Source organism: Spirosoma liriopis, from assembly GCF_023196085.1.
Taxonomy (GTDB): domain Bacteria; phylum Bacteroidota; class Bacteroidia; order Cytophagales; family Spirosomataceae; genus Spirosoma; species Spirosoma oryzicola.
This window is the reverse complement of record NZ_JALPRF010000003.1, coordinates 692,057-747,725: the sequence shown is the minus strand read 5'-3', so window position 1 is coordinate 747,725 and position 55,669 is coordinate 692,057. Positions and strand designations below refer to the sequence as shown.

Here is a 55,669-nt window from a genome sequence, read left to right as displayed (position 1 = left end):
TCCGATCAGGATCGTATCGGCATGCTGCATACACTGGCGACGCTGCCCCAACACCCTGAATCGGTACCGGTTAATGCGCTCGTTCCCGTAGAAGGAACTCCGCTGGAAGAGCAGCCTCGTGTGTCGGTTTGGGAAATGATTCGAATGATCGCAACGGCCCGGATCATTATGCCGAAAGCCATGGTACGTCTTTCAGCTGGTCGTGTTCGGATGAATACCGAAGAGCAAGCCTTGTGTTTCCTGGCGGGCGCTAATTCCATTTTTGCCGGCGATAAGCTTCTGACGACGCCTAACCCCGGCGAAGATTTGGATCAGCAGTTGTTCCAGACGCTGAATATTCGGCCTCGCAAAGCCTTTAAAAACGGCGATCAGCCCGCCGTTACGTTTGAGCAGATTCCAATGGCGGTGCATTGAGCGATTTGTTAAGAAAAATAAAGAAAGCGTACTATGATTGACAGTCATAGTACGCTTTTTCGCTTTGCAGCGTACTAGAGTTAAAAATTTGTTTAAATCTGTACGATTTTTTGTGGCTTAATCGTTGGTCAGAAAAAAGCGTATGATGCCTGCACGAGCGTATTCTTTTCTTGCCGGGGTAGTGCTGATCGGTCTATTGGGCGTAACCGCCTGTCAGACACCAACCGACGTCGTACGACCCAGTCAGGCCGTTGGTGTCAACCAGACCGTTTCGGTTTCCGACTGGATCGCGATCAATGCCAATACCTGGTCGGTGAGTCCTAAAGCGCCACAAATGCACATCGCTGGCTTCGTTGATAGTGCGGTGACAAACGCGGTGGTTGAAAATGGTCTGGTCGTTGCTTTCTATCGCCATTCGGCCAGCGACCACATTTTTCCCTTACCCGTTACGCTCGGCAATCAGTCGATCTCGTTTACGTATTATGCGATGAACGATAAAGGGATTATCAGCTTTCAGCAAAAGCCCGGACAAATCATCGACGGGGAATACCGCTGGATTGTTGTGCCGAAGGAAGCCGCCAAGCATGTAGACTGGACCAATTACGAGGTTGTAAGGCAGGAACTCGCCCTGGAAGAATAAAGTAACAGCATTGCCGGCCATGAATCAACATGCGTTCCTGATCATCTGTTAAACCTTTACCCCCTTTTTTAAGTCAATAGAGAAAATTTACCTGGTGCGGTATACCCGGTAACTACCTAAATTGACTCCGTGTATGAAGTGTATTGCAAGCCTATTCTTGATCGCGTTCGGGTTGCCTACTCTAACGTTCGCGCAACTCAACCCTAGTCTTATGCAAGCGGGACTCGACGCCATAAACTCGGCAACCTTAAGCAACGATCAGGTTGTCCAATACTCCCGACAGGCCGTTCAGCAAATGGATGCTCAAAATCCGGTCGCTGGTCCGAATGATCCGTATACTCAGCGCCTGAACCGAATTGTCAGTCGGCATCGTACCGTCAGCGGATTGCCCATCAACTACAAAGTGTATAAAGTAAAAGACGTCAACGCGTTTGCCACCGCCGACGGTAGTGTTCGCGTTTTCAAAGGGTTGATGGATATTATGACGGACAACGAATTACTGGCTATCATGGGCCACGAAATTGGTCACGTTATTAATCACGACTCACGGGATGCGATGAAAAGTGCGCTTCGTCGCTCTGCCATTCGTAACGTAGCGGCATCCCAATCCGGTATTGTTGGGAAGTTATCCCGCTCCCAGGTCGGGGGGCTTGCCGATAACCTGTTGGGAGCCTCATTTAGTCGTCGTCAGGAAAGCGAAGCCGATGATTATAGCTATGACTTCCTGAAACGAAACGGGTACAATGTAATGGCGCTGGCGACGTCGTTCGAGAAGCTGGCTAAGCAAAATGGGGGAGGTGGAGGAAGCGTTACGCAGATACTGTCATCGCACCCCGATAGCAAAGCGCGGGCTCAACGGGTTCGTGACCGCGCTCGCCGGGACGGCCTGGTTCGCTAAGCGCTGTCGAATAGCGAAACGCAAAAACAAATCAAGGGACACGGCTTTTGACCATGTCCCTTGATTTGTTTTTGGATCAGACGATTCTTAGAGTCGGCGTTGGTACTCGTTGCCGACGATTTTTTCGATCAGCACTTCGGCCAGATTTTGCGCGTGTTCTTTCCAAACCTCTTGCTTCTCTTTTGTTTCAACGGTGACGTTGATGATATGGTTGTTATACAATACGTGCAAAGCGCCTTCTTTTGGGTCCCAAACTGCTTTGTCGCCCACGCCTTGTACGGCTACGAAACGACCTTTACTAACGGCAGGTTTCGTTAAAGGGAGTGCACCTAACGTGCTATCACCCTGAACTTCTTTCGACGAGTCGCTTTTTGCGGTTGCATCCTGTTCGTCGGCGGGCATCTCAGAGCCGGTACCTTCGGGATCTGGTCCGGTCAGTGCGGGTTTCTCCTCTTCGCTTTCATGACCTTTTTTGCCCTGATACAGCTTATCAAACGTGTATTCAGCGACATACATGGATTCGAACGGCTTGGTTCCGCCAAAGGAAAGGGCTATTTTGTTGCCGCTCCATTCAAATTCACAACCATTCTGATGGTCAAGTACTTCTATTTCGCTGCTTTCTCCAATGTTAAAAGCACCCCGCATGTATTCTTCGTCCAGAATGTTGCAGGGCTTTTGGTAGTTGGCATCAACACTAAGGGTCGTAACACCTACCACTTGTTTAGCTAAATAAGGACTGCCGGTACCTGCCGCGTTATTGGCGTTGTCAGAATCGGAGTTGCCGCAGGCGAAACAAAGTACAGGAAAAGCTAGAATCAGTGATTTGAGTTTCATAAGTTATTCTAAGAAAGCTTAAAAGTAGTGTTTTCTTAAATACCATCGAACGCAGTTAGATGTTTTCGTCGGTCCGCAACTTTGGTAAGATCGACTAAAAAGCCTTCGTCGTCGACTTTGTTGCCTGACCAATAGCCTGATAATGAAAGCTATTTTCTATGGTAGTTGTATGGGCGTTGTGCCATGGACAACGATGTGATTCGTGACGCAGCGATTGGGTAAGAATGAGTGAACAGCGGGGAAGCATGGGTGAACGGCATTCATTGCGTAGCTTTGTGCCGAATTACCGTATTCATGTCGAATCCAGAAATTATTCAGCTACCCGCTGGCCGAAAGGTATATTTTGCCTCCGATTTTCACCTCGGAACACCCTCTTCCGAACAGAGTCTTACCCGCGAACGAGCTATTGTCGCCTGGCTCAATGAAATCCGTCCAGACGCAGAAATGATTTTCCTGGTCGGCGATGTGTTTGATTTTTGGTTTGAATACAAGCGCAGTATTCCCAAAGGGTTTATTCGATTGCAGGGGAAACTGGCTGAACTGACGGACGCCGGAATACGTATCGTGTTGTTTACGGGAAATCACGATATGTGGATGGACTCCTATTTTACGCAGGAGATGGGCATCCCCGTTTACCGGAATCCCCAGTCTTACATTATTGGCGACAAACGGTTTTACGTCGGTCATGGCGATGGACTCGGCCCCGGCGATTATACGTACAAAAAGTTAAAGCGCGTTTTTGAAAGCGGATTGGCCCGACGGCTCTTTCGGTATCTGCATCCTGACATGGGTATCGGCATAGCCCAGGCGTGGTCGCGTCGGAGCCGTATCAGCAATCAGTCGAAAGGAGAGGAGCATTTTCTGGGCGAGGACCGGGAGTGGCTCATGCTTTATTCCCGCGAAGTGGAAGCCCGTGAACATCACGATTTCTACGTTTTTGGGCATCGGCATTTACCCCTCGATCTGGCCGTATCGCCAATTAGTCGTTACCTGAATCTGGGCGAATGGGTAAACGCAAAAACCTACGCGGTATTTGACGGAGCGGACCTGCAATTAAAAACGTGGGGTAAATAGGGGTCCACATAGGCAGAATCGGATCGTCCTACAGATCAACATATGGGTGCCTGACTACACCGATTAATTCGATTGCAACAAGTCTTTTCGGGAGACATTTTCCCGGGGGGCTTTATTGAGTTCGCTGCGCCACTCCTTGTTTTTAAGATCCCCTCGTTTGACGGATCGAATAAAGTTAGCCCAGGCGAATGGGTTCGTGAATGAGAAGGTCGGTGTTTGACTGCGACCAATAACGGATTCCCGCCCAAAGAACTGTTGGTTGACAAAGTTCTGGTGGTTGGCCAGCGCGCCCATAGGCATGGTGGCTGCCTGCCGCATGATGGCTTCCGGACTTGTGTTTTTCGCCAGGTTTTCCCGCTCTTTTTCGTCGGGAAGCTTAAGGTTCACAAACGCATCTTTAAACAACTCCTCCGTAGCGTAAGGGTATACTTTTACCTCCGCCAGCGTCTTTACATCTTCCTGAAGGGCCACCACCGCCGAATACGTCAAATCCGCAAGTCGCGAGGGAATAATATGGTATTGCGTCCGGAAACCAACGTAACTGAAAATCACGCTATCGCCCGGAAACACGGGTAACGCAAAATACCCATTTGGAGCCGACAGAACTCCTTTACCTGCTTTGGGAATGTAGATGTAAGCACCCGGTAGCGGATCGTTGTTCCTCCCGCCAGTCAGGAAGCCCGTAAATGTCACCTGCCGGTCTTGCCCCTGCGCAAACGTATCCGTAAACAGGCCCGAAAGAACCAGTAGGCTTAACCCAAGAAGTATATGTTTTAGCGATTGCCTCATGCTTTAAATAAACACTGAACTATGACAGGCCGTTGAAGGACAGTCTAATAGACCGTATGGTGAATTGCCAGCAGCCAGTGTCTTATTAACGTAAACTACACAAAATAACGAATGATTTGGCAATTGCCGGTATTTAGCCAAATAATTTAAGAAAAGTTAAAGTTTCCGTCGTCGGCAAAAGCATGAATCGGCCTATTACTCACCAGCGAGATTTTGCTGCCTTTTTGTTTTCAGAAGATGTCAGCCAGACAAATTTACCCGTTTCTGGTAGTGAAGTCGGGCTGACTTTGTTATAAGCGGAATCGCATAAGTACCTATTTATAGAAAAAATGTATCCAAACGCAGTTAAGTAAGTCAAAAGCATGCTAATGACCAATTGAACACAAATCGACATGACAAAAAAACAAGCAGAACAATTCAACGATATGTTAAGCACACTCAGACGAATCGCTAAAGGGTATCAATCACCGGGTCAGCTTCGAAAGATCAGCCAAAGACAAAATAGAGTAGATTATACCGAAACCTTGGAGGGGTCTTATGAGAAAATGCAGCAGGAAGCGACTGAATGCGTAAAAGGTGTAAAGACAGTAGCTGAGAACCTATAAATCGACCAGAAATAGCCATCATTTAGAACCGCTACAGCCTGTGGCTTTATCCTACGGGTTAGGGAAAACAGGGTCGTTCAAAATTAGTGTACCGATTGCTAATATCGCCCGGCGCTCTATTGTGAGATTCTGTAACTTGACAAGGTCTTGTAGCAGACGCTTTATCCAACTATGAATATTCTTTTCACGTTCACCCCCAACAAAGTACAGTCGATCGCTAAAGAAATGGATTATGTGCCGCCGAAAGGATCGGGCGTGCAGTTTAGCGTTGATACACTGAAAGATGCAAATGGGCAGCCCGCTTTTTCCGGTGACGACTACACCGTTGTCTGGTTCAACGTCAACGCCACCCAAACCATTTTTACGTCGGACATGAACTACTATGTTGAGGTGGTTTTAGCGCATGAAGATTAACTGGCTTTCTGAACGACAAACGCCCGGATTTGGCTAAATCCGGGCGTTTGTCGTTCAGAAAGTTTATTTTATTACCAGCTGCTTACTTTCAAATCGACAGCTCTGGTAGCCACATGGGTGTTAGCAGAACTGGTTGCCATTTTGCCAATTGCTTTGCAAATGATGGTAACGGCTTTCTCAATGCGTTGCCAACCGTCTTCACTGCGTAAGTCGATCCCAATAACGGGCCGATCATTTTGGGCCTGTATGGTTAAATAGGACAAAGCGCCTAAAACAACAGCCGAAATCGCGTGATGATCACAACCTTCAATGAAAACCAACTGGTCAACCAACCGGGTCATTTCGTCATCCTGCGCTTTGCTGATGGTTTCAGCTAATGAGTCGTTCTCTTTTACCGAAGCTTTAAGTAATTCACGAGCCGAGCGAGATGTGCGAAGTTGACGGAAAAGTTGCAAGGACTGGCTCGACCAGATATTAGCTAGTTCACTGGGCTGGGCGGGCCTGATCTGCTCTAGCCAAGCGGGTGTATAGTGAGGAAATAGCCGCCCCATTCGCACAAAGTACTCTAATAAGCCCTCAATACCGCCAAAATAACGGTAGATCAGTACTTTACTCACACCAGCTCTCTCAGCAATGTGATTGATACCCACTGCTTCAATACCTCCCTCGGCTATGATCTGCTCTAATGCATCGACAATTCGCTGGATAGTCTGAGCTCGGTTACGTGTAATTTTTTCCATTATGTTTTCTCAAATGTTGAAAGCTTGGTTAAATTAGTTCAGGTTTAGGTTTGTAAATGCATTTTTATTCAAATATAGTTACTAAAATGAATTATAATATTATATTTATTATCCGGTAACAAAAACGTAAGTAAGGTATTTCTTTAACAACGCGTCTTTCACATTGTACACGTCATACCTATTTATTACCTGTTAGTAATTTGAGAATGCTGAATCCCCGTTCGCGTTGCAGACGGGGATTTTACTTTCCGAAGAACAGAAAAAAACGGTTTCCTATGCTCGTAATGCAGAATTATCGTTTTTAAAGCCAGCGAGCAAAAGATAAATGGGTCAATAATAGATTACTCTAGATTTCGGTTAACTACTAGAGATCAATAAGGGAGATTGCTATGCGTAACTGATAAAAACGCCCGGTCTCAAAGCGAACCAGGCGTTTAGCTCCTTCCTCTTTTTAGATACATGTTCTATATTATACAAAGTAAAGGCATAGAAAGTTTATAAAAATGTCATTTTATAAACAAAAACAGACTATCTATAGCGCGTTGCAGAGCATTCTGTATAGATTGATGGCCTTTCTGATTGGATTGATCAACAACGTTTGCGAAATAAACGCCTTCCTTTTCTTGATTCAGTTTTTCTGCCTTGGCGAACATTTACATACTGTCAAGAGGACTAATAAAAAAGCCGCTCTGTACAGAGCGGCCTGAGAAAGTAATGTGAAACCTGCTATCGATAAAGCTGAATGGCAATATCTGTTGAACCTTATTCAGCCCTATACACCAGATTAACTAGGCAAATAATTTCAGGAAGGTAATAATAAATGGGGCTGCCAACAAAAGCCCGTCGAAGCGGTCGAGGAATCCACCGTGGCCCGGAATGCTAGATCCGGAATCTTTAATGGCAATGCTCCGCTTGAATAACGATTCGACCAGATCGCCGTAGGTACCCGTCACGACGATGATGCCCCCGACGCAATACCATTGCCAGGGACGTAACTCATCGGCATACAACGCCAGTCCAAGAGCGATGATGCCTGCGGCTGCCGCGCCCCCAAGCGCTCCTTCCCACGATTTCTTGGGAGATACCCGTTCAAACAATTTGCGTTTGCCAAAATAGGTACCGGCAAAATAAGCGCCGATGTCACTGGCCCACAGCAACAGCAGGCAACCCGTAATGATCATGGGATGAAAAGTGCCTCCGCGCAACGCTAGTATGATCAACAGGGCAAACGGCATCGCCACGTAGATGATGCCCAAAAACGTAAAACCGATATTGGTAAACGGTTTCATGTCGCGCTTCTTGTAAAGCTTGATCAGAAAGATCATTGACGAAGCCGGGCAGATGAGAAAATAGTTGCCAGTACCGATTTGGTCGGTTTCGATGAAGTAGGCCAGTATGCAGACCATGCACCCGACAAGCGTTCCGTAAGCGGTAAGCGGTTCGAAACCGTCGAGGCCCAGCAAGCGATAAAACTCCCGTTGGGTGAGTGCACTGATGACACAAAATAGCAGCGCGAACGTCCAGTCGGCATACCAAATCATGAAAATAATAAAAGGAACCCCTACAATAGCCGCGATAACCCGCTGCTGTAGGTTTGACATGCTAGCTAAACGTTGCTTCATTATCCAGAATTACTTTGGCCAAAATAGCGTCTTTGGCCAATACGTGAACTTCACTTTTTCCCCACCCGATCGTTGGATAACTACTGCTTTGTTTGTTAATTACCACCGCCGGAATATCGTGTTCGCTCAACAACGCCTTCGCCAGTTCGGCCCGGTGTGGTAAAGGGGTGATGTAAATAGACTCCCAGTTTTCGCTCATTGTTTAGCTATATTATTCATTAGGCAAATGGGATTGCCAACCAAACCGCTCAATTTAGTCAATTATTGCTTATTGGCCTGCCTGAAGTAGTACAAAAAACCAAGGGTGACAACACCCGAGACCATGGCTCCCAACACCGGCACCGACTCGGTGCTTTCGATGTCTACCGGCACCATCTTACGCTGGAAAAGGTAAACCATCGCTACCGTAAAGCCATTGTTGACGAAGTGAGCCAGGATAGGCACCCATAGATTTCCCGACCAGACATACAGGTAGCCAAACAAAGCGCCCAGCAACATGCGGGGAAAAAAGCCCAGAAACTGCACATGAATTGCACTGAACAAGGCCGCTGCCAGCCAGACGCCCACGTGGACGTTGCCAGTCCAGTAGCTGAGGTTGCGTTGTAGAATACCTCGAAACAGGGTTTCTTCACCAATTGCCGGAATAACCGCGATGACCAGCATGGCTATGGTCAGTTGCAGGGGTGTTTTAAACGTTGTAAGGTATTTGGTGACGCCTTCCAGATTCTTTTCTTTGTCCCGAATCCACTGTTCCAGCGGAGCTAGGGTTTGGGGAAGATGCAGTCCCTGGTTCCATTCGATGATGAGCCCGTCGAAGGGCATAAACGCAATCACGATTAAGGAAACCAACCCAATCCCGGCCACCGCCGAGATAGGACGGGCGTTGAACTGATCCCAGGTTCGACGCTCCGTTAAATACCAGTAGCCGAGCGACGGTAGAAGAAACGTACCGAGGTGGTTGACGGCTTGCAGAAACATAAGTTCGTACCAGCCGGTAGGTACAGCCTGCGGATTGGCCGCCAATTCGGTTAAGTAAGCCTGCGCTTGAGTAGGACCTAGCCCCTTGACGACCATCAGGAGGCCGAACAGCAAAAGCGTACTGATGACCCCACCGATCAGCACAAAACCGACTAACATTATCAGGCCACCAAGCGTAGGCGGCCGCGATAACGGGCGTTCGGGTATAGAAAAGGGTTGCATACGTTCGTAAATTTATCCGATAGACCCTGGCTTGTCGAGAAAGACGCTGACGAATCGGCTGAAGTACCGTTTCCGTGAAACGAACCAAATCAGTCCATTGGACCGCAAGTTACGACAAAAAACGACCCTGACGGCGTTTAAAGCCAAATGCCATGAATTCTGTGTTGTGGCTAGGCCGTGCGCGGGGACCAACCGGACCCGGAACTACCGGTCGCTAAAGAGCTGCGGGCTTAGGCTTGAAGTAGCGCTCCATTTCGCACGGAAGCCGCTTGGATTTCGTAAATTGCCGGTTGATTCCTCGCTGTGTATTCATGAATTTGTTGCCTCTGATAAGGCCTTACCTCATTCAGCCCCTTACGTATTCCACCATCGAACGCCGGTATTACCTGCTTGGGTTACCGGTTTTTGTGTTGCTGGGTAATTATTACCTACTGGGGCTTCGGTATATCCAGGAAGGGGCGGCCTTTGCCATTGGAACCGTTCTGTCCGTTTTAATTTATTGGTCATTAATCCTGACGCTCAGGGTTGTGGTGCTTGGGGCACTCCGCCGGTTTTCTCAGGTGCGGCAGGCAATGCTTCGTACGCTGACCATGCTTTGTGTGGCCGCCGGAGTGACAACTGGGTTTGCCGTATTGTACGTCTGGTGCTACAGTCTGATTCCCGTTCTGGGTATTTCGTTTTCATGGGGTATCGTACAGCCTATCTGGATTGTCAGTTACATTTTCGACGTTTTTCTGTGCACGGGAATAAGCGTTTACTATACGTACTCGCAATGGGAAACGCACCAGTTTGAAAATGATCGCCTGAAGCGCATTGCGTTACAACACCAATTCGAAGCCTTAAAAGGCGATTTAAATCCGCACTTTCTGTTTAATAGCCTAAACTCACTGTCGGCACTCATTGGTGAAGACACGGCTCAGGCTGAGCGATTTGTGGACGATTTAGCGAGGGTGTATCGCTATCTGTTGCAGGCGGGTAAGCATGAACTGGTTTCGCTACAGGTTGAACTGGATTATACCCGGGTATACGCTAATTTGCTGAAAACGCGGTATGGTGATAGTTTGGCTATCAGCTTTCAGGTAGCCGATGACTATCGGGATCATCATTTGCCCCCGTTAACGATGCAAACATTAATCGACAATGCGATCAAGCATAACATCATGTCGGTCTCCAATCCGCTGGTGATTGGGGTAACGACTACGCCAGAGGGAAGCCTGCAAGCCCGAAATGTTGTGCAACGAAAGACAAATCGGGTAGAAACAACTCGGGCCGGACTAGCAAATCTGACGGCCAGATATCGTATTATTAGCGACGAAAAATTACTGATTCGCCAGGAAGGAGACTGGTTTGTGGTTACGGCACCGTTAATCAATCTGAATCAGGTCTGAGAAGTACGTACCCATTGACACCCGCAGGGATGGCTTTACAGTCTGTTCCGTTGTTTTTGCAGATCGAATGGCAGAAATAACAGCCCGGTCGGGATGAGGATGGGTATCCGCCGAATCGGTTGTTAGTTGCGCTTATATTGTACACAGCTCAGCGTAGACATGCTTTTATGCAATCATCAGTTCGACATACGATTCGCCAGTGGTTATCTCAGAGGCTACTGATACCGCGTTTTGGGGCGAAACCGGACGCGTCCGTCACCGAAGCGCAACGGGCTTTACCGGGAAAGCGGCCCGCATTGCGGTGGCACGTTTTACTCATGCCCGTCTTTTTTATTCCGCTGGTTTCATACTGGATCATTGGCCCGACGTACCTGTCCGACTGGCGGGCTTTTGTGGGCGGTACCGTGCTGAATTTTACGTTGACCGGCTGTTGTGTTTCAGTACTAAATTACCTGACTCCGCGCGTAATTCAGCGTTACCCGAGCTTAACCCAGGTTTGGTCACGGGTCTGGCGAATGCTGCTGATTTTTGGTTTCGTCACGCCGGCCTTTTTGCTGCTTGGCATTTTTATCTACGAACATTTTCATCTGTTTGGCTATCAGCACGAGCCTGGCTTAACGACTAAAATTTTGTTGTACAACGCCCTGGTCAACGTGATCTCGGTGGGTATCGACGAAACCGTGTATTCGCTTACCAAATGGCGGGAAAGTCTTCTGGAACAGGAAAAGTTGAAGGAAGTGACGCTCCAAAGCCAGTACGAAAGTTTAAAGCACCAGGTCAATCCGCACTTTTTGTTTAACAGCCTTAATTCACTGTCGTCGCTGATTGCCGACGAGCCGGAGCAAGCCGAAGAATTTTTGTACGAGATGGCCAATGTGTACCGGTATCTGCTCCAGACCAATAAAGCGGTCAGCACGGAAGGAGGGAGCGAATTAACGACGCTGGAAACCGAATTGAAATTTATTGATTCGTATTACCACCTGCTTAAAACCCGGTATCGGGCAGGCATCGACTTGCAGATAGACGTTTCGGCTGATCTGCTGACGCATCGATTGCCTCCTTTAACGTTACAAATGCTGGTCGAAAATGCCGTAAAACATAACGTTGTTGCGGCCAATAAACCGTTACTGCTGGAAATCAGTACGACTACACTAGCGCTCGATAGGATGGACCAGACTCCCATTCGTCAAATCTGTCGACCCGGTAAAGCGAGCGAGGGGATGGGCTGGCTGATTGTGCGGAATAATTTGCAGCGGAAAAATAACCGGATGGCGTCAAACCAGGTTGGGTTGTCCAACATTGCGGCTAAATATCGGCTACTCGCGCAGTCTGAGCCCATCATTCGGGATGATGATGGTTATTTTACGGTGATGTTATCGCTGTTCTCGCCCGAGAAGTCGTAAGCTCAGGCAAAGAGACAACGCTCAGTGTTGCGTACGCAACCTTTGTTCTCCGGAGCGTTTACGCCACTGAGGAACCAAACGAGTCCGTAAATCGTAATTCCGACAGTATAGATCATAACTTATTGCCTGCGTGGTTACTATTGGCAACATTCAATTACCGGATTTTCCGCTGCTGCTGGCTCCTATGGAAGATGTCAGCGATCCACCCTTTCGGGCGGTTTGTAAGGCCAACGGAGCCGACCTGATGTACACGGAGTTTATTTCGTCGGAAGGGTTGATTCGCGATGCCGCTAAAAGCGTGCAGAAGCTGGACATCTTCGAATACGAACGCCCGATTGGTATTCAATTATTCGGCTCGGACGTGGAAACGATGGGGGCCTGTGCCGAAATAGCCTCCCGTGCTAATCCAGATCTGATCGACATCAATTACGGCTGCCCCGTAAAAAATGTGGCTTGCCGGGGCGCGGGCGCGGCTCTGTTGCAGGACATTCCCAAGATGGTGCGCATGACCGACGCCGTTGTCAAAGCCACGCATCTGCCCGTAACGGTAAAAACCCGGCTTGGCTGGGACGACAACACCAAAAACGTGGGCGAGGTTGCCGAACGGTTGCAGGATATCGGCATCAAAGCCCTGACGATTCACGGTCGCACGCGCGTGCAAATGTACAAAGGCGAAGCGGACTGGACGCTCATCGGTCGCATCAAAGAAAATCCGCGCATTCAGATTCCCATCTTCGGGAATGGCGATATTGATTCGCCCGAAAAAGCGCTTGAATACAAAAATAAATACGGCGTAGACGGTGTGATGATCGGTCGGGCCAGTATCGGTTATCCCTGGATCTTCGACGAGATCAAGCATTTTGTGCGCACCGGCGAACACCGACCCGCTCCAACCATTGCTGACCGAGTAGCCGTTTGTCGGCAGCACCTTGACTTTTCGATTCGCTGGAAAGGAGAGATTGTCGGCTTATTTGAGATGCGTCGTCACTACGCGAACTACTTTAAAGGCTTACCCGATTTTAAGCCGTACCGGTCGCAGCTCGTTACGACGGATTCTTACGCCGGAGTCGCTGCCCTTCTGGACGAAATACAGGAAAAATACATGCCTGAACTGGTGTAAGCAGTTATCAACAAGCAAGGCCCCACGTAACCAGACCGGTCTGGTTGCGTGGGGCCTTCGCTCGTACGTTTAGCCCGCTAAACGGTTTCTTTCTGTGCTTCCTGTGCTTCGGACCAGGCCGTATTGAGTGCACCCAAAAACGTTTCCGGTTGTTGCGCGCCCGAAACGGCGTACCGACGATTAAAGACAAAAAACGGAACACCCCGTGCGCCGACCTGCTGTGCTTCGTAAATGTCGCGCTGAACAGCTTCCGCGTACTGATTGCTTTCCAGCATTTGCCGCACATCTGAAGCGTCCAGGCCGATATCGGTGCCTAATTCCAGCAACGTTTCGTGGTCAGCCGTGTTACGGCCTTCCGTAAAATAAGCCCGAAACAGACGCTCTTCGGCGGCATCACCTAATCTGTGCGCTTTGGCAAGCTGAATCAGGCGGTGGGCGTCGAACGAATTGGCGACGACGGCTTTATCGAAGTCGTAGGTTAAGCCAACGTCACTAGCCATCGCCGTAACGCGATCATTCATCTGCCGAGCCTGATCAAGACTCCAACCTTTGGCTTCGGACAAATAATCGTTGATATTCTTGCTCGGATCGGTTTTCATAGCCGGATTAAGCTGAAAGCTTTTCCAGACAATCGTTACCTGATCTTTGTGCGAAAACTCGTTGAGTGCATGTTCGAATTTGCGTTTGCCAATGTAGCAAAACGGGCACATGACATCACTCCAGATTTCTACTTCCATCGTTGGTTTGTTTAGGCGAATCGGGTGAAACGCCGTTTGTAGCCGACATAGTGAACCTGCTCCATAACCCGGTCGGTAGCGATTCCGTTCGCATTACCCGTTTGGTTTACGCGCCCAGATCAAGCCGTAATCCATCTGAGTCGGAATGTTGTCGGAAGTGGGTTCCAGCCCAGCCTGCACAAACCAGCTTCGGTATTCGGCCCGGCTGTAGCATCGACCCTTTGTGCCCCAGAATAATTGAGCGGAGTAGTCCGTAACCGGCAGTGGCCCGTCGAGCGTGTCGTTCAGAAACGCATCGTGAACCCACAGTTCTCCGCCGGGGCGCAGCGCAGCCGCAAAGCGGTTGGCTAGCAGTTGGCAAGTCGGCGTGGGCCAGTCGTGAAAAAGGCTCGCTGCCAGCAGGATATCCGTTTGGGGAAGTTCGTCCGTCAGCATATCGCCGGGCAGGAACGTTACCCGCTCGCGAAGCGTCTCCGCCCCCGGACGGCCGCTTTGGCTTAATTCGTCCAGCAATTCGGAAGCGACCGATAAGACCGCTGGCCGGTCAAACAAGGTGGCTGTCGATATCGGATTTTGCAGGAGCCATTCGTAGGTGTAAAAACCGGTTCCTCCCGCTACATCCAGTAAATGACCGTCGCGCTTCGTGATTTTTGACGCGACAATGGGCGATAATCGACGGGCGCGGCCCGACAGCCCAAGCGTTAGCTCCCGCGCGAGAGCCGGGTCGTCCATCGGTGATGGCCCTTCGCCTTCTTTAACAAACGTGATGCCCTGCGGAGCATCGAGCGGACCATCATTTTGAAGCCGGATGACCATTTCAAGGGCACCCAGATCATCTTTTTCTAGCCCTACGTATCCGGCGACATTCGGCGTTTGCTGGCGGACTAGATAACGGCCTAATTCGGTAATCGTTAAGCGGTCTGATGCATCGTAACGGAGCAGATCCATTGCGCACAGCGCCGGAAACAGCACCATGGCCGGGCGTTCCTGTAAGTTCAGTCGCTCACGCAACTCGTTAACGGAGAGCGAAGTGTCACTAAGATAATCGAAAACGGGTAAATGGCTGACGGCTGCAATAAGTAAGCGGGAACCAAACATCGCCCGTAGGTGGCGGGTAATCGGGGCCAGATCTGGCTGAGAATCGTTGAGCATTGCGTTAATTGGTTTACAGGGCTTGTAATGACCTGAATAAGCGCCAAAGATAAAGGCTTACTTACGTATATGAGCGTAACAACTGGTATGGCATTGGCAAAATTGCTGCGTCAGCCACGCCGGAATAAAAAGATTTTGGATTCTGGTCGAGAAGCCGGAAATTGAACGGCCAACACCCTACTTTTTATGTACCAAACGATTCTTGCCAATCAGCCCGTTACAATTGACCTTACGGCTGCTGGTCCAACCCTCAACGGAGCGCCCTTTGATTGGGATCTGGTGAAATTAACTGAGCGGACCATCCATATTCTGTACCAGAACCGCTCGTACACCGCCGAAATTCTGGAATTGAATCAGGCCGAAAAAAGCGTGAAGTTGACGATCAACGGGCACATTCATCAGGTTCAGCTTAAGGATCGCTTTGATCTGTTGCTTGAAAAGATGGGCATGAGCAGCGCGGCTATGGCCAAGGTAAACGATCTGAAAGCCCCCATGCCAGGATTAATTGTGGGGGTCAACGTGCAGCCGGGCGATACCGTGAGTAAAGGGGATAGTCTGCTGATTTTGGAAGCGATGAAGATGGAAAACGTCCTGAAAGCCAGTGGCGATGGCCTCATCAAAAGCGTTCGTACGGCTAAGGGCGACCGGGTAGAAAAAGGGCAGGTGCTGATTGAATTTGCCTCATAAATAGCCTGTAAAGACCGTTGCGCACAGTAAAAAACAAGGGTAAAACGTCAGACCATGTGGGCTATGCCCAACGCTTTTCGTATCTTTGTCCGCAAAATTTCTCCTCATGACACCTTCGACGAACTACAAACGCATTCTGCTCAAGCTGAGCGGAGAGGCATTGGCGGGCCCTAGCGGGTACAATATTGACCCGATTGTGCTGGAACAATACAGCCGTGAAATTAAGCAGGTAGTAGACATGGGCGTTCAGGTCGCCATCGTGATCGGGGGGGGCAATATCTTCCGGGGCGTATCGGGCGAACGGTCGGGCATCGACCGCGTTCAGGGCGATTACATGGGTATGCTGGCAACGGTTATCAACGCGATGGCCATTCAAAGCTCGCTCGAAAAACAGGGTTTGTACACCCGTGTTATGTCGGCGATCAAAATGGAGCAGGTCTGCGAACCGTACGTCCGTCGGCGGGCTGTACGTCACCTTGAGAAAGGCCGCGTCGTGATCTTTGGTGCCGGAACGGGCAACCCTTATTTTACAACCGACTCAACGGCGGCTCTGCGGGCTATCGAAATCGAAGCCGATGCCGTTCTGAAAGGTACTAAGGTAGATGGTGTTTACACGGCTGATCCGATGAAAGACAAAACCGCTACCCGGTATACCACCATTACGTTTGAGGACGTTTACGAAAAGAAACTAAGTGTGATGGACCTGACGGCCTTTACGCTTTGTCAGGAAAACAATTTGCCCATTATTGTCTTTAACATGAATGAAACGGGCAGTTTGCTCCGGCTTGTTCAGGGTGAAGACGTTGGTACCCTGATTACAACTAAATTACCCGAAGAAACAGTATAAAATAGCGATTAGCGATCACAGTTCAGGGTAACAAATGCGTTTATCGCCTAACCGGTAATCTGTAAATAGAAACCACAAAAATGGAAGAGATCGAGCTATACCTCGACGATGCAAAAGATACGATGGAAAAGGCGCTCAAGCACTTAGCCATCGAATTAACTAAAATTCGCGCCGGTAAGGCTTCTGCTCAGATGCTCGACGGCATTCAGGTTGAATACTACGGAATGATGTCACCGTTGCACACCGTCGCATCGGTTAATACGCCCGACGCCCGGACAATCGTGATCAAACCCTTCGAGAAAAAACTTATTGGAGAGGTTGAGAAATCGATTCGTAATTCCAATCTCGGCCTGAATCCAAACAACGACGGCGAGCAGATCCGGTTGAGTATTCCACCCCTGACCGAAGAACGTCGTCGGGATCTGGTTAAGAAAGTAAAACAGGAGGTAGAAACGGCGAAAGTCAACGTGCGCAACATCCGCAAAGACACGAACGACGATATCCGCAAACTGGTAAAGGAAGGGGTATCGGAAGATGCGGTCAAACAAGGTGAAGAACGCGTTCAGAAACTAACGGATGCTTTTATCACACGGGTTGACGAGGTATTTGCCGTCAAAGAAAAAGATATTCTGTCGGTATAGACCGCAGAAAAGTAAGTGTTGTAAGCCGATTGCCGACGAGGTAATCGGCTTACATTTTTTAGAACAGCCGTCGTTTAAGTGCACTGGGCTGACTCCAGTTTACGGCACATCGTAAGCTGTTGGCCCCCATTTTTTTTACGATTCGAAATCGCCCGGTAGCTCGGAATCTGTTTTTAACGTGACCTGACGGAGAAGCTTTGTCGTTCCGTTGGGTTCATCGGGCCAGTTTTCGTAGATATAGGCAAGGTACACCGGTTTTTCCGAGACAAGAACTTGGTAAAATCCATCGAACAAGGCCGGATTACAAACAATCTGGAAATCGCTCCCGTCGAAGTTCGTGCCGCCAACGTTCGTCGCTTTCCCGATACCATTCCATTTCTGAAACGCATTCGCTTCTTGAAAGAATAGCGTAGCGCGCACGCGAATACCATGCGAGAGATCAGGACTAACAAGTTTTATCGTTCGGGAAAAACTCTGAAAGTTTTGTGTGACGAATACCTGGTACGATTCGATCTGAAAGTTGCTGGCAGCCATAGTGTTTACAAGTAGATATGGCCAAATGTATTGAAGGAGCTGACTTGCTGGATAAAGTCTTTAGGGAACGGTGAAAAGCCAATACGACCGCGGTCGAAATCGACGTTTCAGCACCATAGCTATAGTAAAAGTTGCCGTACAACCACTCGGCAATCTCTGTTCTGGACAAACAAGAGCAGGCGAGTACACAAAAACTTTAGCTGGCTTACGAGGCCCTGAAGGGCGTATTTGTGGTGGGCGAAATACCCACCGCTTTCAGGACGCGTTGTGCCTGCAAGACGTGCCGCTGCTCGTGAGCAATCAAAAAACGAAACGTATCACCCAGACTCAGCTTGATCCAGCGGGCAATTGAAATGGGTATGCGCGAGCCTTCCAGGTCAACCGCTTTCGCCCGGTCGAGCAGGGATTTTAATTGCGCCTGTTGTTGAAGAAATTCGCGCCGTACGTTTTGTGCATTGGGTTGGTCATTGGGGGTATGGCTTTTAACGGCTTTCGCTTTAAGTCGAATACGTCCGTCGGCACCGGGACGCATGGACGTGGCGAAATAGTTGCCGAGCCAACCGCTGCGAAAAAAGGCTCTTGCCCCAGAGCCACTTTGTTCGCCCTGAAGAATCGCTTGCTCAAGTAGCGGCAGGTAATACGATCCGTAACTGTTCAGATGCTCCAGGCATTGCGCGACGCTCCACTCCGCTGGTCCGGGCCGTTCGAGCAACTGGGCGTCGGATAAAGGCGCAAAATGCTGATCGGCAAGCTGGCGTATTATCATTACGTCTTTCTGCAACTGATCGATCAAAACCTGACTCACAAAACGTGGCATAGCGGTTGATGTTTACCGCAAACTTAGGGTTCCTATCACACAAAAATCTTGGTGTATGTCAAGATTTTATTGAGAAGTGATGAAGATAGCTTTGATCCCGACGCTGTGCTTTTGGTAGATACATTCGTAACGGAAGACGAGTCGCCATTCAACAAAATGTATGAGTTTGCGACCCACGTTTTACCACTACCCAAAAGGATCTCGTCACCCATGGTGTCGGCGGGGCCGTGGTGTCGGTTTCTCAAAACCGACACCACGGCCCCGCCGACATTACACCCGAACGGATTTAAGCAATTTGCTGAACGTGGCCGGGTCTATACCCAAATAAGAAGCCAGGTATTTTTGTGGAATTAGTTGAAGTACCTGTGGGCTACGGGTTAGTAGAATGCGAAATTTTTCCTCGGCACTGCACGTCGCCAGTTCAATCTGACGTTGCAGCACGCCGGATAAGGCCTGGGCCGTTGCCAGCCGCACCCACCGTTCAAGATTGGGATGTGTATCGAGCAGCCGGGTAAAATCAGCGTACGAAATGCGCAGCAGATAGCTAGCGGTCAATGTTTCGAGGTAATAGCGAGAGGGTTGTTGCAATTGAAACGAATCGACCACGCCTGCGAACGAACCGGTGTAGGAAAACACCAATGTCGTTTCGGTTGATGCATCGTCCATATAAAAGGCTCGTTGTACTCCTTCCTGCACAAAATAAAGGTAATGTTCAACAGCCCCGGCACTGGTCAGCAGGGTTTTTCGTTTGTAGTGCACAGGATGCCAGCAAGCAGCAAAAGCTTCCCATTCCTCGTCAAGTAAGGGCATCGTGCGGAATACGGTTGCTTTGAGCGCTTCTTTTTCCAAGGTATAGTTACTGGTTTATGGGCTAATGATCTGCTGGTAAGCGCATCGCTGTAAACCGGCTAAAGTAGGTTACCAATGCAGGGATGAATATACGGCATGTTGTCCATTGACACGGCAAAATAGCCCGTTCATTCCGCCGTTTTAGTACAAAGCCGTATCTTTGGGCTACGTACTATTGACTTTATGAACCAACCAACCCTTTTTCAACGCCTTCGCCCGCATTTGATTGCCGTGCTAGGGCTTCTGGTGCTGGCCGTTATATACTTCTCGCCGGTGCTTTCGGGAAAAACCTTATCCATGCCCGATGTGCAGCAGGCCTCTGCTTCGGCTCGTGAAATTCGTGAAATCGCAAAAGAAACGGGTATCAAACCACTCTGGACCGACGCGCTTTTTAGCGGTATGCCGGGCTACATGATTGATTTTCATTACCCGTACATTCTGGTTTACAAAGCCGTGATGGCTGTTGTCAATATACTGCCAAACACAGCAAGTATCCTGTTTGTGGTGATGCTGGGCGCGTACATTTTACTGGTAGTACTGGGCTGTAACCCCTGGCTGTCGGTACTGGGTGCAGCGGCTTACGGCTTGGGCACCTTCGGTATCGTCAGTCTCGAAGCGGGACACGTATCCAAACTGTTTGCAATGGGGTACGGCGCGGGTATGCTGGCGGGGGTAGTTCTGGCGCTGCGCGGTCGTTACTGGGTTGGCGCAGCCCTGATGGGCTTTTTCCTTTGTATGGAGCTGGGTGCCAACCACATTCAGATTACCTACTACCTATTCATGACCATCGGCTTGTACGTACTCATCGAAGGGATAGCACTTATTCGCGGTGGGCGAGGCCGTCAGTTGGGATTGGGTCTAGCTACGATTGTTCTGGCGGGGGCGCTGGCTGCTGGCAGCTTCGGTAAACGCCTGTTAATCCTAAACCAATACACGAAGGAAACAATTCGGGGTAAGTCTGAGCTGACGGCGAAAACGACGAATCCGGACGGCAAAACACCAACCAGTGAGTCGAAAGGAGGACTGGATAAAGACTACGCGTTTACGTACAGCTATGGCAAAGCAGAAACGCTGACATTACTCGTCCCGAACGTGTACGGTGGTGGATCAGCGGGTGGTCTGACGACGGATTCGCAGTTTTACAAGGCCATGACGAGCCGGGGTGTTGATCCGGCTGCTGCCAAGCAAATGGCTGAACTCGGCGCACCAACTTACTGGGGTGATCAACCAATTCTGGGCGGTCCGGCATACGCGGGCGCGGCACTCTTGTTTCTGTTTGTGCTCGGTATGTTTGTCATTCGCGGTCCTGTCCGGTGGTGGTTGTTGAGCGCGGCTGTGCTGATGATCATGCTGGCGTGGGGGAAAAACCTGCTTTTCTTTAACGAGTTCCTGTTCGACTACCTGCCTTATCTGAATAAGTTCCGGGCGATGACGATGGCACTTTGTCTGGCGCAGTTGTTTCTGGCCGCCGGGGCTGCCCTGGGTATTCAGACGATTGTAAACGAAAAACTGACGCTGGTTCAGTTAAAACAACCATTGCTGGTTAGCCTCGGTCTCACGGCGGGGGTAGCGCTTGTACTGGCCCTGATGGGCGGAACGTTATTCTCGTTCGAGAAGCCGAACGATATCGATATGCTAGCCCGCTATTTTGGCGAAGCCGCTAAAGATTTTCAGCTAGCCCTCATCAGCGACCGGCAGAGTATGCTTCGCTCGGATGCGTTCCGGTCGGTTATCTTTATCTTATTGGCTGCCGGAGCTGTTTGGCTGTTTCTGACCAGCAAGATTAAAGCGGCTCTGTTCTACCCAATCCTGTCGGCTATCGTTATCTTCGACCTGTTTGCCGTGGACAAGCGGTTTCTAAACAATGCGGATTTCGTGCCCAAAGCGCAGGTAGCCACTATTTTTGAACCAACGGGTGCTGATCAACAAATTCTTCAGGATAAAACGCTGGGTTTCCGGGTCTTCGATCAGACCGAATCGTTTATGGAAAGCAACCGGGCGTCGTACTTTCACCGCTCGATTGGTGGCTATAACACAACCCGCCTACGTCGTTATAACGAATTGATTACGTACGCGTTTCAGCCTAATTTCCTCAACATCCTGAACATGTTGAACGCTAAGTACGTGATTCGTCCTAGCGAGCCTGATCCCGCTGTTCCGCAACAAGCATCGACGGGGCCGGTAGCTTTGCCGAATCCAGAGGTGTTGGGGGCTGCCTGGTTTGTTAAGACGGTGCAGCAGGTAGGCAGTGCCGATGAAGAGATGGCCGTTATGAAATCGCTTAATCCCCGCGATTCGGCGGTCGTTGACAAGCGATTCGCACCAGAGTTAGGCAACCTGCCCGCTACGATGGATCATACGGGTAGTACGATTGCGTTGACAAGCTACCGCCCCGACAAGCTTATCTATCAGGCGAATGCCGTTCGGGATGGGCTGGTTGTTTTCTCGGAAGTGTATTATCGGGGGAATGAAGATTGGCAGGCGTTTATCGACGGAAAACCCGCTCCCCATCTGCGGGCTAACTACACCTTGCGGGCCATGCATCTACCCGCCGGAAAACATACCATCGAATTCCGGTTTGAGCCGCCACTGGCTAAGATAGGTGATATGATCGATCTGATCAGCAATGTGTTGTTGATTGCCCTGATCGGTTTCGTTTTGTTCCTCGAAGGACGTAATCGACGCACCGAGCCTGTACTAGCTCCTGAGCCAGTTTTACCATCAACACCCGACTTAGAACGATCATCCGCAAAAACGACGAAAGCCAAAACGCAGTAATTACAGTCGAAAGTAAGACGAACGAGCGGCATAACAGGATGTTTACTGTTATGCCGCTCGTTCGTTATAACACGGACAGAGTGTCCGCATTGCGAGTTGATCTATTCAGTAGCGGGTTTCGTGTCCGGTTTTGACGCTGTTGCTTTAGTCGGTTTTTGTGGTCGCGTTTTGCCGTAAGAGCCTCGCGTGATTTTCCCTTTCCGTGATTTTTTATCGCCTTTTCCCATCAGCAGTAACTGGTTTAGTGTTCGTTCTAGTTTGATTGGCAATAACTAAAAGTAGGTTATTTAGCTGCCCGGAACAAATTTCAAAGACCTTTATTGCTGTATACCAATGTCTTACAGGTGGGATGAGTCCGTAAGTAGCTGGGTGTGTTACAACGGCATGTTTGGAAAAAGGGTCATGAATTCAGTATAAAGCAATAAAATGAACCATAACGCGATGAATAAACTCATTTACACCTGTCTTCTGGCAATGGCGACTTCACTCCTGAGTTGTGATAAAGCCACTGTAAAACCCGAGATCATAACCTTACAAATCAGCGATCGTCGGCAGGATTGCGTGGGGGTAGGCCCTCAGCAATGTATGTTGGTGAAAGAAAAGGATGATACAGGCTGGAAGCTCTTTTACGAGGGTATAGATGGCTTTGCGTATGAAGAAGGATTCGAGTATAAGTTGATGGTCAGGCGGGAGACGATTGAAAATCCCCCGATGGATGGCTCCAGTTTTCAATATACACTCGTTGAATTAGTCGAAAAAGTAAAGAAGTAAACTAGGGAAATAAGGAATAAACGAGAAAGGCTTCCGTGCTCCCTATTTTAGACATAGGACGCACGGAAGCCTTTCTCGTTAGGGAAAACTTAGTTCAACGGCTGAGCATCAACACCCGCAACGGTAATTTTAACGGGTTTGATTGCTCCTTTCTCGTCAAAATAAAGTCGGTCGATGCAGGTTTCGCGGTGGTTACCGTCGGTCTCCGTCAAGGGTCGGCGGTGGTAAACGATATACCACTCATCTTTACCCGGCACCTGAATAACCGAGTGGTGACCCGCGCCAGTTGCTACGGCCGGGTCTTGCTGAAGGATTTTGCCAGCCCGTTCAAACGGACCAAATGGGGAATTGGATACCGCATAAGCCACCGAGTAATTTGGGCCCGTCCAGCCACCTTCCGACCACATAAAATAATATTTGCCGTTGCGGACGAACATGGTAGGACCTTCTACATAATTTTTCGGCGTTATCTCCCGAAACGTAGTGCCATCGGGAAAAGGCAGAAATCCGGTAAAATCGTCTTTCAACCGGGCGATATTGCAGTGTCCCCAACCGCCGTACAGCAAGTAATACTGACCGTCTTTGTCTTTGAACGCGTACTGATCGATGGGTTGTGCTCCGTTATGAATTTGGCCGACGAGTGGTTTGCCCAGATAATCGCGGAAAGGACCGGCTGGATTATCCGCAACGGCTACGCCAATACCGCCCACTTCTTTTTTGTCATCGTGGATATCATTAGCACCGAAGAACAGGTAATACTTTCCGTCTTTTTCAACGATAGCAGGGGCCCACATCGCTTTTTTGGCCCATTTTACAGCTGCTGAATCCAGAATACGGCTGTGTTTGGTCCAGGTTACCAGATCCGGCGATGAAAAAGCGTCGAAGAAAATCTGTTTTTCGTAGGGAGCCGAATAGGTTGGATAGATCCAGTATTTTTTGCCGAAAATAACACCTTCCGGATCGGCGTACCAGCCCGGAAAAACAGGGTTGCCCGACTTCTTACCATTGGAACTAGCCGGTTTTTGGGCAAGTGAAGGAATGGCAATCGAGACAAAGAGAAAAACAATGAAGAGCGCGCGGAAATTAGGCATAGTGTAACGTTAGTGAATCTACCGTAAAAGTAAGTATGTAGATTGATTCACCGGACGGCCAGTCGAAAATTGTCTACGTATTCGCTCTGGTAGATCGCCAATTGACTGTAAACCGATGCCTACACATAAACAACCGCATACTTTTTTCCCGGTATCGACTTGACAAACCCCCGAAATTCAAGGTTGAGCAGGACAGACGCCAGCCGACTCATCGGAATCTGACTTTTCCAGCTTAAGTCGTCGATGTGCAGATCCGAAGTCTGGCGGAGCAATGCCAATACCTGACTCTCTTCTTCCGTAAGATCGACGGGCATGGGCGGTAGGCTTTTTTTGCGCGAAGAACCGCCTGGTAGTGGTGAGTCCGTCGGGTTTAGCGGGGGTTGATCCCAGTTAAGCGCTTCGATAATATCCCGAGGGCTGGTGTAGATCTGTGCTTTGTTTTCGCGGATGAGTTTGTTACAACCCGCCGAAAATGTCTGCATGAGCTGACCCGGTACCGCAAAAACTTCCCGGTGGTAATTGTTGGCGTATTCTGCTGTAATCAGCGCTCCGCCTTTTGCGGCTGCCTCAACCACCACAACAGCGTCGCTTAGACCCGCGATGATACGATTACGAGCCGGAAATAAGTGGGCATCGGGCTTGGTGCCGGGTTGACTTTCGGTGAGCAGCCCACCCTGAACAAGCATCTCCTGCGCGGTTTTCTGGTGAACAGCGGGGTAAATAATGTCCGGACCACTGGCCATCACCCCGATTGTTGGGACGTTGTTGACCAGGCTAGACCGGTGAGCGGCAATGTCGATGCCATAGGCCAACCCGCTGATGACGCTGGCCCCATAAGGAGCAACGGCTTCGATGATTTCGTTGGTGACACGTCGTCCGTAGTCGGTGGCTTGCCGAGTGCCCACCAGGGCGATGGTACGTGGCGCGTTAAGATTGCCCGAACCCCGAAAATAAAGGAGTGCTGGCGCATCGTACAGTGTTTTTAGCCGTGCCGGGTACGCTTTATCGGTAAAAAACAAGGCGGTTGCCCCCAGTTTTTGAAGGCGGTTAACCACCTGTTCGGCTTCGAGCAGAACGCCCGGTTTCAGAATGGCACGCGCTGTAACGTCACCGATACCCGGCACCTTTACTAATCGGGATAAGGGAGATCGGAAAACGTCGGTTGCAGAACCGCAATAACTAATCAATTGCCGGATAAGGATGCTGCCAACGCCCGGAACAAGCGTTAGCGCGATTTGATGCTGAGTGTCGGTGGGCACAAACAATACGAAAAAATGTAATCAATAAACTCTGTAAAGGTTACTTGTGCAAGCTTACAGAATTCTGATTTGAAAACCAATTGCGTAGAAAAACAACCGGGCGCGATTTTCAAGCAAGTTTATACCAGGACGTTGCGCTGCTGAGGCTATCGTTAACAGCGTGCCGTATGAGCGTTTGAGCAAACCAACTTTGAGCGTTTAAACAAAGTCACCCGCTTTACTCTTGCCGAATTTTGTGAAAACAAAAGCAAAGACAATGGCAAACGTTTGGTTTATCACAGGAAGTTCGCGTGGGCTTGGTCGTAGCCTGACCGAAGCCGTATTAGCGAAAGGGGATAGGGTAGCCGCTACCGCGCGTAACCCGGAAACATTGGCCGAATTGGCGAGCCAGTATCCGGATCAATTGTATCCTTTACCGCTGGATGTAACAAACAAAAAGCAGGTCGTCGCAGCGGTGCAAGAAACCATAAAGCGGTTTGGTAGGATTGATGTACTGGTCAATAACGCTGGTTTTGGCATCATTGGAGCCGCCGAAGCCTTTACCGATGAGCAAGTGCAGAGCCAGTTAGCAACAAACCTGTATGCACCTATTGAAGTGACTCGTATTGTACTCCCGTACATGCGGCAGCAGCGTTCGGGGCGTATCCTACAGATCAGCTCGGTAGGGGGCAGGGTTGGTAACGCGGGGGTATCGATTTACCAGGCGGCCAAGTTTGGATTGAGTGGCTTTACGGAAGCACTTGCCAAAGAAGTCGCTCCTCTCGGCATCTACGTGACGAGCATCGAACCCGGCGGATTTCGTACCGATTGGGCGGGGGCTTCCATGACCTACGCGCCATCGATTGAGGGCTACGAAACAACCGTCGATCAGCGAAGCGAATTCTTTAAAAATGGTAACTTCGTACCAATGGGTGATCCGGACAAAGCGGCCAGGGTAATGGTTGATCTGGTTGACAACCCGCAGCCACCCGTGCATTTAGTGCTGGGCAGCGAAGCGGTTGCTATTGTAAAACAGGCGGATGCTGACCGGCAAGCCGAGCTCGAAAAATGGATGCCTGTTAGTAGCTCGACGGATCACGACGATGCCGTTAACTTCCTGGACACTGCCTTTGGAAAAACGTACCTAGAAACGAAAAATAATGCGTAGTGAGAACGAGTCGATCAGGTCAAAATCGACGTTGATTTGATCTTATTTAAAAACAGCATGGTTATGATCAGGATGATACAACCATGCTGTTTGCTATTCGGCGTATGACGAGTGAGAAAGAAATAGAGAAACAACCATCCATTGCTTATTCGTGCTACCATGCCCGAAGCCGGGAGGGCGAACAGTTTGTGCCGGAACATATTCTAAGCTATCAGATAGCCGGATCGCTGCTGATGAACGACGGCAACCAGAAATACACGTTCAGGGAGGGTGATTTTCGGTTTTCGAGACGGAACCAGTTGGTTAAGTTTACGAAGATGCCACCCAAAGACGGTGCGTTTAAATCGCTGTCGATTTTTCTCAATCAGGAGATGCTTCGCTCAATGAGTATGGAGTACGGCTACACGGCGGCACAGCATCAGGCGGGAAGTACTATCGTTGCGTTAAAGCCCGATCCGCTGATTAAAAGCTACATGGACTCCCTAGTTCCCTATCAGCAGGTAACGCAGCCGGGCAACGAACAATTACTGGCGTTGAAGCTGCGGGAGGCCGTGCTTATTTTATTGAAAACCAATCCGGAGTTAAACGATGTGCTGTTCGATTTTTCGGAGCCCGGCAAGATCGATCTGGAAGCGTTTATGAATAAAAACTTTCATTTCAACGTAGAACTGAAACGATTTGCGTACCTGACCGGGCGGAGCCTGGCTACCTTTAAGCGCGATTTTGAGAAGATATTCCACCGGTCGCCGAGTCGCTGGCTACAACATAAACGGCTTCAGGAAGCCTATTACTTGATCAAAGAAAAAGGCAAAGCCCCTTCGGAGGTGTATCTGGACCTTGGATTCGAAGACCTTTCCCATTTTTCGTTTGTCTTCAAAAAGACTTACGGGGTGGCTCCGTCAAAAATCTAATCGATTAGTTCGTTGAATCACCGGCGTCCGAACCCGGATTCTGAACGGCCTGCGCTGGTTCCGGCTTGTCCAGGCCATCTCTGATCTGTTCGAGAAAAGACTTCAGCTTTTGCAGTTTAGCAACGTATTTCGCGTTTTCCCGCCGACGGGCATCGCGCTCTTTCAAAAACTCACGAGCACCGGGCAGCGTGTACTTTTGCCGGTCGATCAAATCCAGAATTTCGGCCAGGTGGTCGATATCCGCCTGGGTATACACCCGGTCGCCGGCTCGGTTTTTCTTGGGCTGGAGTGTAGGAAACTCCTTTTCGTAATAACGCAGCTTGGAGGCATTGATGCCAAACCGATCTGCCACTTCCTTGATGCCATAATACAGCTTCCCCGTGCCTTCCATACGACAAACTTGCTGATGTTGGATTAAACCTGCAAGTTTTGGCGTAATTTTGCAAATCAGTTGGTAGTCAATAAATGGTAGCTGTTTTGGATAGACCCCTCGGCAACCGGCAGACGACCGACTAGCTACATATGACGAACACAATGACTTCCCACGAAATACGTCGGCATTTTCTCGACTTCTTCCGCTCGAAACAACACCTGATTGTGCCATCGGCTCCGCTCGTCGCCAAGAACGACCCGACGCTGATGTTCAACAACTCAGGAATGGCCCAGTTTAAAGATTTCTTTCTCGGCAATGGGACGCCCCCGTCGAAGCGCGTAGCCGATACCCAAAAGTGTCTGCGGGTGTCGGGTAAGCACAACGACCTTGAGGATGTTGGTTTTGATACCTATCACCACACGATGTTCGAGATGCTCGGCAACTGGTCGTTTGGCGATTACTTTAAGAGAGAAGCCATTACGTGGGCGTGGGAACTGCTGACCGATGTTTATCAATTACCGAAAGATCGGCTTTACGTGTCGGTATTTCAGGGTGACGATAAAGACAATGTGCCTTTCGATCAGGAAGCGTTCGATCTTTGGAAACCCATCGTTGGCGAGGATCGGATAATCTACGGCAATAAGAAAGACAACTTTTGGGAAATGGGCGATACGGGCCCGTGCGGACCGTGCTCAGAAATCCATGTCGATCTGCGCTCAGCGGAAGAAATAGCCGAAAAGTCAGGAAAAGAACTGGTTAACGCCGATCATCCGCAGGTAGTTGAAATCTGGAACCTGGTGTTCATGCAGTTCAACCGGAAGGCCGACGGGTCGCTGGAACCACTGCCCGCCCGTCACGTCGATACGGGTATGGGTTTCGAACGTTTGTGCATGGCCATTCAGCGCAAAAAATCGAACTACGACACCGACGTTTTTTCGGGAACGATCCGGGTGATCGAAGAACTGTCGGGTCTGTCTTACGGCGGCACAATGGAAAAGCCGGATGTAGCGATGCGCGTCATTGCCGATCACATCCGGGCTGTTTCGTTCGCCATCGCCGACGGACTGGTTCCTTCCAATGCAAAAGCAGGCTACGTTATCCGGCGGATTCTGCGCCGGGCTATTCGTTACGGGTATTCGTACCTGAGCCTGACCGAGCCGTTTATGACCAAGCTCGTGCCAACATTAGCCATTCAGTTCGCCGACGTGTTCCCGGAACTGAATGCCCAGCGTGATTTCGTCGCGACGGTTATTCGGGAAGAAGAAATTGCCTTCCTGCGTACACTCGGAAGTGGTTTGGGCCGCCTGGACCAGATCATCGGCCAGTTGACGACCGACGGCAAAACCGAAATTCCGGGCGAAACGGTGTTCGAACTAAACGATACATTCGGCTTCCCCGCTGACTTGACAGCTCTGATCGCCCGTGAGAAAGGACTGACGATTGACGAAGCTGGTTTCCAGAAAGCCCTTCAGGAGCAGAAAACACGCTCCCGCAAAGACGCGCAATCGTCGGCGGGCGACTGGGTGGAACTGGCTGAACTGGACAACAAAGTCGAGTTTGTTGGTTACGACCAACCAGAAGCGTACGCGCAGATCGTTAAGTACCGTAAGATTCAGAATAAGCAGGGTACGCAGGTACAGGTTGTGCTGGATAAAACGCCATTCTACGCTGAATCGGGTGGTCAGATTGGCGATACGGGTACGTTGGAGCTATTTGCGGGTTCTGACCAAATCGGTACGCTGACGGTAACCGACACTAAAAAAGAAAACGACCTGGTTATTCACCTCGTTCAGGACGTAGCGGGTATTGACGATTTGCTGACCGAAGCGGATTCGGTATACGCGATCATCAACACGGAGCGCCGTGGGCTGACTAGCAGTAACCACACGGCTACGCACCTGCTGCATTCCGCCTTGCGTGACGTATTAGGCTCGCACGTGGCGCAGAAAGGTTCGTACGTTGGACCCGATGCCCTCCGTTTCGACTTTTCGCATTTTAGCAAAGTGACGGATGAGCAACTCGCCCAAATTGAGCGCATCGTCAACGAAAAAATCCGCGAAGACATCAAACTCGACGAGAAACGGAACGTACCCATCGAAGATGCGAAAGCGTTAGGGGCTACGGCCTTGTTCGGCGAAAAATACGGAGACTTCGTGCGGGTCATCACCTTTGATCCCAACTATTCGGTTGAGCTATGCGGGGGAACGCACGTACCCGCAACGGGCCACATCGGTTTGTTTAAGTTTACGGGAGAAGGGTCGGTTTCGACGGGGGTTCGTCGGATTGAAGCCAAAACATCGGCGGGTGCCGAAGCCTTGGTTAACGAACAGATGGCCGTTGTCACCGAATTAAAAGACCTGTTGAAAGCGCCCAAAGACGTCGTCAAAGCGGTTCAAACGTTGCTCGAAGAACGGAGCGCCCTGCAAAAGCAGGTCGAAGCGTTGCAGAACGAAAAAGTACAGCAACTGAAAAACCAGCTTCTAGAAAAAGTCGAAACCGCTGGACCTGGTCACGCTCGTCTGGTCGAACGGGTAGACGTGCCGTCGGCGGATGCATTGAAGCAGTTAGCATACGATCTGAAAGCGAAAATAGACAATCTGGCTGTCGTACTTGGAGCTGACATTAACGGGAAACCGCAACTGGCCGTCATGCTGCCCGATTCGCTTATTCAGGACAGAAAACTGAATGCCGGTCAGGTCGTGAAAGAGCTGGCTAAGAACATCAAAGGCGGTGGTGGTGGCCAGCCGTTTTTTGCCACCGCTGGCGGTTCCGATCTGTCGGGATTAGACGCGGCTTTGGCACAGGGTAAAGAATTGTTAGGATAAGTCAGTCAGTAGCTTGTCATTCGGCGGTCTTGGGTAGTCTTCTGCAAATGAATGATTACCGATGGCCGCCGAATGACTTTTATGTTTTATGAACCAGCCGATTGGTGTATTTGATTCGGGGTACGGTGGCCTGACGATCTTGCGAGAAATTGTTCGCAAACTTCCGCAGTACGATTACATTTATCTGGGGGACAACGCCCGAACGCCCTACGGAACGCGCTCGTTTGAAACCGTTTACCAGTACACCCTGGAATGTGTTCAGCACCTGTTTGACCGGGGGTGCCGACTGGTTGTGCTGGCCTGCAACACGGCCTCGGCTAAAGCGCTACGAAATATTCAGCAACTCGATTTGCCCGTACGCTACCCCGGTCTGGACGGACCCGGTCTGGACGGACCCACCCGGCGCGTGTTGGGCGTTATCCGGCCTACAACCGAAGTGATTGGTAACTATTCAGCTACGCGTCAGGTCGGCATTCTGGCAACTCGCGGAACCGTTACGTCTGAATCGTATCTGGTTGAGATCGAAAAGTTTTTCCCCGATCTGGCTGTCGTTCAGGAAGCTTGTCCGATGTGGGTGCCGCTGGTCGAAAACGGCGAATATGCCAGTCCGGGCGCTGATTATTTCGTTAAGCAGCACATTGATCGGTTGGTTGCAAAGGCCCCCGGTCTTGACACAATCCTGTTGGCCTGTACGCATTACCCGCTTCTGCTCGATAAAATTCGCCAGTATGCGCCTACTGGTACGACAATTTTAAGTCAGGGAGGGATTGTTGCCGATAGTTTGGCCCATTACCTGAGTCGCCACCCTGAACTGGAAGCGCAATGCAGTCAACACGGTCGGCGAACGTTTTTGACGACGGACTCGACCGAGGACTTTGACCGGCAGGCTACTGTTTTCTTCGGCGAGCCCATTTGTTCCGAGAATCTAGCCCTGTAACGCGAGCTGGACGTTCACGTTATTCGACGGCTCGGTTCAGATAGGAAATCAATGGCTGCAAGGTAGAAAAGCCGTCTAGAACCTGTTTAATAAGACTGGGCTTGGTGAGCGCATCGTCCGGCAACGCGTGACTGGCCGTAAAGCTTTTCAGTTTGAGATACTCGATAGCGGGGTTGTCCGGCGTGTAGCCTTTGGGTGGTCGTTGCAGCGTGTCTTCGCGGCTCAGTCCGTTGAACGTTTTGGCGAAAGCCGGAGCCGTGAGAATTTGATTAAACTCGTCAACGTTATAATCGATCTCCTGTCGGGCCTTGGCCAGTACGGTCGCATCGGGCATGTACAGACCACCCGCAATAAAGCTGTGGCCGGGTTCCAGATTAAAATAATAACCCGCCGTCTCAAGCTTCTTGCCCCCTTTGTTGAACCAGGCTCCGAAATTGGTTTTGTAGGGTGATTTGTTCGTAGAAAAACGAACATCACGATTGATGCGGAACATGCATCCCTTCGCCTGTAAATTCGATTCGGCCAGATCCGGGTCGATGGCGTTCAGACCCTCAATCAACTGGCTGACAAACTGGCCGAAGTCTGCGCGGGCTGCTTCGTAAGCAGATCGATTTGCATCGAACCAGGTTTTAGTATTGTTGGCTTTTAGGTTACGCAGAAAAGTCAGCGTTTCGGCTTGCAGCATAAGAGTGAGCGTTGCGATGGGCAAAGCTACTTCTTTTTAGCCGATGCCAGAACGACTGACCCAATGCGGACACACCATTTCCCGGCAAAATTTCGTATCTTTGCCATTCAATCTGAACAGCAATCAACGCATGATATCGGTACAAAACGTCTCCCTCCGCTATGGGAAGCGGGTGTTATTTGACGACGTCACTATAAAATTTACGTCTGGCAACTGCTACGGGGTGATCGGAGCTAACGGAGCCGGTAAATCAACATTTTTGAAAATTCTCTCCGGCGAAATCGAACCACAAACGGGTTCGGTGACAATGACGCCGGGTGAACGCATGTCGGTGCTGAACCAAAACCAGTCAGCCTACGACGAATACCCTGTCTTGCAAACGGTTATTATGGGCAACAAACGCCTGTATGACATCATGCAGGAGAAAGATGAGCTATACGCAAAAGCCGATTTTACGGATGCCGACGGTGAAAAAGCCGCCGACCTTGAATCGGAGTTCGCCGAAATGAACGGCTGGGATGCCGAATCCGACGCGGCCAGTCTGCTATCGGGGCTGGGCATCAAAGAGAACATGCACTACTCCTTGATGAGCGATTTGAACGGCTCGGAAAAGGTACGGGTCCTGCTGGCGCAGGCGCTGTTTGGCAACCCCGATGTGCTGCTGCTTGACGAGCCGACCAACAACCTCGACGTTGAATCGGTGATCTGGCTCGAAAACTTCCTGGCTAATTTCAACAATACGGTTATTGTGGTGTCGCACGACCGGCACTTCCTGGATCAGGTTTGTACGCAGATCGTTGACGTCGATTTCAGTAAGGTTAAGCTCTTTGCGGGTAATTATTCGTTCTGGTACGAGTCGAGCCAACTGGCGTTGAAACAACGGCAGGATCAAAACAAGAAAACAGAAGACAAACGGAAAGAACTCGAAGAATTCATCCGGCGCTTCTCGGCCAACGCGTCGAAGTCGAAGCAGGCAACCAGCCGGGCCAAGTTGCTCGAAAAGCTCACGATTGAAGACATTCAGCCTTCGTCGCGGAAATATCCTTATGTCAACTTTAAGTCGGAGCGGGAGCCCGGCGATCAGATCCTGACCGTCGAAAACCTGACTTACACGGCTGAAGATGGCACGAAGTTGTTCGAAAATCTGTCGTTCACGGTGAACCGTCAGGACAAGATATTTCTGTACAGCCGCGATGGACTGGCGGTTTCGGCCCTGCTTGATATTCTGGCGGGCGAACGCAAAGCCGATTCAGGTTCGTTCAAATGGGGAATCACGATCACGTCGTCCTATTTCCCGACGGATGCCGAAAAAGATAAGTTTTTTCAAACCGATCTGAATCTGGTGGATTGGTTGCGGCAGTATTCAGCCGAAAAAGACGAAAGCTTTATCCGGGGCTTCCTGGGTCGGATGTTGTTTTCGGGCGAAGAGTCACTTAAAAAAGCGAGTGTGCTGAGTGGGGGCGAAAAAGTGCGGTGTATGTTGTCGAAAATGATGCTGTCGGGCGCGAACGTCCTGATGCTCGATGAACCAACGAACCACCTTGACCTTGAATCCATTGAGTCGTTGAACAACGGTATGATCGATTTCAAAGGACCGATTCTGTTTACGTCGCATGACCACCAGTTTGTGCAGACGGTTGCCAATCGCATCATTGAAATTACACCAGCTGGTATTCTCGATAAGCTGATGACCTACGACGAATACCTGACCGACGATCGGGTAAAAGCGCAGCGGGAAGAGTTGTATGAAGCTGTCGCTTAACTAGATAAAGAAGCGCAAAAGACGGGGAATCAGGCTTTGGGCTTGATTCCCCGTTTTCTTTTAGACGATTGGTCTGGTTTGCTAGTTATGTACACGAGAATTATCCTGTACTATTTCTATGCAATCATTTGACCTTGTCGTCATCGGCACCGGTTCCGCCGGAAAAACAGTAGCTGAAGCTGTTCGGAAAGCGGGTAAGTCGGTGGCCATTATCGATAAATTACCGTTTGGAGGAACCTGTTCACAACGGGGGTGTGACCCGAAGAAAGTCTTAGTTGGTGCTGCCGAGGTTGTCGCCCGTTCTGCTCAGCTAGTGGGTAAAGGTATTGACCATACCACTTCGATCCATTGGCCGGATCTGATTCAGTTCAAAAAAACGTTTACGGATCCGATTCCTGAAAACACGGAGGAAAAATTCACGGAGCAAGGTATCCAGATCGTTCACGGCGTTGCGACGTTTGTATCCGACAATACTATCCGGGTTGGCGATGACGAACTGGTTGCAAAAAACATCGTTATTGCGACGGGGCATCGACCGCAGACGCTGAACATTCCAGGTGAGGAATTGCTGACGGACAGCACCGGTTTCATGGAACTGCCGGAGCTGCCCCAGGAAATTGTCATGGTAGGCGGAGGGTATATTGCCTTTGAGTTTGCGCATGTTGCGGCTCGTGCCGGTGCCAGCGTAACGATTCTGCACCAGGGCAAACGGCCACTGGAAGGCTTCGACGCTGATGTTGTTCAACTGCTGGTAGAGGCTATGCGCGCTCTCGGCATTTTTATCGTGCTAGAAGCAAAAGTAACCGCCATCGAAGGCGAGCCAAATAAGCTAACCGTTCAGTACGAGCGTGATGGCGCGAATCATACGGCATCGGCTAATCTGGTTGTCCATGCTGCCGGGCGCGTGGCCGATGTTGAGGAACTGGCGCTGGATAAAGCCCACGTTGAAGTCGGGAAGAAAGGAGTGCTTGTCAACGACTATTTGCAAAGCGCTTCCAATCCGATTGTCTACGCCTGTGGCGATGTAGCCGAAAAAGGCTTGCCACTGACGCCCCTGGCTTCTTACGAAGGAAAGATCGTTGCCGAAAATATTCTGGGCGGCAACAAAAAGACGTACTCAAACGATCCGGTCCCGTCAACGGTATTTACGGTGCCGCCCCTGGCGTCAATTGGTCTGACGGAAGAGCAGGTGAAGAAAGAGGGACGTAAAGCAAAGATTTTGTTTCAGGAAACGGCCGACTGGTACAGTACCCGACGAATCAACGAAGCTGTCAGCGGTTTCAAAACAATTGTCGATGAAGATTCCGACCAGATTTTAGGCGCGCATCTGTTAGGCTCTGGTAGCGAGGAAGTTATCAATCTTTTTGCACTGGCTATGAAGCATAAAATTACGGCAAAAGCGATGGGGGAGATGTTGTTTGCCTATCCAACCCATTCGTCAGACCTGAGCTCAATGTTACCTGATTGACAAGAAGGAATTCCGCTAGCAAAATCACACGAAAGTAAGGTTTTGCTAGCGGTCTGTCTGCCCATTACGGTTCGACAAGCTGCGCTGTATACCCGGCTTTCTCGACGGCTTTCTGCACCAAATGGGCAATTCGATTGTCTGTTGTTTGGACGGTCAATAAGTTATCAGGAGCATCCGTTGCGATGTTCCAGCCATCTACCTGCTCGATGTCATTCAGGTTTAGCGTTACCGCTGCTACATCGGCGCTCGATTTGATATTCGTTTTGAAGTTCAGGGTTTCCATAGACGATAACGTTGTTTCTACTGTAGTAACTACCCAAACGGAAATTCTTCCCAAAAGCAAGAAACAAGCATTTAATCCGAAACGACTAATGCCGTTATTGATTGGCAACGGGTTGCGCAGGTTCATCAACGAGCGTGGTTTCGAAATCAATTGGATGTTCCAGGGCTCGGTGTATTGGGCATCGATCCGCTATTTCACGGAGCCGGAGACGTTGTTCCGGGTCAAGATCACCGTTTAGAATAAGTTTCATGACAAAACGCGACCGTTTTTCCGCTGGATCGTACGTATAATCGACATGAATGACCACCGAGTCAAGCGACCAACCTTTGCGGTCGGCATACATGCGTACGGTTACAGCGGTGCAGGACGCGAGTGAGCCTGCCAGCAACTCGCCAGGGCGCATCCCCCGATCTTGACCCCCAACTTCCTTCGGCTCATCGACAACAATAACCTGTGTGCCAGTCGATAGGTGTGTTTCGTAAGGTGTTCGTTCAATCCGGGCGGTTATGGTGGCCATAGAAGAGTGGGAGGTGGTTAGCGGTCGTGAATTGCCGGCGGTAGTCAATGACGTATAAACAACCGGTTCACCATAGAATGTTTTTGACGAGCTAACCACTAGCCCCAATTTAGATACGATCTACTTTCCCCAGTCGGCGGGATTTTCGCGCCAGGCAGCGAGCGAAGCCAGTGCATCGGTAGAAATATAATCGAGTTCCTGTGCTTCGGTCAGTAAAACGTTGTAATCACTCAGGCAGACCAGCTGAACATTTTTGTTGGCAAAATTCTGCGCTGCCAGCGGAAAGCCATACGTAAAAATAGCGGCCATACCAAGTACGTCGGCTCCTGCTGCACGAAGGGCGTCAACAACTTTAAGCGAACTACCACCCGTCGAGATCAGATCTTCGATGACCACCACGCGCTGACCAGCTTCCAGCCGTCCTTCAATCTGTTTGCCCATCCCGTGTGCTTTGGGTTCGGGCCGAACGTAGCAGTAAGGAAGATTCAACGCATCGGCTACTAAGGCACCTTGCGGGATTCCCGCCGTAGCGACGCCCGCAATTACCTGCGCCGATGGAAATTCGTTCCGGATGCGGTCGGCCAGTGCATTTTTAATGTACGTTCGAACGTCGGGGTAGGCCAGTGTGACACGGTTGTCGCAGTAGATGGGCGATTTCCAGCCCGAACTCCAGGTAAATGGTGTATCGGGTTGTAAACGGATGGCTTGTACCGAGAGTAGATGCCGGGCAACGGCCTGCGGAGTCGATAGTGAATTCACAAGAAGCAATTAGTTACGGGCCCAAAATTAGGAAAAGGAAAGCAGACCGCTCTACTGATTACTTAAACTCCACCGCAGAATTGTCATCGAATCGGTACAACTGCCATCCGCTGAAGTTATCTTGCCGGTTAATCTGCGTGTTTCGGATTCAGACGAACTCTCACTGTACCTATTCGGGTGCCATCCATCGTCACAATCGTAAACGTAAACGGTGCTAATTCGATTATTTCACCGACATGGGGTAAATCTTCGTTCGTTTGTAAAATCAGGCCACCCAGTGTATCGTAGCTTCCTTCGGGAATAGCCCAGCCGTAGGTTTCGTTCAGATGCTCAATTTCGTGACGGGCACTCAAGAGCCAGGTGTGATCGTCGAGCTGCTGTTCGATCCAGTCCTCGTTCGTGTCGTACTCGTCTTGGATTTCCCCGAAAATCTGCTCGACCATATCTTCCAGACTGACAATACCCGCCGTACCCCCAAATTCATCAACGACGAGCGCTAAACTCTTGTGCTCCGACAAAAAGCGAAGCAGCAGATCCTGGGCGGGCATGGTCTCCGGAACCGTGATGATTGGTGTTATAATTTCCTCGACCGTTGCTGGTTTCTGAAACAAAGCCAACGCATGACAATAGCCAATTACGTCATCGATGGTGTCACGGTAAATAAGAATTTTTGAATGGCCGCTATCCTGAAAAGCCTGCCGTAGTTCCTCCGTCGTATCGTCTACCTCAATTGCCGTAATTTCCGTGCGGGGAATCAGACAGTCCCGAACGCGAACGTCGCGAAACTCGATGGCATTGTTGAAAATCTGCGTATCGATTTCTAGTTCTTCCTCAGGGTCAGCTTTTTGATTGAGTTGTTGAAGGTACTGGTTCAGATCCGTGAGCCCAAAAACGGGCCGAATTTCCGGATTACTTCTACCAAGGATGTAATGAATAACAAAACGGGCTGTTCCGACCAGGATACGTACGAGCGGGGCAATGGACTTATAAAGAACCCAAAGCGGAACGGCCAGCGCTTCCAGAAATCGGTCGGGATGAATTAGCGCCAGACTTTTGGGTAAGTAATCGGCGAACGGTAAAAAAATCACCGTCAGTACCAGCGTCTCAATGGTGATAAAGACAAACTGATGAGCAGACCAGGCGCTGGGTAAGATGCTCATCAGTAACGGATTCAGCGCCATAACGCCTAATACCGTGTATAGTACCAGAAATAACGTATTTCCTGTCAGCGTTGTGCCAACAAACAGGACCGGATTCCGCAGAAAACTCGATACCAGTTTCTCGCCGAGGGGACCTTGTTTACCGTGTATTTCAAAATACAGTCGATTGACCGATACGTAAGCCATTTCTACTGCCGAGAAAAACCCGGCTAGCACAAGAGCCAGTAACGCTCCAAAGAGCAACGCGTAGGATTCCAATGGGTTGTAGTTTTGGTTGTATAACGCCTGATTTATCGTTCTTGACCCAAAACTACAAACCAGTCGTTATTTTTTCTTTTTCTTCCGGTCTTCCAGCATCTGCTTGATGGTTGGAGAGACCGTTTTTTCGCGTTCAAGCCGTTTATTTTTTACGTACTGGAAAGCCAGTAGAAAGCCTAAACACAGCATCAACAACCAATAACTCTCGGCAAATGTTGTCCGCTGGTATTCGGCAATCCACAGAATCAGGAATCCGGCCCCCGCCGAGAGCAGCAGTATTTCAGAAAGCTTTAGTTTCATTTAAATCATTTTGTCGCGCATCTTGCTAAACTCACGATACCGCCGAACCGCCGAAATCAGGAAGCCCAGGATAACAATGAGCGTGCCGACCCAAAGTACGTTGATCAACGGTTTTTCGAACGCTTTCATGACGATGTAGTCTCGCTGCGTCCGGTTAACGGCGAAGGTAAACTTACCCGTGCGGGGATCAATTTCGTTCAACTGGATACGAACGCCTAATTCATCGCTCATTTCGGCGGGGTGAGCTACCATGCGGTTCTTGATAACAAAAGCCGGACTCAGTGTTTGCTCCCCCGTTTTGCTCAACACCCGAACACGAGCGCGCACAGCCGCGTCAGTCGGACCAATTTCCATACCTTCAACTTCATTGGTCCGAACAACGTCATCCAGAATAGCCACGTAATCATTCAGGTAGAACGTGTCTTTGATCGCAACACTGTACGTTTCTGTTTTTTCCCATTTGTTTTCGGCAGTTGGGTCGGGTACGGAATTGACGTACGTATAAATGTCCCGGTCAACCTTATGGCGTGTGTCCGGAGAGGCTAACAGACCCATGCGCTCATTCACCTGGGCACGCGGGTAGAGGCTAAATACCTTGCCGCTTGGCTCCCGGTATTCTACTTCATAATACGTGTTTTCCGGATAAAGCGCGAGCGTGTCTCCTTTTTTGTGGTACACTTTGCCGTTCTGCTCAATGTCACGTTGCGCGATACCGTGGAAATCACCCTCAATGACCATCACGTCTTTGCGGGGAATGTAGCCGGGAACGTCGCGTGCTTCAATCCGCTGGCCACGGTAAGTAAGCTGATAAGTCCCCATCCGTTCGGGCTGGTTGAGCCAGAGCAGCGTATTTTCTTTGTTTTCCTTGTTGTCGTTTTTGGTAAACTCGTCCTGTTTGGAAATCAGTAATCCGCTCGTATTAATCGAAATAACTTTTGAGTAGCCCGCCGAATACAGGATACCGATGAGCATCAACGCCATACCCATATGAGCAATGGCTCCGCCCGACAGACGGTAGTTGCCCCGTACGATACCCAGAAGAATGGTGCCGTTGGTAACAAGCGCGAAGACCGACGCAACCAACAAGGCCATGTAAACCGGATTTTTGATCGATCCGAACGCAATCAGACCGGCACTGATAAGCAGCGTTATAATCCCCGGTGTAATCAGCGCATCCCATTTTTTGTTTTCCAGTTTTCGCCACCACATGAATTGCCCAACGCCCGTCAGCAAGGCAATGACGACAAAGAACCAAACCTGGAATTTGTTGTAGTGGCTAATCTGATCAGCGGGCAGGGCCAGGTTCGAAACCTTTCCAAACGACTCCAGAATCTTGTTGTAGACCGGAATCGACGTGGTGGCAATGACCTGAAAAGCCGCCAAACACAGCACCGTAGCGCCAATAAACAACCAGAATTCTTTAGTGTAAACCGACGCTTCCTGTTCGTCGGTTGGAATATATTTCCACTTGCTCACGGCTAAGACCACAGCCAGACCAACGAATACCAGCAGATAAACCAGTAACTGTCCGGATAAGCCCAGATCCGTAAAGGAGTGTACGGATGCATTCCCCAAAATACCGCTACGGGTGAGGAACGTAGAATACAGAATGAGCAGGAAGGTGCTGATGCTCAAAATAATCGTCGTTTTTAGTCCCGTTGAGCTACGTTTGGCTATCAACATCGCATGTAACGAGCCAACCAAGACCAGCCAGGGTACATAAACCGAATTTTCGACGGGGTCCCAGTTCCAGTAGCCACCGAAGTTAAGGGTTTCGTAAGCCCAGTAGCCACCCATCATAATAGCCGTACCAAGTACCAGACCACCAATCAACGTCCAGGGCAGGGCCGGGCGAATCCACGCAAAGGGCTCATTGCGCCAAAGTCCGGCAATGCAGTACGAAAACGGAACCAGCGTCAGGGCGTAGCCCAAAAAGGTCGTAGGCGGGTGGATAACCATCCAGTAGTTCTGAAGCAGCGGGTTCAGCCCATTCCCATCTTTGGGCACAAAGGTCGGGTCTGCCGTAAAGATCGGGGCGTCGGGCATGGCTTCCGACAGCAGCAGGAACGGTGAGGAGCCAAGCTTAAAGGTGCCACCAAAAACAACGCCAAGAATCATCGATGCCAGAAAAGCCTGCACCAAGGCAAACACGGTCATCATCGGCGCTTCCCACTGGCTGCCACTGGTACGGGTCAAAATAACGCCCAGGGTTGCATTCCAGAACAGCCAGAGCAGAAACGAGCCTTCCTGACCTTCCCAGAAGCATGAAATCATGTAATGAACCGGCAACGCCCGCGACGAGTGACTCCAGGCGTAGTGGTACTCGAAGTAATGATTGTAGATGATATAAAACAGACTGGCAGCCACCCCAACGACAGCCGCACCGTGGATATAAAAAGCCCACCGAGCCAGCTTTTTCCAGTCGTCCTTCTCGGGAGCAGAAGGGCTGGCTGCCTGGACAGGAGCTTTCCGCTTGGCCGTTTTTCCCCCGAACGACGATTCGCCCGCGTACGCAAGCTGGGGTTCTTCAACGGGTATTGCCTGCTTCGCAGTCCGTCGACCAAGCGACGAAATAAAATAAGCCACTGTCGCTACCAGCGCAGTAACGAAGGACAGAATAACAAAAAAATGGCCGAGTTGCCCGACTGTTGTATGTATCATGTTTAATTTTCAGTGGGAAAAGCTGTAAGCTGAAAGCCTTTTAAAGTTGGGCTGTTTTAGCTTCGTGTTCGGTTGTTTCCAGCTTATTTTCCTGGTACTTAGACGGACATTTTAGCAAAATCTTATCGCACTGGAAGTGATCCCCTTTCATTGCCCCGATGATGACAACTTGCTCGGAACGCTCAAAATCCTGTGGCTTAGGACTGTTGAAAACAACCTTCTGCGCCCGGTTTTCATTGTCGATCAGCGTAAACTCAAAGTGGTTTGGGTCGATAGCAGGATCATAAAGCATGTCCGTAACCCGTCCCTGGGCATCTTTCTGAACCTTGCCAACGACGTGAATCATCTTATCGTCGCCATCCTGAGCAAGTTCGGCCGCTTGTTTAAAGGTAACGTAGGAACTGGCATCACCCGCCGTTGCAACAATGATACCAATGGCTAATGCAATAACAATAATCCCGAAAATGTGAGAGAGTTTCATAACTGTGAAACAAGATAGGTTAACTAAAAATAAGCGGGTCTACTGATTAATGAATGGCATTTTTAGTCCGCTCAGGTGTATCCGTTACGTTTCTTCGTTGGCCTTTGACCTCATCCTCCAGCTTCCCGATTTGGCGGTCGAGCCGAACGAGATAAACGATTATGCCCACAAATACGGCTGCGATGACAGCCACCACCACCCATATTTTACCATCGGCCCGGAGCTTGTCGGCCATCTCAACGCCGTCCGATACAGGCTGTTGAGCCATTAGAGTATGGCCCAGTAGAAGAAGGGCTGCTAGTGGGGCTTTCGTCAGAAAAAACAGTCGCATTTGAATAAGAACAAGAAGTCAAAAAAATAACGTAAAAATATAAAGAATCATTCCGGTTTACACCCACAGAATTATTCTTCGAGCGCTAGTTTTATCCGCCGGAGCCGGACCCGCAACTCGGTAATCCATACGCCCAGAAGCGTAAAGCCAATAATGGCCGGATAAAACACCATGCGTAAGTTGTTATCCATGTCGTATTTGCCAAACGCTGGATTGCCACCATTACCGGGGTGTAGCGAATCATTCAGGCGAGGAACGATGAAAATAAGCGGAACAAAAACGGCAAACGCAAAGATGTTATAAACCGCCGAAATGCGGGCACGGCGCTGTTCGTCGTCGAAAGAGCCGCGCAAAATCAGATAAGCCAGATAAAGCAGCATACCAACCGCAACGCTGTTTAGTTTAGGGTCATTAGGCCAGGGGTCACCCCAGGTAAAATTAGCCCATAACGAACCCGTCGCGCAGCCCAGCAGACCAAACAGAATCGCCGTATTGGCAAATTCGATGGCTACCAGATCGTCAGTGAGCCGACCATTTCGCAGGTAACGAATTGAGTAAACCGCCGATGTCAGAAGCAGAATGATCATACCAAACCAAAGCGGAACGTGAAAATACACGTTGCGAATGCTTTCGTTGAGAATGGGCTGACGGGGTACGACACCCAGCAACCCCTGTAGTATTACATAGGTCAGAATAAGGACCGAAAGGGCTTTCCACCAGTTCTTTTTCATAAGTAACACGGACGTTCTGTCCGTATAGTTAATGTAAGTAAGCGGAGATGTCCGCGTTACGTTAGCTCCGCCATAAAAACGGAAATAACAGCCAGGATAATGTTATAACAATGGCGTCGATGGCGAGTACGATCCCGATCTCGTCCCAGCTTGAACCACGATCAAGTCCATCGAGCGCATTTTTCGATATTTTCAGCAGCATCAGCAGCAGCGGAAGAATAATCGGAAAACTTAACACCGCCATGAGCGTCGCTGGATTTTCGGCCTTGCTGGCAATGCCCGAAACGAGCGTCAGCGAAGCCGCGAAACCAATAGCACCCAGGATCAACGTAAGCAGATAGAGCGTTACGTCCTGAACCGGATTGCCCAGTACAAAGGCGTAGACGCCAAATCCCAGCAAGGCCAACACGAGCATCAGGGCCGTATTGTACAGTATTTTTGAGATAATGATCTGCTCAGGACTTGCCAGAATGTAGTAATACAATTGTCGGCCAGCGCGTTCCTGCACAAAGCTTTTCGCAATAGCGTTGATCGCCGTGAACAAAAGAATAATCCAAAACAGGGTGTTCCAGACAATCGGCGTCAACTGACCGCGACGGGCATTAAAACTCAGGTAGCATACAAACACCGCCCCGACAATGTATAATAGCATCCCGTTGAGCGCGTAGCGTTGCCGCCACTCGAGCAGAAACTCTTTACGCATCAACGCACTCAACTGTCGTACTGAATCGGTCATGTCATTCGTTTACGACTGCAAATTTACGGCGCAATGCCGATGCGAAAAAGAAATAGTTTTGTATTCTGTGTTCTTAAGACTGATGATCGTTGTCATAGAACCCCGTGAGCGCTGTCAGGCAAAACGACAAACCGATTATTGACAGCGACCAGGACAGAGCCCTTGGTACATGCCGTATGAATTACGTTCGTCGAGACATCACTATATTTGCTCCTTAAATGGCGTTGGCTTTTACTCAGCGTAGTCTGGTTTGGGCCTGTCAACGTGCGGTAAGAGTTATTTGTGATGGATTATTCAGTTGTTCTGCTTCTCTGCGGTTTCTCGTTTTTAGCTGGTTTTGTGGATGCCATCATTGGTGGGGGCGGCCTGATTCAAACGCCCGCGATGCTGTTTACCTTACCCCAATATCCTATTCCAACGCTGATCGGTTCAACCAAAATACCATCCCTGTGCGGCAGCCTGATGGGCGCGTTCCAATACGGCCGGCGGGTAGCCGTTGCCGGACGATTTATTGCCCCGATGATGGCGATTGCTTTCGGCGCTTCCTGGTTGGGGTCCTGGACGCTTACCCGGGTGCCCAACAGTTTTATGAAGCCGTTTGCGCTGGTTATTCTCATTGCCGTTTTTATCTATACACTGACAAAAAAAGAATTTGGTCAAGTAACGCGTCAGTCCGTTCCTGCGCATCAGCAGCGCATACGGATGTGGGCAATGGGTGCCTGTATTGGCTTTTACGACGGCTTTTTTGGCCCTGGCACGGGCAGTTTTCTCGTGTTGGGCTTTATTGCCTTGATCGGCTTCGACTTTTTAAAAGCCAGCGCGCACGCTAAATTGGTCAATGCCGCTACTAACCTCGCCAGCGTTTTATTTTTTGTCAAAGAAGGTACAATCCTGTATGCTGTAGCGATACCGATGGCCGTCGCTAATTTGTGTGGCGCTTTTTTCGGAGCCCGGCTGGCCATACTGAAAGGCAACCAATTCATCCGCATCTTTTTTCTGCTCGTCATTACGGCGACGATTATACGATTTGGCTGGGATTTAGTTGGATAAAATAACCTGTAAGGGCAAGTCGTTACCGATAAAAGTAGTAGAGTGGATGGGGTAAGATATTTTCAAATGCTCCTTGCAAACCCAAACTTTCCGTTGTAATCTTGCGTTAATTAAACTGAATCTAAATAAGCTTAAGATCCCGGTACCATGAGCAAACGTAGCGTTGCCGATTTGAAAATTGGTGAACGAGCGGTTATTCAATCGTTCGACAATCAATTAATGTCGCTTAAACTACTTGAAATGGGCTGCTTGCCGGGAGCTGAAGTGTGCGTAAGTGGAAAAGCGCCACTGGGCGATCCAATCTGCCTAAACGTGGCAGGCTATTGTTTAGCCATGCGAAAATCCGAAGCTGCTACAATTCTGATTGACAATTAAAGGGTTATGGCGGTTTGCGGGCGCATAAGAGTCGTAAGCCGGATGCTATAATCTGTATAACTGCTTTGAAATCATCCCCCGTAATCGCCCTTGTTGGCAATCCTAATGCCGGTAAATCGTCGCTGTTCAACCAACTGACTGGGCTCCGCCAGAAGACGGGTAATTTTCCCGGCGTTACGGTAGACAAAAAGTCTGGTCCGTGGTCAATAACGGATCAGCTAACGGCCAACGTCGTTGACTTACCCGGTGTTTACTCCATTTATCCGAAATCGCTAGACGAGCAGATCGTTACCGACATACTCGCTAATCCGGCTCACCCGGATTACCCCGATGTCGCTGTCGTGGTTGTTGACGCATCCAATCTGCACCGCAACCTGCTGCTTTTTACCCAAATAGCGGATCTGGGCGTTCCGGTCATACTGGCCCTGAACATGCTCGATGTGGCTCGCCAGCAGGCAAAAGACGTTAATGCCGTACGTTTGGCGATGCAGTTGGGAGTGCCCGTTGTGCGCATCAATGCGCGTACGGGCGAAGGGATCGAGCCACTCAAGAAAGCCGTGCTGGGCCAGCTTCGTAAACCAACGTTGCAGGAGAAATTATTTTTTGATCCGGGCGAGGAAGCGGCTGATCTGATTGCCGATACAAAAGCGCAGTACCAGCTCGGCAACAATTACCTGGCATTACAGTACGTCATTCAGCACGATGGATTTACGTTTCTGAATCATCAGCAACAGGCTGGACTGGACGCCATCATTACGAAACACCAATTTAACGAACCCACGTTTCAGGCGGGCGAAACAATCACGCGTTACAAGCGGATCGCGAACGTCGTTGCCGAAACCGTTACCGATCAGCGCCCGGCCGATCAAGCCACCTGGACGCAGAAACTTGACCGTGTGCTGTTGCATCCGGTTTGGGGGTACGCCATTTTCGCCCTGGTCCTGATGCTCATTTTTCAGGCCATTTTTGCGTGGGCGCAACCTTTCATGGACGGTATTGATACGGGCGTAGCCTGGCTCAACGGTCGGCTAAAAGACAGCTTACCCGAAGGACCGCTCACGGATTTGCTTACCGACGGTATTCTGGCCGGAGTGGGGGGAATTCTGGTCTTTATCCCACAAATCGCGTTTTTGTTCTTGTTAGTTGCGCTACTCGAAGAATCGGGCTATATGTCGAGGGTAATGGTCATTATGGACCGCATCATGCGCAAATTCGGCCTGAACGGGCGCAGTGTTGTACCCTTGATTTCGGGCGTTGCCTGCGCTGTTCCCGCGATTATGGCTACCCGTAGCATTGGTACCCGACGGGATCGTCTGATAACGATCCTGGTGACGCCACTCATGAGCTGTTCGGCCCGATTGCCAATTTATACCATTCTGATTGCCTTGGTCGTACCGAACCAGCGTGTGCTGGGTATATTTAACGTACAGGGCTTGGCGCTGATGGGGCTATACCTCTTAGGCTTGGTGAGCGCTCTGCTTGCTGCCTATGTGCTGAAACTGGTTCTTCGCAGTAAAGAGCGCAGTTTCTTTATCATGGAATTGCCTACGTTTAAATTGCCCCGCTGGAACCACGTGGCGCTAACCGTTTGGGAAAGCGTGCGGGCATTTGTGTGGGAAGCCGGGCGTGTCATCCTGGCTATTTCGATCGTGCTGTGGGTACTGGCCAGTTACGGTCCCGGCGATTCCATGCAACGCGCCGAAGAGCAGGTCCGCCAGCAAAGCCAGCCATTGGCCGCCGACGAATTGGCGAATCGAATTGCCTCCGAACGACTCGAAGCCTCGTATGCCGGGCGCTTTGGTCATTTTATCGAACCCGTTATCCGCCCGCTTGGCTATGACTGGAAAATCGGTATTGCGTTAATCAGTTCCTTTGCCGCCCGCGAGGTATTTGTCGGTACGATGTCGACCATTTACAGCATTGGAACGGGCGACGACGAAGGGGTTACGATTCGGGAGCGGCTTCGGCAGGAGCGCAACCCGCAGACGGGGGATCGTATGTACACACCGGCGCTGGCCTGGTCCTTGCTGATTTTCTACGTTTTCGCCATGATGTGCATGAGTACACTGGCGGCAACCCATCGTGAAACCAAAAGCTGGAAGTGGCCGATGGTTCAGCTGGTTTACATGATGGCATTAGCCTATGGAGCCGCATTCGTAACCTATCATTCGCTAAGCTAATATGGTGGCGGTAGGTACTTCCCCCGACAAGGTTTAGCGGCTGATTGAGTTGTGTAATCCGATCCTTGAACCTGAACTCAGCCCTTTCCCAAACTGTATTCGAAACAAAGGCTACAGGGTGCTTACCAGGTCGGTTGCTTACAGCCGATATAGACGTGCTTTCTTGCTTATCAAGCAGCGACTGGGTTACAAACAAGTTCACGCATTAACAAAATAAGCTGTAAAAGCTAAAAGGTAGCTAACCAATTCGGTCGGATCTGGTTTATAAAGAAAATCCCCGCCAGCGCTTGGCTGACAGGGATCAACGTCTTACAAAGAATTACGATTACCAAAGCAATCCTTTTGAGATCAAGGGATAAATAAAGTGGTAGACAATATAAGCAAATAATGCCAGGGTTAGGCCGCCTAAAGCGCTGGTTTGATCGAAGGTCGCCCGGTTCTTTCGCGAAGGACGACTTACGCGCCAATCACGCTGTGCTGTAGGTTTCATAAGTACTTGTCAGTATAAAGCTACAAAGTGCATTACAAATTTGGGGCCGTTTTCTGCTATCGCCTAGAGCGAAAATCCGGATTTTGTGTTCTGCGTATAACTACCTGATTTGCTAGAAACCTATATACGTCGATGTTTATTATTCGGTAGCTACGCTAATTCTGGAATCAAGTTACTCTAGAGCATAAGTGTAGAATACGCTCTACACTTATGTTAAACGTTTTCTACAGATTACTCCCACCGTAGCGCATCGACAACGTCAGAAGCCGTCATTCCAATGGGGCCGCGTTGTTCCGCTGCTCGATCACCCGCCAGTCCGTGGAAGAAAACACCTAGTACGGCTGCTTCGATTGGGTCGTAGCCTTGGGCAAGTAGGGCGGTTAGTACACCCGTAAGTACGTCACCAGTGCCACCGGTGCTCAGACCAGGGTTTCCCGTCGAATTAAAATGAATATCGCCGTCGGGCGTAGCTACTGCCGAATAAGCACCCTTCAGAACGACGACGACTTTATATTTCTTCGCAAAGTTGCGGAGTAGCTCTAATTTTTGATAATCGTCTTTCCAAGTCTGGGTGAGCCGTTCAAATTCCTTGGGATGCGGGGTCAGAATACTATACTTCGGTAGTTTATCCAGTAACTCCCGGTTCTCCGACAACAAATTAAGGGCGTCGGCGTCTACTACCATTGGCTTCGTCAGCGTTGGTAGCAAGTCCCGCAGCATAGCCAGGGTTTCGGGCGCTTTACCAATACCAGGCCCAATGCCGACGGTGGAGTAGTCGGCTGGGGGAGGGGTATCTACCTCACTTTGACCTGTTAGCATCCGCTCATTGGAATCCGGGCGGCACATTGCTTCGGGAACCGCCGTTTGCAGCGTCGTATAGCCACAGCTGGGAGCGTGGACCGTTAGTAAGCCAACGCCTGACCGCAGGCAAGCGCGCGCGGATAGCACCGCGGCACCGATCTTTCCGTAACTACCGGCCAACAGCAAAGCGTGGCCAAACGAACCTTTGTTCGAAAAGCGTTCCCGCTTGTGGAGCAGCAGACGGGCGTCCTTGGGCTGGGTGTAATAATATGGCGTTGGCGCATGGTCGATATATCGCTTGTGAAGCCGGATATCAACAAGGTGCCATTCGCCGACGTAACGCCCGTTTTTAGGCATCACGAAGGCTAGTTTCGGTAATTGAAAAGTGACTGTATAATCGGGTTCGATAATAGTATCAGCCTGACTGTTAGCTTGGTCGGTGTAAAGACCGCTGGCAATATCGACCGAGACTACCGTAGCCGGAGCGCGGTTGATCGCTCCAATGGTATCCTTGATAATACCCTCGGCGGGTCGCGATAGACCGGAGCCCAGAATAGCATCAATAACTACTTCGTTATGGCGTATGGCAGGAATATCTTCCGTTAATTCGACGTAGTGGATACGCTCGATGACGAGCTTAAGACGCCGGTGGTTGTGCATGAAATCGTCGGACTCGCGGGGCGCATACCGAACGACATACACATCAATTGGGTAGTCGCGTTCGAGAAGTAGACGGGCAATCGCTAAGCCATCACCCCCGTTATTGCCTAACCCGCAGAAAATTTTGGTGGATGTTGTGTTTGGAAAGCGATCAACGAACCAGTCGACAAAAGCGAGAGCCGCTCGCTCCATGAGGTTGATGGGCGCGATGGGTTCGTTCTGAATAGTGGATTTATCGAGGGCACGAATTTGATCGGCATTTAATATTTTCATGAAGGGCGTATTGGTTAGGCCGTGTAATTTCGCAAAAGTATTTTCTAGTACGGATAAATTTGCTATCTTTGCGGCTCATTTCGCAAATACTTATCTGGCGATTTATATACAGTCATGAGCGAGTTAATCAAATTAGTGGAGGCAGACAACGCGCAGCGTCGCGCCGATTTGCCCACGTTCCGGGCGGGCGATACGGTGAACGTACACGTCAAAATCCGCGAAGGAAATAAGGAGCGTATTCAGGTGTTTACGGGAACCGTCATTCAGCGCCGGAACCCAAGTAGCGCTGGCGAGACGTTTACTGTCCGCAAAGTATCGAATGGTATTGGTGTTGAGCGGATCTTCCCGGTCCTTTCGCCAAATATCGACAAAATTGAAGTGGTTCGTCTTGGTAAAGTACGTCGCGCTCGGTTGTTCTTCCTACGTGGTCGTCAGGGTAAAGCTGCACGTCTCAAAGAGCGTAAGCCAAAAGCAGTTGCAGCCGCTTAGTCCGCTTCTGAGCAACCATTATCTTCTGAAAAGCTGCCTGTACAGGTAGCTTTTTTTGTATTCCCTGCAATCGTCTCCGGCTATTGCAGGGACGATTCACCCATCCGGAGTCTGTTGCAATTCGACTATGGATTTCTATAAATACCAGGGCACCGGTAATGATTTCGTGCTGGTAGACGATCGGGCGGGTACGTTTCCTGCTTCTGATCAGGCGTTTATCGAACGGTTGTGCCACCGGCGGTTCGGCATCGGTGCCGACGGTTTGATTCTGTTACAGAACGATCCCGAGTATGACTTCAGGATGGTTTATTTCAACGCGGACGGAGCCGAAGGAAGCATGTGCGGCAACGGTGGGCGCTGTATCGTTCGTTTTGCGCATGATCTGGGGGTATTCGAGGGCGAGACCCGGTTTATGGCCGTTGATGGTGAACATACAGCGCTGGTAAACGAAGGCGAAATATCCTTGAAAATGAGCAATGTATCCGGTATTGAGCAACGAAATGGACTGACATTTCTCAATACGGGTTCTCCCCACGTTGTCCAGTTTGTCGATGATCTGGAGTCGCTTGATGTCGTTGCCGAAGGCCGCAAGATTCGGTATAGTGCTCCGTTTCAACCGGGTGGAACGAATGTTAACTTTGCGCAGGTGGTTGACGAAAACACCCTGTTTGTCAGAACGTACGAGCGGGGGGTCGAAGACGAAACGTATTCCTGCGGGACGGGGGTAACGGCAGTGGCCTTGGTGGCTCACCAGCAGTTAAATACGCCTACTCCGGTCTCGATACGGACCATCGGCGGTAACCTGCGCGTCTCGTTTACGGCGCTGGCCGACGGTCGCTTCGAGGCTATTCACTTGATTGGTCCAGCGCAGCGTGTGTTTACGGGTACCCTGCCCCGCTGATGTTGTGTTCAGATAGTCCGTAGTTTTAGTTCAACATTACCGAACGTTATCGTCAATGATTATCTATAAATCAAAGGCTTGGCTGCCTGCGCTCTGGCATTTCCACACAGGCCCTACGGCTATCGCACTGCTCCGTCGATTGGTCGTCGTTGGCATTTACGCCACCTTTGTGACGATAGGGGAATTAAATTTCATTGACTTTCGCCTGAAAGATACGCCTAGTTCGTTTTTGCAGGCGATGGGCATTCTGTTGAGCTTGCTCCTGATTTTCCGTACCAACACCGCGTATGACCGCTTTTACGAGGGACGGCAGGCCTGGGGGACGCTCGTAAACAATTGCCGGAATTTGGCGATTTTCTTCAACGCTGTTTTGCCGCAGAGCGATACGGATAGTCGGCTGTTCTTTGCCAAAGCCATTTCTAATTTCCCGTTTGCGCTTAAAAATCACTTACGGGATATACCGGGTACGGATGAACTGGATGTCGTGGAAGAAGTTGACCGGCGCAGTCTGGATAAGTTTGATCATAAACCCGCCGGTGTGACCAGTCAACTCTGGGTGAAAACAGAGATGCTTTATCGGGCGGGGCATATCTCGGAATCGCAGCATATCAACCTCAACCGGAACCTGACGGTTCTGATGGACGTATGCGGCATTTGCGAACGGATCAAAAGCACGCCCATTCCGTTTTCCTACAATTTATTTATCAAGCTGTTTATCATGATCTACGTGGCTATTCTGCCCTTCACGATCATTACGGCTTATGGCTACCTGACAATTCCGGCTGTCATACTCACATCTTATGTACTCGTTGGTCTGGAGATGATCGGTGAAGAAATCGAGGAGCCGTTCGGTCTCGAGCGTAATGATTTGCCGCTGAATCAGCTAAGTCGGCAGATTCGGGTCAACGTACACGATATATTACAGATCAATCTGCCGCCCATTGAGAAGCAGGCTGCCAAGCCTGGATTCACCATCGTAACGTAGCTAAGTGGATGAGGTTATCGAAACCGTGGCTTAGTCTTCGGCTTCGATGATGCCGCCGTGTACGTGGTAAATCGTCTTGGTCTGCATGTCGGGCTGTCTTAACAAATCTTTAGCAGCAATCCGGCTCCGGACACCATTGGTACAAAGCACAATAAGCGTATCATAGGGAGCCAGTTCCGCTTTCCGGGCGCGGATATCGGCCAGGGGAATGTTTACTCCACCGAGGTTGAACTCCTCGTACTCCCATTCGTCGCGAACATCGATAACGGCGGTGTTTGCTTGCTGGCGAAGCAAGTCGAGGTCCGCGAGCGGAATATCTGTGTAGTCATGTGCAGTCATACGCCTGAATAACCATCGATTCTGCCTGGCCGTTCAGTTGGGGTGCTATCGATCACGGATTGCTATAATTTCAATCTCGCCTACTTCGGGACGGCTGCCCCAGCCACATTGCAGCGGTACCTGCTTACCTGTTTCGGCAAACCGAATGGTTACCGAACGTTCGTACGGGCTTACGCCAGCCGGCGTACTGGCCATAGCTTTCTGCAAAATAGGCAGTGAATTGGCCGTCGGTTTATACCGCGCATCGGCTGACGGGTTGCCGTGATCAAGTCGGACAAACTCTTCACAGCCGTCGGTGGCCAGACTATTGGCGTAAATAAACGCTGGCTCGGTGCGCTCGGGACCCAGGTTGTTGGCTGATTGCGTCTTGCAATTCAGTAGTAGGGCTACCAGCAGGCATAAGAGTGGTTTCATACCGGTTCGTTTGGGTAAGGTAGTACGGGCTTCTAAACGGTTAAAACAAACAGCTGAACGATCTGTTTGAGGCTGTCAATCTGTCAGCCAGGCGCAGGCTGGAACAGGATTTGATCACGCCCCGTTACGTTAATCATTCTATTTACTCAGGACCTTTAAGACCTTATGGAAGCCGTTCAAAACGAAAAAGGGCAGATTTCGATCCATACCGAGAATATCTTCCCGATTATCAAGAAATTTCTTTACTCCGACCACGAAATTTTTCTGCGTGAATTAGTGTCAAACGCCGTAGATGCTACCCAAAAGTTGCGTCAACTGGCCTCGTTTGGTGAATTTGGCGGGGAGCTAGGTGATCTGAAAGTGACGGTTTCGCTCAACGAAGAAGCCAAAACGATTACCATTAGTGACAATGGAATCGGGATGACCGCCGATGAAATCAAGAAATACATCAACCAGATTGCTTTCTCGGGCGCGTCTGACTTTCTGGAGAAGTATAAAGACAAAACGGACGACAAAGGGCAGATCATCGGTCATTTTGGCTTAGGTTTTTACTCGGCCTTCATGGTAGCCGAGAAAGTAGAAATTATTACCAAATCGTACCGGGACAACGCCGAGGCCGCCCGCTGGATCTGCGATGGATCGACCGAGTTTGAGCTGACGGCTGCCGAGCGCGCGGAACGGGGAACGGACATCATTCTTTACATTGCCCCCGATTCGGAAGAATTTCTCAACAAAGGCCGCATCCGGGGAATCCTCGACAAATACGCTCGCTTCCTGCCCGTCACGGTGGAATTCGATGGTCAGGTGGTGAACAACACAACGCCGATCTGGACCAAGGCACCGTCTGAATTGACCGACGAAGATTACAAAACGTTCTACCGGGAGCTGTACCCGATGAGCGAAGAACCGCTCTTCTGGATTCACCTGAACGTCGATTACCCCTTCAACCTGACCGGTATCCTGTACTTCCCCCGGGTTAAGAACGAGTTGCGGTTCCAGCGCGAAAAAATTCAGCTGTACAGCCGTCAGGTGTTTATTACCGATGAGGTAAAAGACGTAGTGCCTGATTTTCTGATGATGCTGCACGGTGTTATCGACTCGCCGGACATTCCGCTCAACGTATCGCGGAGCTTCTTACAGGCCGATGCCAACGTCAAGAAAATCAACGGCTATATCACCCGTAAGGTAGCGGATAAGCTGAACGATCTGTTCAACGCCGACCGGAAAGCGTTTGAGGAGAAGTTTGACGATATCGGTCTGTTCATCAAATATGGTATTCTAAGCGATGACAAGTTTTGGGAGAAAGCCAAAAATTTCGTGTTGCTGAAAAATACGGAAGGCCAATACGCCACCCTCGACGAGTACCGGGAAAAAATTCAGGCAAATCAGCTCGATAAAAACGATACCCTGGTCGTTCTTTACACCACGGATCCGAAGCAGCAGGATGCGTACATTGAGTCGGCACGTCGCCGGGGATACGATGTTCTGTTGCTGAACACGGTGATTGATCCGCACTTTATCAATGCGCTCGAACAAAAGCTGGAAAAAATAAACTTCCAGCGTGTTGACGCCGATACGCTGGATAAGCTGATCGACAAAGGAATCAACAACGAGAGTGTTTTGTCGGAAGACGATAAAACAAAGCTCAAGGAAACGTTTGAGCAGGTGCTTAACAACAAAATGCTGAATGTGAGCATTGAAGCGCAGCCAACGGACGAATTACCCGTTACCATTACAATGCCGGAATTTATGCGTCGGATGAAAGACATGTCGGCCTTATCGGGTGAGCAGTCGTTCTATGGTAATCTGCCGGTGACGTATAACGTGGTGGTCAATGCCAACCACCCGCTGATTGGTAAAGTGCTGGCCGAAACGGATGCTGATGCGCAGAAGTCGCTGGTGAAGCAGGTGTACGATTTGGCGTTATTGTCGCAGAACATGCTGACCGGCGCTGACCTGACGGCCTTTGTTCGTCGCACCGTCGCCACGCTGTAAGCGTTTTCGGAAAAGAAAGTAACAATTAATTATTCTGTGTATAAAAGCAGATGGGCTATTCCAACTTGGAGTAGCCCATTTTTTGTTCGTCCTGACTAGGCCCGGCCATTACTGCTACGCGGTATCTGGGTGATGGAACCACCCGCCGGTTTACGGGAAGCGCGCGTAAACCACACTTTTCGTTTGGCGAGCAACCGACCAATGATAAAGATAAGGACGGCTCCGATGATGACCGCTCCAATAAGCGGTAAGAAAATAGTAAACAAGGAAAGACCAAATGAGGCAACGTTCTCGCCGGTAGCGACAACCGGGTTGGCGACACCACCCGTGGTCGCAGTCGAGCCCAGTCGGAGCAGACTGGTTCCTGCCTGCACGATACCCGCCGAACCACCGCCCAGCATAAGCCCTAATCCCCAATGGACCAGTGAGTTATCAATGTGTAAAAAGGAGGTGCTTAGTACAGTCCCCGCAATGACGGAAGCGGGGGTTGCGAGTGTATCCAGCAGGTTGTCGAGCCAGGGAATGTAGTAAGCTCCAATCTCGAAGATCGTCGCCAGTGATAAGCCAAATAAAGCAGGCCAGTCACTGAGCCACTCAAAGCCCGCTACCGTGCCAATAAACCCCAGCTTTGTGGCTACACTGGCAATGAGTAAGGGAACAAAGACGCGAAAACCACAGCAGGCAGCCAGACCTACGCCGATACAGGCGCTCATAATCCATTGAATGGACATAGTTCGTAAACAGTTATTGATGAATGGTCTGTCTGCTGTTTGTCAACGAGCGGTCATACCGACTAGTATAAACCTGATTTCGGCCCGCACGGTTTTAACCAAAAAATTGCGCGTTAAAATTCATAAAAAACGCTTCGTCGGTGGCGCGGGTAAGGGCGGTGTAAAGCCAGCGAACAAATTCGTTGTTCACCTGGCCATCGGGCAGGAACCCCTGATCGACAAAAACCGCGCTCCACTGGCCCCCCTGGGCTTTATGACAGGTAAGGGCATAGGCAAACTTTACCTGCAAGGCATTCAGGTAAGGATCGCGTCGGACGGCTTCGGCCCGCTCTTTCTTGCTTTTGATGTAAAAATAAT

Annotated in this window: 59 protein-coding genes (2 of these 59 cut by a window edge); 27 read left to right on the top strand and 32 right to left on the bottom strand. The window is 50.1% G+C overall.

Features of this window, described 5'->3' with window-relative positions; all coding sequences use genetic code 11:
• The 3 genes from bioB to M0L20_RS20035 form a co-directional block, all read left to right on the top strand.
• A protein-coding gene (gene bioB, locus M0L20_RS20045; protein WP_248478723.1) for a biotin synthase BioB crosses the window boundary here: on the top strand, positions 1 to 414 show its end. Its footprint begins 591 nt before the window's first position; 414 of the gene's 1,005 nt are visible here — the last part of the coding sequence; its start codon lies beyond the left edge, outside the window; the stop codon is at positions 412 to 414.
• A gap of 142 nt (positions 415 to 556) precedes the next feature.
• Positions 557 to 1,054 (top strand): hypothetical protein, encoded by a 498-nt coding sequence (locus tag M0L20_RS20040; protein ID WP_248478721.1) that lies wholly within the window; start codon positions 557 to 559, stop codon positions 1,052 to 1,054.
• 211 nt (positions 1,055 to 1,265) lie between these two features.
• Complete coding sequence (locus tag M0L20_RS20035; protein WP_248478720.1) at positions 1,266 to 1,952, top strand: M48 family metallopeptidase; 687 nt, start codon at positions 1,266 to 1,268, stop codon at positions 1,950 to 1,952.
• 87 nt (positions 1,953 to 2,039) lie between these two features.
• Here M0L20_RS20035 and M0L20_RS20030 read toward each other — a convergent pair whose 3' ends face one another.
• The gene (locus tag M0L20_RS20030; RefSeq protein WP_248478719.1) at positions 2,040 to 2,786 is read right to left on the bottom strand and encodes a hypothetical protein; all 747 of its coding nucleotides are present in this window, start codon (positions 2,784 to 2,786) and stop codon (positions 2,040 to 2,042) included.
• 294 nt (positions 2,787 to 3,080) lie between these two features.
• On the opposite strand from M0L20_RS20030, the gene M0L20_RS20025 reads away from it, so the two are divergent.
• Positions 3,081 to 3,860, top strand: coding sequence for a UDP-2,3-diacylglucosamine diphosphatase (locus M0L20_RS20025; protein WP_248478718.1), 780 nt, complete (start codon positions 3,081 to 3,083; stop codon positions 3,858 to 3,860).
• A gap of 63 nt (positions 3,861 to 3,923) precedes the next feature.
• Here the strand turns inward: M0L20_RS20025 and M0L20_RS20020 are convergent, their stop codons facing one another.
• Positions 3,924 to 4,649, bottom strand: coding sequence for a carboxypeptidase-like regulatory domain-containing protein (locus M0L20_RS20020; RefSeq protein WP_232558368.1), 726 nt, complete (start codon positions 4,647 to 4,649; stop codon positions 3,924 to 3,926).
• 392 nt (positions 4,650 to 5,041) lie between these two features.
• On the opposite strand from M0L20_RS20020, the gene M0L20_RS20015 reads away from it, so the two are divergent.
• Positions 5,042 to 5,254 carry a hypothetical protein gene (locus M0L20_RS20015; protein WP_232558367.1) on the top strand — a complete coding sequence of 71 codons (213 nt, stop codon included), beginning with the start codon at positions 5,042 to 5,044 and terminating at the stop codon, positions 5,252 to 5,254.
• 171 nt (positions 5,255 to 5,425) lie between these two features.
• On the top strand, positions 5,426 to 5,668 hold the full coding sequence (locus M0L20_RS20010; RefSeq protein ID WP_232558366.1) for a hypothetical protein: 243 nt from the start codon (positions 5,426 to 5,428) through the stop codon (positions 5,666 to 5,668).
• A 71-nt stretch (positions 5,669 to 5,739) separates the two neighbouring features.
• On the opposite strand, the gene M0L20_RS20005 is transcribed toward M0L20_RS20010, so the two are convergent.
• The 4 genes from M0L20_RS20005 to M0L20_RS19990 form a co-directional block, all read right to left on the bottom strand.
• Positions 5,740 to 6,408: a TetR/AcrR family transcriptional regulator gene (locus tag M0L20_RS20005; protein ID WP_248478717.1), complete on the bottom strand. Its 669-nt coding sequence runs from the start codon at positions 6,406 to 6,408 to the stop codon at positions 5,740 to 5,742.
• Between the two features lie 788 nt (positions 6,409 to 7,196).
• Entirely contained in the window at positions 7,197 to 8,030 is an 834-nt protein-coding gene (locus M0L20_RS20000) for a phosphatidate cytidylyltransferase (RefSeq protein ID WP_232558364.1), read from the bottom strand.
• Positions 8,011 to 8,229 carry a putative signal transducing protein gene (locus M0L20_RS19995; RefSeq protein ID WP_232558363.1) on the bottom strand — a complete coding sequence of 73 codons (219 nt, stop codon included), beginning with the start codon at positions 8,227 to 8,229 and terminating at the stop codon, positions 8,011 to 8,013. The genes M0L20_RS20000 and M0L20_RS19995 overlap by 20 nt, the downstream gene beginning before the upstream one ends.
• Positions 8,230 to 8,291: 62 nt before the next feature.
• Positions 8,292 to 9,230, bottom strand: a complete 939-nt coding sequence (locus M0L20_RS19990; protein ID WP_435531839.1) for a CPBP family intramembrane glutamic endopeptidase — start codon at positions 9,228 to 9,230, stop codon at positions 8,292 to 8,294.
• A 311-nt stretch (positions 9,231 to 9,541) separates the two neighbouring features.
• Between M0L20_RS19990 and M0L20_RS19985 the strand changes: the two genes are divergently transcribed.
• From M0L20_RS19985 to dusB, 3 genes are all read left to right on the top strand, one after another.
• Entirely contained in the window at positions 9,542 to 10,618 is a 1,077-nt protein-coding gene (locus M0L20_RS19985) for a sensor histidine kinase (protein ID WP_248478716.1), read from the top strand.
• Positions 10,619 to 10,785: 167 nt separating this feature from the next.
• Positions 10,786 to 12,021 carry a sensor histidine kinase gene (locus tag M0L20_RS19980; RefSeq protein WP_248478715.1) on the top strand — a complete coding sequence of 412 codons (1,236 nt, stop codon included), beginning with the start codon at positions 10,786 to 10,788 and terminating at the stop codon, positions 12,019 to 12,021.
• Positions 12,022 to 12,151: 130 nt separating this feature from the next.
• Positions 12,152 to 13,141: a tRNA dihydrouridine synthase DusB gene (dusB, locus tag M0L20_RS19975; RefSeq protein WP_248478714.1), complete on the top strand. Its 990-nt coding sequence runs from the start codon at positions 12,152 to 12,154 to the stop codon at positions 13,139 to 13,141.
• A gap of 77 nt (positions 13,142 to 13,218) precedes the next feature.
• On the opposite strand, the gene M0L20_RS19970 is transcribed toward dusB, so the two are convergent.
• Both M0L20_RS19970 and M0L20_RS19965 read right to left on the bottom strand, forming a co-directional pair.
• Positions 13,219 to 13,878 carry a DsbA family oxidoreductase gene (locus M0L20_RS19970; RefSeq protein WP_248478712.1) on the bottom strand — a complete coding sequence of 220 codons (660 nt, stop codon included), beginning with the start codon at positions 13,876 to 13,878 and terminating at the stop codon, positions 13,219 to 13,221.
• Between the two features lie 93 nt (positions 13,879 to 13,971).
• Positions 13,972 to 15,030 (bottom strand): methyltransferase, encoded by a 1,059-nt coding sequence (locus tag M0L20_RS19965; protein ID WP_248478710.1) that lies wholly within the window; start codon positions 15,028 to 15,030, stop codon positions 13,972 to 13,974.
• A 186-nt stretch (positions 15,031 to 15,216) separates the two neighbouring features.
• On the opposite strand from M0L20_RS19965, the gene M0L20_RS19960 reads away from it, so the two are divergent.
• From M0L20_RS19960 to frr, 3 genes are all read left to right on the top strand, one after another.
• Positions 15,217 to 15,717 carry an acyl-CoA carboxylase biotin carboxyl carrier protein subunit gene (locus M0L20_RS19960; protein ID WP_248478709.1) on the top strand — a complete coding sequence of 167 codons (501 nt, stop codon included), beginning with the start codon at positions 15,217 to 15,219 and terminating at the stop codon, positions 15,715 to 15,717.
• Positions 15,718 to 15,823: 106 nt separating this feature from the next.
• Positions 15,824 to 16,564, top strand: a complete 741-nt coding sequence (pyrH, locus tag M0L20_RS19955; RefSeq protein ID WP_232558356.1) for a UMP kinase — start codon at positions 15,824 to 15,826, stop codon at positions 16,562 to 16,564.
• An 80-nt stretch (positions 16,565 to 16,644) separates the two neighbouring features.
• A complete protein-coding gene (gene frr / locus M0L20_RS19950; RefSeq protein WP_232558355.1) occupies positions 16,645 to 17,205 on the top strand; it encodes a ribosome recycling factor in 561 nt (186 codons plus the stop codon).
• Positions 17,206 to 17,340: 135 nt separating this feature from the next.
• On the opposite strand, the gene M0L20_RS19945 is transcribed toward frr, so the two are convergent.
• The 3 genes from M0L20_RS19945 to M0L20_RS19935 all read right to left on the bottom strand — a co-directional run bounded on the left by M0L20_RS19945 (position 17,341) and on the right by M0L20_RS19935 (position 19,405).
• A complete protein-coding gene (locus M0L20_RS19945) occupies positions 17,341 to 17,739 on the bottom strand; it encodes a hypothetical protein (RefSeq protein WP_232558354.1) in 399 nt (132 codons plus the stop codon).
• A gap of 205 nt (positions 17,740 to 17,944) precedes the next feature.
• Complete coding sequence (locus tag M0L20_RS19940) at positions 17,945 to 18,556, bottom strand: DinB family protein (protein WP_248478708.1); 612 nt, start codon at positions 18,554 to 18,556, stop codon at positions 17,945 to 17,947.
• A 270-nt stretch (positions 18,557 to 18,826) separates the two neighbouring features.
• On the bottom strand, positions 18,827 to 19,405 hold the full coding sequence (locus M0L20_RS19935) for a Crp/Fnr family transcriptional regulator (RefSeq protein WP_248478707.1): 579 nt from the start codon (positions 19,403 to 19,405) through the stop codon (positions 18,827 to 18,829).
• A 183-nt stretch (positions 19,406 to 19,588) separates the two neighbouring features.
• Between M0L20_RS19935 and M0L20_RS19930 the strand changes: the two genes are divergently transcribed.
• Positions 19,589 to 22,183 (top strand): YfhO family protein, encoded by a 2,595-nt coding sequence (locus tag M0L20_RS19930; protein WP_248478706.1) that lies wholly within the window; start codon positions 19,589 to 19,591, stop codon positions 22,181 to 22,183.
• A gap of 101 nt (positions 22,184 to 22,284) precedes the next feature.
• Here the strand turns inward: M0L20_RS19930 and M0L20_RS19925 are convergent, their stop codons facing one another.
• On the bottom strand, positions 22,285 to 22,410 hold the full coding sequence (locus M0L20_RS19925; RefSeq protein ID WP_232562847.1) for a 30S ribosomal protein THX: 126 nt from the start codon (positions 22,408 to 22,410) through the stop codon (positions 22,285 to 22,287).
• A 214-nt stretch (positions 22,411 to 22,624) separates the two neighbouring features.
• Here M0L20_RS19925 and M0L20_RS19920 point away from each other — a divergent pair, with 214 nt between their 5' ends.
• Positions 22,625 to 22,954, top strand: a complete 330-nt coding sequence (locus tag M0L20_RS19920; RefSeq protein WP_248478705.1) for a DUF4377 domain-containing protein — start codon at positions 22,625 to 22,627, stop codon at positions 22,952 to 22,954.
• Positions 22,955 to 23,043: 89 nt separating this feature from the next.
• Here M0L20_RS19920 and M0L20_RS19915 read toward each other — a convergent pair whose 3' ends face one another.
• Complete coding sequence (locus tag M0L20_RS19915; RefSeq protein ID WP_248478704.1) at positions 23,044 to 24,045, bottom strand: glycoside hydrolase family 43 protein; 1,002 nt, start codon at positions 24,043 to 24,045, stop codon at positions 23,044 to 23,046.
• Positions 24,046 to 24,164: 119 nt separating this feature from the next.
• Positions 24,165 to 25,304, bottom strand: coding sequence for a DNA-processing protein DprA (dprA, locus tag M0L20_RS19910; protein WP_248478703.1), 1,140 nt, complete (start codon positions 25,302 to 25,304; stop codon positions 24,165 to 24,167).
• 256 nt (positions 25,305 to 25,560) lie between these two features.
• On the opposite strand from dprA, the gene M0L20_RS19905 reads away from it, so the two are divergent.
• On the top strand, positions 25,561 to 26,451 hold the full coding sequence (locus M0L20_RS19905; RefSeq protein ID WP_248478701.1) for an oxidoreductase: 891 nt from the start codon (positions 25,561 to 25,563) through the stop codon (positions 26,449 to 26,451).
• A gap of 83 nt (positions 26,452 to 26,534) precedes the next feature.
• Complete coding sequence (locus M0L20_RS19900) at positions 26,535 to 27,362, top strand: helix-turn-helix domain-containing protein (protein ID WP_248478700.1); 828 nt, start codon at positions 26,535 to 26,537, stop codon at positions 27,360 to 27,362.
• Positions 27,363 to 27,366: 4 nt separating this feature from the next.
• Here the strand turns inward: M0L20_RS19900 and M0L20_RS19895 are convergent, their stop codons facing one another.
• Positions 27,367 to 27,753 carry a MerR family transcriptional regulator gene (locus tag M0L20_RS19895; protein ID WP_232558345.1) on the bottom strand — a complete coding sequence of 129 codons (387 nt, stop codon included), beginning with the start codon at positions 27,751 to 27,753 and terminating at the stop codon, positions 27,367 to 27,369.
• A gap of 143 nt (positions 27,754 to 27,896) precedes the next feature.
• Between M0L20_RS19895 and alaS the strand changes: the two genes are divergently transcribed.
• Both alaS and M0L20_RS19885 read left to right on the top strand, forming a co-directional pair.
• Complete coding sequence (alaS, locus tag M0L20_RS19890; protein ID WP_248478699.1) at positions 27,897 to 30,560, top strand: alanine--tRNA ligase; 2,664 nt, start codon at positions 27,897 to 27,899, stop codon at positions 30,558 to 30,560.
• Positions 30,561 to 30,648: 88 nt separating this feature from the next.
• The gene (locus M0L20_RS19885; protein ID WP_248478698.1) at positions 30,649 to 31,497 is read left to right on the top strand and encodes a glutamate racemase; all 849 of its coding nucleotides are present in this window, start codon (positions 30,649 to 30,651) and stop codon (positions 31,495 to 31,497) included.
• A gap of 19 nt (positions 31,498 to 31,516) precedes the next feature.
• Here the strand turns inward: M0L20_RS19885 and M0L20_RS19880 are convergent, their stop codons facing one another.
• On the bottom strand, positions 31,517 to 32,182 hold the full coding sequence (locus M0L20_RS19880; RefSeq protein ID WP_248478697.1) for a DUF2461 domain-containing protein: 666 nt from the start codon (positions 32,180 to 32,182) through the stop codon (positions 31,517 to 31,519).
• 130 nt (positions 32,183 to 32,312) lie between these two features.
• On the opposite strand from M0L20_RS19880, the gene M0L20_RS19875 reads away from it, so the two are divergent.
• Together M0L20_RS19875 and M0L20_RS19870 are read left to right on the top strand one after the other, a co-directional pair.
• The gene (locus tag M0L20_RS19875; RefSeq protein WP_248478696.1) at positions 32,313 to 33,944 is read left to right on the top strand and encodes an ABC-F family ATP-binding cassette domain-containing protein; all 1,632 of its coding nucleotides are present in this window, start codon (positions 32,313 to 32,315) and stop codon (positions 33,942 to 33,944) included.
• A 118-nt stretch (positions 33,945 to 34,062) separates the two neighbouring features.
• A complete protein-coding gene (locus M0L20_RS19870) occupies positions 34,063 to 35,412 on the top strand; it encodes a dihydrolipoyl dehydrogenase family protein (protein WP_248478695.1) in 1,350 nt (449 codons plus the stop codon).
• Positions 35,413 to 35,476: 64 nt separating this feature from the next.
• Here M0L20_RS19870 and M0L20_RS19865 read toward each other — a convergent pair whose 3' ends face one another.
• The 10 genes from M0L20_RS19865 to M0L20_RS19820 form a co-directional block, all read right to left on the bottom strand.
• Positions 35,477 to 35,695 (bottom strand): copper chaperone, encoded by a 219-nt coding sequence (locus M0L20_RS19865; RefSeq protein WP_232558340.1) that lies wholly within the window; start codon positions 35,693 to 35,695, stop codon positions 35,477 to 35,479.
• Between the two features lie 94 nt (positions 35,696 to 35,789).
• Positions 35,790 to 36,212 carry an OsmC family protein gene (locus M0L20_RS19860; RefSeq protein WP_232558339.1) on the bottom strand — a complete coding sequence of 141 codons (423 nt, stop codon included), beginning with the start codon at positions 36,210 to 36,212 and terminating at the stop codon, positions 35,790 to 35,792.
• Positions 36,213 to 36,332: 120 nt separating this feature from the next.
• Positions 36,333 to 36,971 carry an orotate phosphoribosyltransferase gene (gene pyrE / locus M0L20_RS19855; RefSeq protein WP_232558338.1) on the bottom strand — a complete coding sequence of 213 codons (639 nt, stop codon included), beginning with the start codon at positions 36,969 to 36,971 and terminating at the stop codon, positions 36,333 to 36,335.
• Positions 36,972 to 37,099: 128 nt separating this feature from the next.
• Complete coding sequence (locus M0L20_RS19850) at positions 37,100 to 38,389, bottom strand: hemolysin family protein (RefSeq protein ID WP_232558337.1); 1,290 nt, start codon at positions 38,387 to 38,389, stop codon at positions 37,100 to 37,102.
• 66 nt (positions 38,390 to 38,455) lie between these two features.
• Positions 38,456 to 38,689 carry a hypothetical protein gene (locus M0L20_RS19845; protein ID WP_232558336.1) on the bottom strand — a complete coding sequence of 78 codons (234 nt, stop codon included), beginning with the start codon at positions 38,687 to 38,689 and terminating at the stop codon, positions 38,456 to 38,458.
• The gene (gene ccsA / locus M0L20_RS19840) at positions 38,690 to 41,350 is read right to left on the bottom strand and encodes a cytochrome c biogenesis protein CcsA (protein WP_232558335.1); all 2,661 of its coding nucleotides are present in this window, start codon (positions 41,348 to 41,350) and stop codon (positions 38,690 to 38,692) included.
• 40 nt (positions 41,351 to 41,390) lie between these two features.
• Positions 41,391 to 41,831 carry a cytochrome c maturation protein CcmE domain-containing protein gene (locus M0L20_RS19835; protein ID WP_232558334.1) on the bottom strand — a complete coding sequence of 147 codons (441 nt, stop codon included), beginning with the start codon at positions 41,829 to 41,831 and terminating at the stop codon, positions 41,391 to 41,393.
• Between the two features lie 46 nt (positions 41,832 to 41,877).
• Positions 41,878 to 42,162 carry a CcmD family protein gene (locus M0L20_RS19830; RefSeq protein ID WP_248478694.1) on the bottom strand — a complete coding sequence of 95 codons (285 nt, stop codon included), beginning with the start codon at positions 42,160 to 42,162 and terminating at the stop codon, positions 41,878 to 41,880.
• Positions 42,163 to 42,233: 71 nt separating this feature from the next.
• Entirely contained in the window at positions 42,234 to 42,893 is a 660-nt protein-coding gene (gene ccsA / locus M0L20_RS19825; RefSeq protein ID WP_232558332.1) for a cytochrome c biogenesis protein CcsA, read from the bottom strand.
• Between the two features lie 61 nt (positions 42,894 to 42,954).
• Entirely contained in the window at positions 42,955 to 43,629 is a 675-nt protein-coding gene (locus tag M0L20_RS19820) for a heme exporter protein CcmB (RefSeq protein WP_248478693.1), read from the bottom strand.
• Between the two features lie 285 nt (positions 43,630 to 43,914).
• On the opposite strand from M0L20_RS19820, the gene M0L20_RS19815 reads away from it, so the two are divergent.
• The 3 genes from M0L20_RS19815 (at position 43,915) to feoB (ending at position 47,234) form a co-directional block, all read left to right on the top strand.
• A complete protein-coding gene (locus tag M0L20_RS19815; RefSeq protein WP_248478692.1) occupies positions 43,915 to 44,679 on the top strand; it encodes a sulfite exporter TauE/SafE family protein in 765 nt (254 codons plus the stop codon).
• Positions 44,680 to 44,826: 147 nt separating this feature from the next.
• A complete protein-coding gene (locus tag M0L20_RS19810) occupies positions 44,827 to 45,054 on the top strand; it encodes a FeoA family protein (protein ID WP_232558329.1) in 228 nt (75 codons plus the stop codon).
• Between the two features lie 65 nt (positions 45,055 to 45,119).
• Complete coding sequence (feoB, locus tag M0L20_RS19805) at positions 45,120 to 47,234, top strand: ferrous iron transport protein B (RefSeq protein WP_248478691.1); 2,115 nt, start codon at positions 45,120 to 45,122, stop codon at positions 47,232 to 47,234.
• 325 nt (positions 47,235 to 47,559) lie between these two features.
• On the opposite strand, the gene M0L20_RS19800 is transcribed toward feoB, so the two are convergent.
• Positions 47,560 to 47,724 carry a hypothetical protein gene (locus M0L20_RS19800; RefSeq protein ID WP_232558327.1) on the bottom strand — a complete coding sequence of 55 codons (165 nt, stop codon included), beginning with the start codon at positions 47,722 to 47,724 and terminating at the stop codon, positions 47,560 to 47,562.
• A 231-nt stretch (positions 47,725 to 47,955) separates the two neighbouring features.
• A complete protein-coding gene (locus tag M0L20_RS19795) occupies positions 47,956 to 49,458 on the bottom strand; it encodes an NAD(P)H-hydrate dehydratase (RefSeq protein WP_248478690.1) in 1,503 nt (500 codons plus the stop codon).
• A 114-nt stretch (positions 49,459 to 49,572) separates the two neighbouring features.
• Between M0L20_RS19795 and rplS the strand changes: the two genes are divergently transcribed.
• The 3 genes from rplS (at position 49,573) to M0L20_RS19780 (ending at position 51,833) form a co-directional block, all read left to right on the top strand.
• Positions 49,573 to 49,947 carry a 50S ribosomal protein L19 gene (gene rplS / locus M0L20_RS19790; protein ID WP_232558325.1) on the top strand — a complete coding sequence of 125 codons (375 nt, stop codon included), beginning with the start codon at positions 49,573 to 49,575 and terminating at the stop codon, positions 49,945 to 49,947.
• A 127-nt stretch (positions 49,948 to 50,074) separates the two neighbouring features.
• Positions 50,075 to 50,848 (top strand): diaminopimelate epimerase, encoded by a 774-nt coding sequence (dapF, locus tag M0L20_RS19785; protein WP_248478689.1) that lies wholly within the window; start codon positions 50,075 to 50,077, stop codon positions 50,846 to 50,848.
• 55 nt (positions 50,849 to 50,903) lie between these two features.
• On the top strand, positions 50,904 to 51,833 hold the full coding sequence (locus M0L20_RS19780; protein ID WP_232558323.1) for a bestrophin family protein: 930 nt from the start codon (positions 50,904 to 50,906) through the stop codon (positions 51,831 to 51,833).
• Between the two features lie 30 nt (positions 51,834 to 51,863).
• On the opposite strand, the gene M0L20_RS19775 is transcribed toward M0L20_RS19780, so the two are convergent.
• Both M0L20_RS19775 and M0L20_RS19770 read right to left on the bottom strand, forming a co-directional pair.
• Positions 51,864 to 52,172 (bottom strand): rhodanese-like domain-containing protein, encoded by a 309-nt coding sequence (locus M0L20_RS19775; protein WP_232558322.1) that lies wholly within the window; start codon positions 52,170 to 52,172, stop codon positions 51,864 to 51,866.
• Positions 52,173 to 52,217: 45 nt separating this feature from the next.
• On the bottom strand, positions 52,218 to 52,586 hold the full coding sequence (locus tag M0L20_RS19770; protein ID WP_248478688.1) for a hypothetical protein: 369 nt from the start codon (positions 52,584 to 52,586) through the stop codon (positions 52,218 to 52,220).
• A gap of 165 nt (positions 52,587 to 52,751) precedes the next feature.
• Between M0L20_RS19770 and htpG the strand changes: the two genes are divergently transcribed.
• Positions 52,752 to 54,581, top strand: a complete 1,830-nt coding sequence (htpG, locus tag M0L20_RS19765; RefSeq protein WP_232558320.1) for a molecular chaperone HtpG — start codon at positions 52,752 to 52,754, stop codon at positions 54,579 to 54,581.
• A gap of 95 nt (positions 54,582 to 54,676) precedes the next feature.
• Here the strand turns inward: htpG and M0L20_RS19760 are convergent, their stop codons facing one another.
• Positions 54,677 to 55,312, bottom strand: a complete 636-nt coding sequence (locus tag M0L20_RS19760; protein WP_232558319.1) for a DUF4126 domain-containing protein — start codon at positions 55,310 to 55,312, stop codon at positions 54,677 to 54,679.
• 94 nt (positions 55,313 to 55,406) lie between these two features.
• Positions 55,407 to 55,669: the 3' portion of an ATP-dependent DNA helicase gene (locus M0L20_RS19755; RefSeq protein ID WP_248478687.1), read on the bottom strand. 1,228 nt of this gene lie beyond the right edge of the window; 263 of the gene's 1,491 nt are visible here — the last part of the coding sequence; its start codon lies beyond the right edge, outside the window; it ends in the stop codon at positions 55,407 to 55,409.

What these genes read in the sequence shown, in the direction of transcription:
- M0L20_RS20040 (WP_248478721.1), top strand. Translation starts at nt 557, where the DNA reads ATGATGCCTGCACGAGCGTATTCTTTTCTTGCCGGGGTAGTGCTGATC.
- M0L20_RS20035 (WP_248478720.1), top strand. Translation starts at nt 1,266, where the DNA reads ATGCAAGCGGGACTCGACGCCATAAACTCGGCAACCTTAAGCAACGAT.
- M0L20_RS20030 (WP_248478719.1), bottom strand. Translation starts at nt 2,786, where the DNA reads ATGAAACTCAAATCACTGATTCTAGCTTTTCCTGTACTTTGTTTCGCC.
- M0L20_RS20025 (WP_248478718.1), top strand. Translation starts at nt 3,081, where the DNA reads ATGTCGAATCCAGAAATTATTCAGCTACCCGCTGGCCGAAAGGTATAT.
- M0L20_RS20020 (WP_232558368.1), bottom strand. Translation starts at nt 4,649, where the DNA reads ATGAGGCAATCGCTAAAACATATACTTCTTGGGTTAAGCCTACTGGTT.
- M0L20_RS20015 (WP_232558367.1), top strand. Translation starts at nt 5,042, where the DNA reads ATGACAAAAAAACAAGCAGAACAATTCAACGATATGTTAAGCACACTC.
- M0L20_RS20010 (WP_232558366.1), top strand. Translation starts at nt 5,426, where the DNA reads ATGAATATTCTTTTCACGTTCACCCCCAACAAAGTACAGTCGATCGCT.
- M0L20_RS20005 (WP_248478717.1), bottom strand. Translation starts at nt 6,408, where the DNA reads ATGGAAAAAATTACACGTAACCGAGCTCAGACTATCCAGCGAATTGTC.
- M0L20_RS20000 (WP_232558364.1), bottom strand. Translation starts at nt 8,030, where the DNA reads ATGAAGCAACGTTTAGCTAGCATGTCAAACCTACAGCAGCGGGTTATC.
- M0L20_RS19995 (WP_232558363.1), bottom strand. Translation starts at nt 8,229, where the DNA reads ATGAGCGAAAACTGGGAGTCTATTTACATCACCCCTTTACCACACCGG.
- M0L20_RS19990 (WP_435531839.1), bottom strand. Translation starts at nt 9,230, where the DNA reads ATGCAACCCTTTTCTATACCCGAACGCCCGTTATCGCGGCCGCCTACG.
- M0L20_RS19985 (WP_248478716.1), top strand. Translation starts at nt 9,542, where the DNA reads ATGAATTTGTTGCCTCTGATAAGGCCTTACCTCATTCAGCCCCTTACG.
- M0L20_RS19980 (WP_248478715.1), top strand. Translation starts at nt 10,786, where the DNA reads ATGCAATCATCAGTTCGACATACGATTCGCCAGTGGTTATCTCAGAGG.
- M0L20_RS19970 (WP_248478712.1), bottom strand. Translation starts at nt 13,878, where the DNA reads ATGGAAGTAGAAATCTGGAGTGATGTCATGTGCCCGTTTTGCTACATT.
- M0L20_RS19965 (WP_248478710.1), bottom strand. Translation starts at nt 15,030, where the DNA reads ATGCTCAACGATTCTCAGCCAGATCTGGCCCCGATTACCCGCCACCTA.
- M0L20_RS19960 (WP_248478709.1), top strand. Translation starts at nt 15,217, where the DNA reads ATGTACCAAACGATTCTTGCCAATCAGCCCGTTACAATTGACCTTACG.
- pyrH (WP_232558356.1), top strand. Translation starts at nt 15,824, where the DNA reads ATGACACCTTCGACGAACTACAAACGCATTCTGCTCAAGCTGAGCGGA.
- frr (WP_232558355.1), top strand. Translation starts at nt 16,645, where the DNA reads ATGGAAGAGATCGAGCTATACCTCGACGATGCAAAAGATACGATGGAA.
- M0L20_RS19945 (WP_232558354.1), bottom strand. Translation starts at nt 17,739, where the DNA reads ATGGCTGCCAGCAACTTTCAGATCGAATCGTACCAGGTATTCGTCACA.
- M0L20_RS19940 (WP_248478708.1), bottom strand. Translation starts at nt 18,556, where the DNA reads ATGCCACGTTTTGTGAGTCAGGTTTTGATCGATCAGTTGCAGAAAGAC.
- M0L20_RS19930 (WP_248478706.1), top strand. Translation starts at nt 19,589, where the DNA reads ATGAACCAACCAACCCTTTTTCAACGCCTTCGCCCGCATTTGATTGCC.
- M0L20_RS19925 (WP_232562847.1), bottom strand. Translation starts at nt 22,410, where the DNA reads ATGGGAAAAGGCGATAAAAAATCACGGAAAGGGAAAATCACGCGAGGC.
- M0L20_RS19920 (WP_248478705.1), top strand. Translation starts at nt 22,625, where the DNA reads ATGAATAAACTCATTTACACCTGTCTTCTGGCAATGGCGACTTCACTC.
- M0L20_RS19915 (WP_248478704.1), bottom strand. Translation starts at nt 24,045, where the DNA reads ATGCCTAATTTCCGCGCGCTCTTCATTGTTTTTCTCTTTGTCTCGATT.
- M0L20_RS19905 (WP_248478701.1), top strand. Translation starts at nt 25,561, where the DNA reads ATGGCAAACGTTTGGTTTATCACAGGAAGTTCGCGTGGGCTTGGTCGT.
- M0L20_RS19900 (WP_248478700.1), top strand. Translation starts at nt 26,535, where the DNA reads ATGCTGTTTGCTATTCGGCGTATGACGAGTGAGAAAGAAATAGAGAAA.
- M0L20_RS19895 (WP_232558345.1), bottom strand. Translation starts at nt 27,753, where the DNA reads ATGGAAGGCACGGGGAAGCTGTATTATGGCATCAAGGAAGTGGCAGAT.
- alaS (WP_248478699.1), top strand. Translation starts at nt 27,897, where the DNA reads ATGACTTCCCACGAAATACGTCGGCATTTTCTCGACTTCTTCCGCTCG.
- M0L20_RS19885 (WP_248478698.1), top strand. Translation starts at nt 30,649, where the DNA reads ATGAACCAGCCGATTGGTGTATTTGATTCGGGGTACGGTGGCCTGACG.
- M0L20_RS19880 (WP_248478697.1), bottom strand. Translation starts at nt 32,182, where the DNA reads ATGCTGCAAGCCGAAACGCTGACTTTTCTGCGTAACCTAAAAGCCAAC.
- M0L20_RS19875 (WP_248478696.1), top strand. Translation starts at nt 32,313, where the DNA reads ATGATATCGGTACAAAACGTCTCCCTCCGCTATGGGAAGCGGGTGTTA.
- M0L20_RS19870 (WP_248478695.1), top strand. Translation starts at nt 34,063, where the DNA reads ATGCAATCATTTGACCTTGTCGTCATCGGCACCGGTTCCGCCGGAAAA.
- M0L20_RS19865 (WP_232558340.1), bottom strand. Translation starts at nt 35,695, where the DNA reads ATGGAAACCCTGAACTTCAAAACGAATATCAAATCGAGCGCCGATGTA.
- M0L20_RS19860 (WP_232558339.1), bottom strand. Translation starts at nt 36,212, where the DNA reads ATGGCCACCATAACCGCCCGGATTGAACGAACACCTTACGAAACACAC.
- M0L20_RS19845 (WP_232558336.1), bottom strand. Translation starts at nt 38,689, where the DNA reads ATGAAACTAAAGCTTTCTGAAATACTGCTGCTCTCGGCGGGGGCCGGA.
- ccsA (WP_232558335.1), bottom strand. Translation starts at nt 41,350, where the DNA reads ATGATACATACAACAGTCGGGCAACTCGGCCATTTTTTTGTTATTCTG.
- M0L20_RS19835 (WP_232558334.1), bottom strand. Translation starts at nt 41,831, where the DNA reads ATGAAACTCTCTCACATTTTCGGGATTATTGTTATTGCATTAGCCATT.
- M0L20_RS19830 (WP_248478694.1), bottom strand. Translation starts at nt 42,162, where the DNA reads ATGCGACTGTTTTTTCTGACGAAAGCCCCACTAGCAGCCCTTCTTCTA.
- ccsA (WP_232558332.1), bottom strand. Translation starts at nt 42,893, where the DNA reads ATGAAAAAGAACTGGTGGAAAGCCCTTTCGGTCCTTATTCTGACCTAT.
- M0L20_RS19820 (WP_248478693.1), bottom strand. Translation starts at nt 43,629, where the DNA reads ATGACCGATTCAGTACGACAGTTGAGTGCGTTGATGCGTAAAGAGTTT.
- M0L20_RS19815 (WP_248478692.1), top strand. Translation starts at nt 43,915, where the DNA reads ATGGATTATTCAGTTGTTCTGCTTCTCTGCGGTTTCTCGTTTTTAGCT.
- M0L20_RS19810 (WP_232558329.1), top strand. Translation starts at nt 44,827, where the DNA reads ATGAGCAAACGTAGCGTTGCCGATTTGAAAATTGGTGAACGAGCGGTT.
- M0L20_RS19800 (WP_232558327.1), bottom strand. Translation starts at nt 47,724, where the DNA reads ATGAAACCTACAGCACAGCGTGATTGGCGCGTAAGTCGTCCTTCGCGA.
- M0L20_RS19795 (WP_248478690.1), bottom strand. Translation starts at nt 49,458, where the DNA reads ATGAAAATATTAAATGCCGATCAAATTCGTGCCCTCGATAAATCCACT.
- rplS (WP_232558325.1), top strand. Translation starts at nt 49,573, where the DNA reads ATGAGCGAGTTAATCAAATTAGTGGAGGCAGACAACGCGCAGCGTCGC.
- dapF (WP_248478689.1), top strand. Translation starts at nt 50,075, where the DNA reads ATGGATTTCTATAAATACCAGGGCACCGGTAATGATTTCGTGCTGGTA.
- M0L20_RS19780 (WP_232558323.1), top strand. Translation starts at nt 50,904, where the DNA reads ATGATTATCTATAAATCAAAGGCTTGGCTGCCTGCGCTCTGGCATTTC.
- M0L20_RS19775 (WP_232558322.1), bottom strand. Translation starts at nt 52,172, where the DNA reads ATGACTGCACATGACTACACAGATATTCCGCTCGCGGACCTCGACTTG.
- M0L20_RS19770 (WP_248478688.1), bottom strand. Translation starts at nt 52,586, where the DNA reads ATGAAACCACTCTTATGCCTGCTGGTAGCCCTACTACTGAATTGCAAG.
- htpG (WP_232558320.1), top strand. Translation starts at nt 52,752, where the DNA reads ATGGAAGCCGTTCAAAACGAAAAAGGGCAGATTTCGATCCATACCGAG.
- M0L20_RS19760 (WP_232558319.1), bottom strand. Translation starts at nt 55,312, where the DNA reads ATGTCCATTCAATGGATTATGAGCGCCTGTATCGGCGTAGGTCTGGCT.